The organism is Flavobacterium sp. OHVDL-2026-0007 (assembly GCF_059882335.1).
In genome coordinates, this window is sequence record NZ_CM187612.1 from 4383039 (window position 1) to 4440709 (window position 57671).

A 57671-nucleotide genomic window follows, 5' to 3' on the forward strand; every position below is an offset into this window, starting at 1 on the left:
GAGTAACTAGTGGGCCAATTGCAGGAGGAAGATCTGAAATTACAGGTTCTTTTGATGTAGCGGAAACTAAAGATTTAGCGAACGTATTAAATGCAGGTAAATTACCAGCTGCTGCTGATATTCTTCAATCAACTGTTGTTGGGCCATCTTTAGGTCAAGCTGCAATTGATGCAGGAACAGTTTCATCTGTATTAGGATTTTTATTAGTTTGTTTATGGATGGTATTCTATTATGGTAAAGCAGGTTGGTATGCTAATCTTGCCTTATTATTAAACTTACTTTTCTTATTCGGAATTATGGCAAGTTTTGGTTTTGTATTAACATTACCAGGTATTGCAGGTATCGTATTGACATTAGGTACGGCGGTAGATGCGAACATTATTATCTATGAAAGAGCAAAAGAAGAATTGCGTGAAGGGAAGTCATTGTCAGAGGCTGTAGAAGCTTCTTACGGATGGCATGGTGCAATGCGTTCTATTATTGATGCAAACGTAACTCACATTTTAACTGGAGCAATCTTGTTTATTTTTGGAACAGGACCAATTAAAGGTTTTGCTTTAACTTTACTTATTGGTATTGTAACGTCTATGTTTACGTCAATTTTCATCGCTAGAATTTTCATCGATAGAAATATTGCTGGTAAAGGAGATTTAACGTTCTGTACAAACATCACTAAAAACTGGTTTACTAACTTTCATTTTGACTTTATCAAAATTAAAAAATTCACTTATGTCTTCTCTTCAATAGTAGTAGTAGTGAGTTTGGTTTCGATCTTTTTCGTGAACGGATTAGATGAAGGGGTTGATTTTGTTGGAGGAAGAACATTCCAAGTTAAATTTGAAAAACCAATTGATGCTACTGCAGTTTCAGATGAATTGTCTGCAGCTTTTGGTACTCCAGTTGAGGCTAAAATTTTAGGAGATGATGATCAATTGAAAATCACAACTAAATACAAAATCAAAGAAGATGGTGTAGCTATCGATAAAGAAGTAAATGAGAAATTATACGGTGCATTAGCGAAATATTTCCCAAATACATCTTACGAAAAATTCATCAACTCTTTTGATGGTAAAAAAGTAGGTGTTTTGCAAGCTTCTAAAGTGGGAGCTTCTATCTCTGAAGATATTAAGACAAACTCGTATTGGGCTGTTCTTGGAGCTATGGCCGCTATCTTCTTATACTTAATGATTTCTTTCCGTAAATGGCAGTATTCATTAGGTGCGATTGCAGCTGTTGCGCATGACGTTATCTTTGTATTGGGTATCTACTCTTTATGTTATAAATTCATGCCATTCCATATGGAAATGGATCAGCACTTTATTGCTGCGATTCTTACCGTTATTGGATACTCTATGAATGATACTGTAATTGTATTTGACAGGGTTAGAGAGTTTATCATTGGAAACCGTAAGGGTTCTTTTGAAGATATTGTAAACGCTTCTATTAATACAACTTTATCAAGAACATTGAATACGTCATTGATGATGATCATTGTGTTGTTAACGATGTTTATTTTTGGTGGAGAATCAATCAGAGGATTTATCTTTGCTATGTTAGTAGGTATTGTTGTAGGAACTTATTCTTCATTGTTTATCGCTACGCCAGTATTGGTAGATACGATTTCAAAAGATGAGAAACACACCATTGAAGAAAAACACAAACAAGTAGCTTAATTTGTAAGTGTTCATTATATAGAGAAAAGACCCAACGAAAGTTGGGTCTTTTTTTTTTGGACTATAGTCTGAGGGGTATAATCAAAAGCAGAAAAGGCCTGTAATAGACTAGGTAATTATCTCTTGAAAGAGGGAATGAACTTTGCTTGCTGGCCTAGTTTAGGTCTTTATGGGTTTTAGGTCTGTAATAGGCTTATATAAGGAATGAAACGTATTGTAATGGTTTAAGTACTGGGTTGCGTTTAGACGGTACCTTATGGAAGTAGGAAATCATTTTGTCCGCTTTTGAGGCAGGAGTAGGTAGAGCGGTTTTGGTAAGGTGAAACCAATAGCTTTGCTTTTAGGACGTGGTAGTGGTCCTTGATGGGTTGTTGCCGAAGTGATGGAAAGATTTGTTTAGAGTGTATACAAAAGCGTCCAACAGCTCGTGTGAACTATTGGACGCTTTTGTATACTTAGTAGGTTTGTTAAGACGCTGCTAAAGGGTTTCTTTGTGCTCTAATGATAAAGAATAACCCGATGATGATAAAAGGGATGCTTAGCCATTGTCCTGTTGAAAACAGACCTAATTCGGCTTCAAAACCACCTTGGCTTTCTTTTACAAATTCTACGATAAAACGGACCATAAACAAAAGCACTAGAAATAGTCCAAACAAGTATCCTGATTTTAGTCTAGCATTGGTTTTCCAATACAAGAAATATAAGATAGCGAAGACAAAAATATAACAAAATGCTTCATATAATTGTGTAGGGTGTTTGGCAGGAACCTGGGCTAAAAGACTAGCGAATTGAGGATCTGTTGCAATGGCAGTATAGGCCTCTTTTGGATCTGCAATTTGCGTAGCATTTACAGCATCAGCCTTGCTAAACTGGTCGTGTAAGAAACGGATTCCAAAGGGTGAAGTGGTCTCATGACCGATGATTTCTGAATTCATGAAGTTTCCTAAACGAACAAAAATAGCGCCACTAGCAACAGGAACAACCACACGGTCTAAGATCCATAAAAGTGGGCGTTTTAAGATTTTTTTGCTGTAATAGTACATGGCCACAATGATGGCGATGGCAGCACCATGACTGGCTAAACCTTGAAAACCGGTAAATTCAAATTTTGGTTCGAATCGAAAAGGTAAAAAGATTTCCAATAAATGGTTTCTGAAATATTCCCAATCATAGAATAAAACATGTCCTAAACGAGCGCCAATTAAAGTAGCCAGTACGGTCCAAACGAACATAGAGTCTAATTTATCTATTGATTCGTTTTCACGTTCGAAAATTTTCTTCATTAGGTACCAGCCTAATCCAAAAGCGATTACAAACATTAAGCTGTAATAGCGGATCATAAAAAAACCTAAATTGATTCCTTCTGAAGGATTCCAAACGATGTTTAAGGCGTGTGTCATGTAGTATATTGTTTTGGTTTTGTAAAAATAGAATTTAAGGGCTGTGTTCTTCTTTAAAAAAAGTTAATGTTTATGTGAACATTTCTTTTCTGGAACGGGATCATAGCCTCTTCTTCCCCAAGGATGGCAGCTTAAAATTCGTTTCATGCCGAGGTACCCTCCATAAAAAAGCCCATGAGTCTGCAAGGCCTGAATCATATAGCTGGAACAGGTCGGCTCGAAGCGGCATGCCGCTGGAGTAAAAGGCGAAATGGCAGTTTGATAAAACCGAACTAATAAAACAAAGGGTGTGATGACTTTCATGATTTATTAGAAATTGAATGCGTTATAAGGAGAAGCTCGTACCTTCTTTTCCATCTTTCAATTGAATACCTAATCCAATCAATTGATCGCGAATTTGGTCAGAAAGGGCAAAGTTTTTATCGGCTCTAGCTTGATTTCTCATCTCAATAAGCATGTGGACAACACCTTCAAGTTTGTCGTTATGGTTATCGCTTTTTTCATCGCTCAAACCTAAAACATCAAAAACAAAAGCGTTAATCGCGTTTGTAAAAGTGGTTAAGTCTACAGCGGTAATACTCGCTTTTTCTTCTTTAAGTAAATTGATATAACGAACCGCCTCGAATAATTGTGCAATTAAAATTGGGGTGTTGAAATCATCATTCATCGCATCGTAGCAAGCTTGTTTCCATGCTGCGATATCAATAGAGCTGCTTGCGCTGGTGGTGATACTCGGTAAAGCATCTACCGCTTCAACTAAACGTTTGTACCCTTTTTCAGCAGCAACAATAGCTTCATCTGAAAAATCTAAAATACTACGGTAGTGTGCTTGTAACATGAAAAAACGTGTTACAGCAGCCGAAAAGGCTTTGCTTAAAATGGTGTTGTTACCACTTAAAATCTCACCAGGAAGGATGTTGTTTCCTGTTGATTTGGCCATTTTCTTTCCGTTTAGTGTTAACATATTGGCGTGCATCCAATAGTTGACTGGTGATTGTCCTGTGCAGGCTTCATTTTGCGCGATTTCGCATTCGTGATGTGGGAATTTCAAATCCATTCCTCCACCGTGAATATCAAAATGATTTCCAAGGTATTTGGTACTCATGGCGGTACACTCTAGGTGCCAACCTGGAAAACCATCGCTCCAAGGCGAAGGCCATCTCATGATATGTTCTGGTTCTGCCTTTTTCCAAAGGGCAAAATCCTGTGGATTTCTTTTGTCAGACTGACCATCAAGATCACGGGTATTGGTAAGCATATCTTCGATATTTCGACCGCTTAAAACACCGTAATTGTTGGTTAGGTTGTATTTGACAACATCAAAGTAAACAGATCCGTTAGCTTCGTAGCCAATTCCGGTATCGATAATTTTTTTGATGATTTCGATTTGTTCAATAATGTGACCAGTAGCGGTGGGTTCGATACTTGGGGGTAAAAAGTTGAATGACTTTAAAATGTCGTGAAAATCAACCGTATAGCGCTGTACAACCTCCATTGGTTCTAGTTGCTCTAAACGTGCTTTTTTAGCAATTTTATCCTCACCTTCATCTACATCGTCAACAATATGGCCAACATCGGTAATGTTACGTACATAACGCACTTTATAATCAAGATGCAAAAAATACCTGAAGATCACGTCAAACGACATAAAAGTGCGGATATTTCCTAAATGTACATTGCTATAAACCGTAGGTCCACAAACATACATTCCAACATTTCCTTCGTGAATAGCCTTGAAATTTTCTTTTTCACCAGAAAGTGAATTGTATATTTTTAGCGGTTGACTTGTGTATAAAGGCATATTTTTTTATTGATTTTTGTAAGCGATTCAATCGGCCGTTCGCTCTCTTTTTCTGGTATAAGAAGCCAGAAAAAGAAAGTCGCTTCGGTCGGGCTTGCGCCTAAATATAATATGAAAAGTTGTAAAAAACTAGAATTGAGTTTCTAATTTAATATAGTCTAAAAACTCTCTTCGGGTTTGAGTATCTTTGAATTTACCACCAAATTCTGAAGTTACGGTGCTGCTTTCGATATCTTTAATCCCTCTTGAGTTTACACAAAGGTGTTTGGCATCGATCACACAAGCTACGTCTTCAGTACCCAATGCTCTTTGCAATTCTTGAACAATTTGCATCGTCAAACGCTCTTGAACCTGTGGTCTTTTAGCATAATATTCTACAATTCTGTTCATTTTGGATAAACCAATCACTCTTCCGCTAGAGATATAAGCTACATGCGCTCTTCCTATAATTGGCAATAAATGGTGCTCACAAGTAGAGTAAAGCGTAATGTTTTTTTCTACCAACATTTCACCATATTTGTAATTATTGTCAAAAGTAGAGGCTTTTGGCTTTCTGGATGGATTAAGTCCACCAAAAATTTCCTTTACAAACATTTTGGCCACTCGGTTTGGGGTGCCTTTAATGCTGTCATCTGTCAAATCCATTCCTAAGGTCTGTAGAATGTTTTCGACATCTTTTTTTATTTGTTCTATTTTTTCATCATCACTTAAAACAAAAGCATCCTCTCTTAGAGGGTTTTGTGCATTGTTGCTAAAATGATCGTCTCCTATTTCGTCTAAAAAATTTTCGTTATTTATCATTAAAAACTACTATTAGTATGGGTATATGTATTTAAGGCGGTAAAGATAATTAATAAAAAGGAAACCTTTTCTATCGTTTTTATTATTTAATGATCTCTTTTTAGATATAGATTAAATTAAAGGCAAATTAGTGCTTTTTTTAAAACACAAAAGACAATAACTATTGGGTTATTGTCTTTTGATTATTCTTAGTGCAACCTGTGCTTATTTTCTATTGTGGTAAGCCAGTAGTGCTTCTTTTAAAACGTTTACGGCTTTCACTAAATCTTCTTTGTTTAATACGTAGGCAATTCGAACCTGATTTAAGCCCATTCCTGGAGTGGAATAAAAGCCCGCTGCAGGAGCAATCATTACCGTTTCTCCATTTAGGTCATAGCTTTCTAAAAGCCATTGTGCAAAATCATCTGCATTTTCAATAGGTAATTCAGCAATACAATAAAAAGCCCCTTTTGGTTTGGTTACGATAACACCCTCGATTTTGTTTAGTTCCGTAATCAAGGTATCACGACGTTCTTTGTATTCTGCAATCACTTCGTCAAAATAGCTTTGTGGGGTATCGATTGCAGCCTCACAAGCAATTTGCTCGATAGTGGGTGGGCTCAAACGCGCTTGAGCAAATTTCATAACAGTGGACAATACGTCTTTGTTTTTGGTCACTAAACAGCCAATCCTTGCACCACACATGGAGTAACGTTTGGAAACCGAATCCACCATAATTACGTTTTGTTGTACGTCTTCTAAGTTCATAACGGAGTAATGAACATCATTGTTATCGTACAAAAATTCGCGATATACTTCGTCAGCGATCAAATACAAATCGTGTTTTTTGATTAAATTCGCTAATTGCTTGATTTCTGTTTCTGAATATAAATAACCAGTTGGATTTCCTGGATTACAAATTAAAATGGCTTTCGTTTTAGGAGTAATCAATTTTTCAACCGTATCGATGCTTGGTAAAGCAAATCCGCTTTCAATAGTCGAAATAACAGGGACTACCGTTGCACTTGTAGAAGAAGCAAAGGCGTGATAATTGGCATAAAAGGGTTCTGGAATAATGATTTCATCCCCTGGGTCAGTGATCGTGGCCAAGGCAAACAACAAAGCTTCAGAGCCACCCGTGGTCACAATGATATCTTCTGGGTTAACATTTACGTTTTGACGTTGGTAAAACTTGGCTAGTTTATTTCTATAGCTTTGGTATCCAGCTGATGGACTGTATTCTATAATAGTTAAGTCAATATTTTTTACCGCCTCAATGGCCACTTCGGGTGTTTTGATATCCGGTTGACCAATGTTTAAATGATACACTTTGTGTCCTTTTTGTTTTGCAATATCTGCATAAGGAGCCAGTTTACGTATCGGTGATTCGGGCATGTTTCTGCCTTTGTGTGAAATTGTTGGCATGAGCTGTTTTATTGAAATGCAAATTTGCATTTTTTTTTCGAATTTCACGTAAACAATATAGGGTCATATAAAAATGTAACAATTATCGATATTTTTAGTAAATTTATATTAAAAATTCAGCAATGAAAAAAAATATTGGCTTCTTTTTTGTGCTTTTGGCATCTTTTTCATTGAATGCGCAAAGTGATTTTTTGATAGAGAACCATGCTAGCAAGGTTACGATTCCTTTTAAATTGATAGACAATCTCATTTTTATTCCCATAAAGGTTAATGGAGTAGAGTTGAATTTTCTATTAGATTCAGGAGTCGAAGAAACGATTTTGTTTAGTATGGAAGAAAAAAAAGAGGTTAGTTTTAATAATGTTGAAAAGATTAAATTGAGAGGGTTAGGAAGTGAAGAGGAGATAGAAGGTTTAAAATCGACCAATAATATCTTAGAAACGCATGGCCTAAAATCAACGGGACATTCGCTTTATATTATATTAGATCAAAGTTTTAATTTGTCTTCACATATTGGAATCCCAGTAAACGGTATTATTGGCTATAAGTTCTTTAGAAATAATTTGGTTGAAGTGAACTATCAAAAGAAAAAAGTGGTGGTATATGCAGATGAAAAAGGATTTAAAGAAAAACTAGAGAAAAGATACGAGGTAATTCCCATAAGCATTGAAAAAAACAAACCATACCTGTATGCAACGGCAGTAGTAGATGGAGTGGATATTCCTGCAAAATTGTTGATCGATATTGGAAATAGTGATGCTTTTTGGGTTTTTGAAAATGATAAGATAAAATTGCCTCAGAAGAATTTTGCTGATTTTTTAGGAAAAGGGTTTAGTGGTGATATTGAAGGTCATCGGGCTAAAATCGCTCAATTTTCCATAGCGGATTTTGATTTTAAGAATCCAATTGTCGCTTTTCCAGATTCGACCTCAGTGAGAAATGTAAAAATGGTACCCGATAGGATTGGTTCTGTTGGAGGGGAAGTGTTGAGACGTTTTTTGGTGGTATTAAATTATCAAGATGGGAAACTCTATTTAAAAAAGAACAATAAATTCTCCGAGCCCTTTGGATATAATAAAAGCGGAATCACGGTACAACATCTTGGCTTGCAATGGGTACAAGAGACAGTTCATTTAGAGACGGTCAAGGTGATTTCCTCTATGACCGATATGGCGGCTGAAGACAGGAAGAAGGACGATTTTAGGTATAAATTTTCGCTAAAACCATTATATGACATTGTCAGTATTCGTAAAAATTCGGCGGCTGAAAAATGCGGATTACAAAAAGGAGATATTATTTTAAGTATCAATAAGGTGGATACCTATAAGTATTCCTTACAACAAATAAATGCGCTTTTAAAATCAGAAGAGGATGTTTGGATTACTTTAGAAGTGGAACGCAAAAGTTTGATTTTAAAGTTCCGATTTAAACTAGAGGGGGAATTGTAAAAAAAGTTGAAAAATGTATAAAATAGCCAATAAAATTGAGGATTAATGATCTTTACTTTTTAATAGATGTAAATTTAGTGAGAATTTAATGATTAATTGGCAGTTTTGAGTTGGGAACCTAATTATTTTCTTATGTTTATAAAAAAATAAAGGTTTATGGTTAAAAACTACGCTAATTTCTTACAATTATTATTGTTTTTTGTTTTTTTATTCATTTTGCCCTCACAAATGTCAGCTCAATGTGCTGGAAATGATGCGCAAAAAGTAATTTGTGACATTCAGGACCCGGCCTATAAAAACCTGTCCTTATTTGCATTATTAGGAGGGTCTCCCACTCCAGGGGGGACATGGTCAGACGATAATAATTTACGAGGACTGGATACCATTACAGGAATATTAAACGCCCAGTTGATCGCCAATAGTGGAGTTTACCACTATACGTATACGGCACCCACTGTGGCAGGTTGCACCAATAACACGGCAATAGTGACCCTTACAATTGGTTCGTACGTCGGAGTTGGGGCACAGGCTACTGAATGTAGTGAAGCGGGAACTTTTAATCTTTTTACAGCATTTGATAGCAAGGTCATGGGGCCACATTCCAATGGGAGATGGACTAATCTAGCTGGTCAACCTACAGGAGGACCAGAATTTAAGATTAGAGGACTTGAGGGAACATTTTATTTTAGATATACACTACCAGCGGTATTGGATTGCTCACCCATAGAGCCTTCCACCATTGTTAGTGTAACAATCATTAGAGCACCTGAAGTGGGAAAACCTGTTAAATTGGAGCTTTGTGGGACTACGGATTTGACTTCCTACACGAATTTTGATTTGCATGATTTACTCGCGGGTGAGGATATGGGAGGAGAATGGACAGGTCCGGGGGTAACTTCAAGACTAGACCATAATGTTAATCTTCAAGAAATATTTGATGCAGTTGGGGAAGGAGATCTTAGTTATAGCTATACCGTTTTGGCCCTTCCTAATAATAAAATTTGTAAAGATAAAACGGCCTGGGTAGTGATTACATTGGAAAAAAGGATTGATTTTACAGGTTCAAAAATAGTGGTGACCAAAGATATTTGCGAAAATGAAATGAGTACTGCAACTTACTCAGCGAAAATCTCGCAGGGTCCCGAGGCTATACCCAATGGAGAATATAAAGTATCTTTTAATGTTGCAGCTCCAAATGGCGGGGGATCAGAAACAATAACTGCTCATTTTGTTGATGGGGCGCTTCGTTTTCCAATAGCGGCTTCTTATTTTAGACAGCTGGGTCAGTATACCATAACCATCACCAATATTGTTCCGACATTCGGTAAGAAACTATGTCAGAATATCTTTAGTCCATTTTATGATGATTTAAGCATTTATCCTTTACCGCGTTTAGATGGCGCCCTACTAACGGCTAACGCTATATGTCAGAATCAAGAGGCTAGTATGCAAATTTCAAATGCTACTCGATTGGCTGACGGTCAATATGCTATAGTATACAACATCACAGGAGCTAATTCGGCCACAGCGCAAGAAGCGACCTTTACGGCTGTAGGGGGTAGCGCAAGTTTTAAAATACCGGCAGCTCTAAATGGGAACAGTGGACTGGCTGTTGTTCATATTACTCAGATCACCAATATCACCATTCCAACACCACAGTGCAGTAATACAGCGAACGTAAAAGGAAATATAACCATTAATCCATTACCCAATGCCGGGACGGTAAAAATAGAGGTACTTGATTATTGTTTTAATGAGCCTGTAGTTGTGGCAGTTTCTGGATTAGGAAATCTAACAGCAGCGACACTTTCTTATGTGCTTTCAGGTGCTAATTCTTCGGTCCAAGAAACGGAGGTTTTAGCGGTTGCTAGCGGAAAGGCTACTTTTGTTATTCCATCAGCTTTACTGGTTAATACTGGTGCTACCGCAATTTCCGCAAGCTATTTAAAAAATAGTAGTACGGGCTGTGGTATTGATTTAAGTACTGTGTTGGATGGTTTCGTTATTCACCCTATTCCTGTCGCTCCAACGGTGATGAGTCCTCAATCTTTTTGTAAAGTAGAGCAGACCACCCTTGTGAATTTGACTCCAAATGGACCGCAATATAAATGGTATAGCTCTGCAACGTCAACAGTAGCGCTTCCTAATTCTTATGTGTTACAATCGGAAAATCTTTATGTAAGAGAGACGTCTTTGGCAAATTGTACTAGTGTTCCAGCTATGGTTTCAGTGGTGATAAAGGATATACCAGCTCCTACTTTAAATCCAGGAGGAGCAGAATTTTGTGGGTTGAAAAATCCGACTATTTCGGACTTATCAAAAGCGACCAATGTACCTGGTACAGTTGCTTGGTATGATGCTGAGAATAATGGTAATCTTTTGGCTTCAAATGCCTTGCTACTGCATAAGGCCACGTATTACGGGTTTGATTTTTCGGCAGCTACAGATTGTATTTCGGATCGCCATTTGGAAGTGACCGTTTCCTTAATTAATTGTAATCCTGTTGACTATACCTTTTTTATTCCTGATGGGTTTTCACCCAATGGAGACCATGTAAACGATACTTTTAGAATTCCAGATATTGAATTTTTATTCCCCGACTATACGTTAGAAATCTTCAATAGGTATGGAAACCTCATGTTTAAAGGAAATAGTAGCAAACCCAATTGGGACGGAAAAAATGCGCAGTCTGCTGGTTTTGGCGATGGAATTGCGCCTAACGGAGTTTATTTCTATAGTATCCATTTTAATAAAGGTAATACCCCTGCAAAACAAGGTCGACTTTATTTAAATCGATAACGCTAACCTATCTTACCTAATAGATTTCCAAATGAAAAAAATAATACTTTTTATATCTTTTCTCTTTTATATAACAATAGCCTCAGCACAACAAGATCCAGAATATACCCACTATATGTACAATATGAGCGTAGTGAATCCCGCGTATGCAACGGGAACTCCTGCCATGATGAATTTTGGAGGATTGTATAGAACGCAGTGGGTTGGAGCAGTAGGTGCACCGAAAACTTTTACTTTCTTTGGGCATACTGCTTTATCTGAAAAGATAGAAGTAGGGATGTCATTGGTGTCTGATGATATTGGTGATGGTGCAAAAAAAGAAAATAATTTTTATGCCGATTTTGCTTATGTGTTAAAATTGGGAGCTGCTAGCCAACTTTCTTTAGGATTAAAAGCAGGATTTACCTCGCTGCAAACCAATTTTAATGGTTTTGTTTTGGAAAGTGGAGATGCCACTACCGATGCTGCTTTCGCTCAAGACATTAATGTGACCAAACCCAATATTGGAGTGGGAGCTTATTATTTTAGAGATAACTTTTATCTTGGTTTATCAGCGCCAAACTTGTTGAATTCCAAGCATATTGCTGCTAAATCGGGGATTCAGGCGCGCGGATCTGAGAATCTGCATACTTTTTTAACGGCAGGTTATGTTTTTCAAATTCAGGACAGCTGGAAGCTTAAACCTGCCTTCATGTCTAGATTTGTTAAAGGTGCACCCATTGCTGTGGATCTGACGGCAAACGTTTTGTATAATGAAAAATTGGAGTTTGGTGTTGCCTACCGAATAAACGATGCTATGAGTGCACTGATGAATATCAGGTTAACACCTGGTCTTAGGGTGGGCTATGCATATGATTATACGTTGACCAATTTTGGACAGTTTAATTCGGGTACCCATGAAATAATGCTGCTTTTTGATTTGGATCTATTAGGAAAAGGCTATGATAAATCACCAAGATTCTTTTAAAATGAAAAAGATGAAAAAACTACTCATAATGGTATTGGTATTGTCAATACAGTTTAGCAATGCCCAAGACCAGGATGTACAGCGAGCCAAGCGATTTTTTGATAAAACGCATTACAGTGAATCCATTGTTTTGTATGAAAAGTTAGCTCAGAGCAAGCCTTCACAAGAGGTTATAAAAAATCTGGCAGATTCGTATTTTTATACCAATGATTGGATAAAAGCACAAAGGTATTATAGGCAACTGATCCAAAGGTACAATCAAGATTTAGATCCCAATTATTATTTCAAGTATGCTCAAACTTTAAAAGCAAGCGATAGTGATCAGGAAGCTAAAGAGGTTTTTCGAACCTATTATGAAAAGTCGGGTACCGCCCAGGATCTTGCTCGTTTTGAAAGGGACAGTAAGATATTAGAAAATATTACCGCAATAGGGCAACGATTTGAAATAAAAAATCTGGCTATAAATACCCCAAATGCAGAATTTGGAGCCGTAAAATACAAAGATAAGCTGGTTTTTGCAGCCGTAAAATTAAAACCAGGATGGTGGGATAAAAAATTTAAATGGGACAATGCTACCTATTTAAATTTGGTTACTGTCCCATTTAACGATAGTAATGATAAGAATGCTTCAGTAGATTATTTTGCGGAAGAATTGACAACGGGACTGCACGAATCCAATGCCGTTTTTACCAAAGACGGTAAAACCATTTATTTTACACGCAACCATTCAAAAAACGGAAGCAAGCAAAAGAACGATCAGAAAATTTCGAATATTCAAATTTTTAAAGCTAATTGGGTAGATGGAAAATGGACCCAAATAGAAGCTTTACCTTTTAATAGTCCTCATTATTCTGTAGAACATCCCGCTTTAAACGCTGATGAAACCGTATTGTATTTTGCCTCAGACATGCCCGGAACCTTAGGATCGTTTGATATTTATTCGGTGAATATTAATAAAGGGGCCTTTGATGTTCCTAAAAACCTAGGTCCAAAAGTCAATACCACCAAAAGAGAGCAATTTCCTTTTGTGTCTGCTGATGATCAACTTTATTTTTCTTCCGATGGGCACTTAGGTTATGGATCTCTAGATGTTTTTGTCTCAGAGATTAAAGGAAATGAATATGGTCAGGCAGTAAATGTCGGTTTGCCAGTGAATTCTAATGCAGATGATTTTTCGTTTACTATTGATTCAAAGACCAAAGAAGGTTATTTTGCCTCCAATAGAGCAGGAGGAAAAGGAAGCGATGATCTGTATCAATTCAAAGAAATTAAAGACTTAGTCGTAGAGGATTGCAAGCAATTTATAGCAGGAACAATTACCGATGTGGATACCCATCTGGCTCTTGAAAAGGCTACAGTGCTTTTACAAGATGCTGATCAAAAGACCTTAAGTACAATTGCTACTGCTGCCGATGGAACATTTAGTTTTACTGTGGCCTGTGAAAGTACCTATACTGTTGTGGCTTTTAAAGAAAAGTATACCAAAGAATCTAGATCGTTAACCATCGGGAATAAAAGAGATTGGACAACCGATGGCTCATTGGCTCTCAAATCATTAGCGGTAATGGAAAGGGAAGAACAACAAATAACAGCTACTAAAAGAACAGAAGAGTTGCGTTTGATAGAGGAGAAAAAAGAAAAAGAAACTCAAGCTCGTATAGCTTTAAAGGAAGCAGCTGTCAAGGCGAAAGCAGCTGAAATCGTGGCAAGGGAAGTGAAGAAGAAGCAAAAGGTCCAAGAGATTTTGAATCAGGAAAAAGATGTGATAAAAGATGCTAAGGACCGCTTAGTAATCAAAACGGATCCCATCTATTTTGATTACAATTTGTGGTACATTCGTAAAGAATCTAAAGTGATTTTAGGGAGAGTTGTGGCTTTAATGCAGAAATATCCAGCGATGGTTATTGAAATTGGTTCGCATACCGATTCCAGAGGAAATGATCAGTTCAATGAAGAACTGTCTCAAAAAAGAGCTAGTTCTACTAGAGAATTTATTATTCAATCGGGCATTGATGCTAAAAGAGTGAGGGCTAAGGGGTATGGAGAATCGATACCTATTGTGAAATGTAAAACAGACGATGCCTGCTCGGAAGAAGAGCACGAATTGAACAGAAGAAGTGAATTTGTTATTGAGGATTTGTAGTGATAGAAATAGTAAAAAACAGTTAAGCTTTAAACGCTCTAATGTATAATAAAAATCATCAATTTAAGGAGTAAGCCTTTTTTATAGCCTCTTTTTTTATTAATTTTATAATCTATCAATGATCTTTTAAAAAAAAATATTATGAAAAAACTAGTTGTATCTTGTTTGCTTTTAGCCTGTGTTGGGTTACAAAGCTGTAAAAAAAATGATAATCAGAAAGAGTTGGAAGCTGCCAAAGCTGAAGAAGAAAAGATTACTAGTGTAGCATGCTATAAAGCCATATATGAAAAAGATACAATTGATTTAAAATTAAATACATTGAAAAATGGTAAAATATCTGGAAATATGGACATGAAAGTTGCCGGAGCAGCGCAAAGAGTGGGTGAACTCAAAGGTGAATTTCGTGGAGATACCTTATTTGTTGATTATACTTTTAAAGAGGTGACTAATAAAGATAGGATTTTCAAAAATCCAATGGCCTTTTTAAAACGAGAGCAGCAACTTATTTTAGGTAATGGAACCATGCAAACCACTATGGGAGTTACGTATTTGGTAAAGGATAAGCCAATTGATTTTGATCGTGTTAAATATAAATTCACTGCTACTGATTGCGTTGAAAAATAAAAAACAAAGATAAAAAAGCGAATAAAAAAAGCCGTTCCTTTAAAAAAGAACGGCTTTGCTATTTTTAATTTGATGTGTTTTTTTATAAAACCTCCCCTTTGATTTTTAGGGCAACTCTACCATCAGGATAATTTACAGCATTGGTTTCAACGGTAATTGTTTTACGAATCGGACCAGAAACCATATTGTATTTTACATCTATTTTTCCTTTTTTACCAGGTAAAATAGCCGCGGCAGGTTTGGTCACAACGATAGAACTTGCAGTTGATTCCGCACCGGTTATTAATAGTGGCGCATCTCCAGTATTGGTGAATTCAAAAGAGCGAACGCCATTGTCTCCCTTAGAAATTTTTCCGTAATCAATAGTGTTGTCTTGGGCGGCAAATTCAATTTTTGGGCCGTTTTGAGCATAACCTATTGTACTAAACAATGCGATTACAATAAAAGTGGCTACATTTTTCATTTGAAATTGTTTTTAAGTTGTAAGTAAATATACTTTCTTTTAATTAATACACAAATTATTAATTCGCTTTTTATAGTGTACTTAATTATTTACTTTTGCTGTCATATATAATAACAAAAATTAAACCAAAGTCTAACGGTTTGTTTTTTAGCTGTTTATTTATTTTAGGATAGCAGCATTAAAGAGCGTAATCATTAGATAAAATAACATATCCACGATACAATGACAATTCCAGCACAATTTGACGCTAAAACGATCGAGAATAAATGGTATGATTACTGGATGAAGAACAATTATTTTCATTCAGAACCAGATCATAGAACACCATATACTATTGTAATTCCGCCACCAAACGTGACAGGAGTCTTGCATATGGGGCATATGTTGAATAATACGATTCAGGATGTTTTAATTCGTAGAGCACGTCTTAAAGGCTTTAATGCTTGTTGGGTTCCGGGAACGGACCATGCTTCTATTGCCACAGAAGCAAAAGTAGTAGCGAAATTAAAAGCAGAGGGAATCAACAAGAATGATTTAACGCGCGAAGAATTTTTAGCGCACGCTTGGGAATGGACCGATAAATATGGAGGGGTAATCCTTGATCAGTTAAAAAAACTTGGTGCTTCTTGCGATTGGGAAAGAACCAAATTTACAATGGATCCTGATATGTCAGCATCTGTAATTAAATCGTTTGTTGATTTATACAACAAAGGCTTGATTTATAGAGGATACAGAATGGTAAACTGGGATCCTGAAGCTAAAACGACGCTGTCTGACGAAGAGGTTATTTATGAAGAACAACAAGGAAAATTATTTTTCTTAAAGTATAAGATTGAAGGTTCAGAAGATTTCTTGACCATTGCAACCACTCGTCCTGAAACTATTTTTGGAGATACGGCTATTTGTATCAATCCAAATGATGAGCGTTTTACACATTTGAAAGGAAAGAAAGCCATCGTGCCTATTTGTGGTAGAGTAATCCCTATTATTGAAGATGAATATGTAGATGTGGAATTTGGAACAGGTTGTTTGAAAGTGACTCCTGCTCACGATATGAATGATAAGACGTTAGGAGAGAAGCACAATCTTGAAATCGTTGATATTTTTAATGAAGATGCTACTCTAAATAGCTTCGGATTACAGTATCAAGGGAAAGATCGTTTTGTGGTTCGTACTGAAATTGCAAAAGAATTAGAAGAAATTGGGGCTTTGGCTAAAACCGAAATCCATTTGAATAAAGTAGGAACATCTGAAAGAACTAAAGCGGTAATCGAACCAAGATTATCAGACCAATGGTTCTTGAAAATGGAAGATTTAGTGAAACCAGCAATTCAATCGGTTTTAGTTGATGGAGATATTAAATTGCATCCAAAACGTTTTGAAAATACTTATGCGCATTGGTTAAACAATATTCGCGATTGGAATATCTCTCGTCAATTATGGTGGGGACAACAAATTCCAGCCTATTATTATGGAGATGGGAAAGAAGATTTTGTTGTGGCGGAAAGTATTGAAGACGCTTTAAAATTAGCTCAAGAAAAAACAGCTAACTCAGCGCTTACCGTAGCAGACTTAAGACAAGATGTGGATGCCTTGGATACTTGGTTCTCCTCTTGGCTTTGGCCAATGTCTGTTTTCGGTGGTATCATGGATCCAGAAAGTGAAGATTTTAAATATTATTATCCAACAAATGACTTGGTTACAGGTCCGGATATTTTATTTTTCTGGGTAGCCAGAATGATTATTGCGGGATACGAGTATGCTGATAAAAAACCATTTACGAACGTGTATTTAACAGGTTTGGTACGTGATAAGCAAAGACGTAAAATGTCTAAATCATTAGGAAATTCTCCTGATCCTTTGGATTTAATCGAGAAGTTTGGTGCTGATGGTGTTCGTGTAGGATTGCTTTTAAGCGCTTCTGCAGGAAACGATATTATGTTTGATGAAGAATTGTGTAATCAAGGAAAAGCATTCTCTAATAAGATTTGGAATGCCTTTAAATTGATCAAAGGATGGGAAGTGTCCGACACGATTCCACAACCAGAATCATCAAAAGTAGCCATCGAATGGTACGAAGCTAAATTGCAGCAAACCCTTTTAGAGATCGAAGATAATTTTGAGAAATACAGAATCTCAGATGCCTTAATGGGAATTTATAAATTGGTTTGGGATGATTTCTGTTCATGGTTCCTAGAAATGATTAAGCCTGCATACCAACAACCGATTGATAAGGCTACTTTTACCAAAGCCATTGAAATGTTGGAAAGTAATTTGAAGTTGTTACATCCTTTTATGCCGTTCTTGACAGAAGAAATTTGGCAAATATTGGCGGAAAGAACTCCAGAGGAAGCTTTAATTATCTCAACTTGGCCGGAGTTAAAACCTTTCAATGCGCAATTAATTGCTGATTTTGACAGTACTATTGAAGTGATTTCAGGTATTAGAACCATCAGAAAAGATAAAAATATTCCATTTAAAGATGCTATTGAATTAAAGGCAATAAACAATGATAAAGCCTCTACTTATTTCGATACGGTTGTCACTAAATTAGGAAACATCACTTCATTGGAATATGTTTCGGAGAAAGTGGATGGCGCCTTGTCTTTTAGGGTAAAATCGAATGAATACTTTATTCCGATAACAGGAAATATTAATATCGAGGAAGAAATTGCTAAATTAACTACAGAGTTAAAATATACGCAAGGTTTCTTGAAATCGGTTCAGTCTAAATTAGCCAATGAGAAATTTGTCGCTGGAGCTCCAGAGAAAGTTTTGGCTAATGAAAAACAAAAAGAGGCGGATGCCTTGGCAAAAATTGCGACAATCGAGCAAAGTTTAGCGGGTTTGAAATAAGCGCTAGATTTTCTTTTTCATAAAAAATCCCAATGCTAATTTATTTAGTATTGGGATTTTTACTTTTTTTACAACGGTCTTATTTTTACTTCTTTCGAGTTAATAATAAAAACAACGGATAGGAAATCAAGGTAATGATAACGATGATGATAAAGCTTTTAGGGTCGCTATAGATAAATCCAATTAATAAGGAGATGGATGCAACTATAGCCAAGATAGTAGTCCACGGATACCAGATTGAACGATAAGGTCTTGGTAAATTGGGTTCTGAGACTCTTAGCTTCAACAGTGAAAAATAAGCCAATCCCCAAACAATAATGGAGGTGAAGGCAGCAAAAGAAAATAAGGCTTCAAACGAACCAATACAAATTAAAAACAAACTAAATAGAGACGAAACTAAAAGCGCTACAATAGGTGTTCCTCCTTTGTTTACTGAGGTACCTTGCTCCAGAAAAAAGCCATCACGACTCAGTCCGTACAATATCCTTGGGGGGATCATCATAAAAGCGTTGAGGATACTGATTAAAGAAAAAATAGATATTACCGTCACGATAATGGCGCCATTTTTTCCAAAGATAAGATTGGCAACATCGGCAGCGGCCAGGTTAGATTTTGCAATGGTTTCAAGGGGTAAAACATGAAGAAAGGCAAGGTTTACTAAGACGTATATAACCATCACCAGCAGCACACCGCTATACAATGATTTGGGAATGTTTTTACTGGGGTCATCATTCTCTTCTGCAAAAAAGCAAACACTATTCCAGCCATTATAAGTCCCAATGATGAGTTGAAGTGACTTGAAAAAACCAAATAAAAGACCTATCTCAAATAAAGTGTTGTCTTTGGGAATAGGCGCTAATTGCAGGCCAGAGTACATAAAACAGGCCACAACTAAGGCCACAAAACAGATTACTTTAAGAAAACTGGTTATTTGTTGGATGATACTACCGTTTTTCACACCACTGAGATGTAATAATACAAAGGCGAGTAAAAGCGCGATGGCCATCGCGGTGGAATAGTTGCCCAGACTTGGGAATAAAATAATGATGTATTCGCTAATCACGATGCAATAGAAAGCGGGCGGAATGACATTGGTTATATAATCAAACCAACCGGATAAAAAACCGGCATAGTTGCCAAAGGCTCTTTTGATATAATTATAAGATCCTCCTGCTTTAGGAAGCATAGTGGCAAGTTCGGCATAAGAATTGGCACCAATTAAGACAAATAAGCCACCAAAAATCCATGAAGCAATAACGAGTCCACTATGATTGAGTAATCCAGCAATGGTCCCAGGAGTACGTAAAATCCCAACGCCTATAGTGCCGCCAATTAAGACTGCGATATTAAAACTGAGTCCTAAGGTTTTTTTTAATTGATTTTTATGGGCATCTGGCATGTTAGAAGTTTTGCTTGGTTGAAATGTTATTTATTTGCGTTTGCAAAAGTAGCACAATTAAAGAACTTTTTAAAAACAGAAAACCCCGTCTACTAAACGGGGTTTGTATATTGCAATTAGAGTTTTAAGCTAATAAAAACAAGAATATAAGAGGGAATAGAATACCGATTACGGCTAGCTTCCATCCTCTGTTTTTAAAACTTACTTTGCTAGAGGATTTGATCATGATTACCCCTGATACCGCTATGAAAATTAAACTCAGGGCAAAAATGTCTGAATAATAGATCCACCAGTTGGAAGTGCTTTTGTGCAGTTTCATGGTTTGACTAATGAAAGGGGTTTTTCTAAAAGCAACGATTTCACCTTTTCCTGTCTTCATGTCAATTTCGACATCATGCTTTTCAAATGATATTTTGTAGGTTCCTTTTTTAGCTCCTTGACGACGCATTTTATCATCAATACCTAATTTTTTCCCTAAGTCTTCAGCGAATTGTTCGTTCAGTTTATCTTTTTCCGGAAGGTTTACTTGTATGGCCTTAGTTTCTACGGTGTATTTGTCAGGATGCCAAGTTTCACGATGGTTCATTAGTATTCCTGAAAAAGAGAATGAAATAATAAGTCCAACGTAAAAATAACCGAAGTCGCGGTGTAGATTTCTGAGTTGCTTTGCTGTTTTCATAAAGTAAAAATTGAAATAGTAAGTAATAGGTAATGTTGGACGAAAATAGTTTTTATTAAGCTAAAAATCAAAAACCTTTTTCTGATTTTCAAAATAAGAAAATCTCAGAAAAAAGCTTTTGATTAAGAGTAAGAATATGTTTCTTAGAATTTATATCGTAAGCTTGTCATCACTTGACGAGGAGCAATTGGATTCACGCTATAATTTTCGTGTACCGTATAGTTCAACTCATTTGTAATATTAGATAATCTACATAAGATGGAGATTTTTTTCCATTCGTATCCTAAAGAAGCATCGATAGTGGTGTATCCTTTTAATGGAATATCTCTATCTCTGATGGTTACTGTATAAGCTGGATCTGGTTTTGGATTGCTAGGAGTAGGGTCAATTTTAGTCCATAAATAATCATCATTCCAACCTCCTGTGCGGTCTCCCACATAGTTTGCAATGGCTCCGAAAGATAAACCTTTTAATAAACCACTAGGTAAAGTGTAGAAAAAACTCAAATTGGCAGTGTGTTTTGGTGTTCTTGCTAAGATATCACCAACAACTAAACTTCCGTTAGTTCCAGCCGATTTAGACACTTTAGTTTCATTAAAACTGTAACCAGCGATAATGTTCAAACCTTCTGCTGGTCTAGCTGTAACGTCTACTTCAACTCCTTTTCCTTTTGTAGCTCCTACTAATTCTTTTAAAGTAGTAGTGGTGTTTAATGTAACTCCATCGGCTAGGAATTGAGCGGTTTGTGCTAAATTGTTGTTAGATATCTGATATACAGTTACGTTTGTGCTCAAAGCACCTTGCCAGAAATCTTTTTTGATACCTGCTTCGTATTGATCGATAATAGAAGGATCTAATGCCTTAAGATCTACTGTAGTTCCTGTATTGGGAGTAAATGAGTTCGAATAACTAGCAAATAAAGATAAATCTTTAGTAGGTTGGATTACCAATCCTGCCTTAGGAGAAAAAGCGGTGTTTAAAGTCTTAGCGCCTGTAATTGCTATTGCATTGTCAAGTGTAGTGGTAATCGCATTGTTTTTTACTACTTCTTTAGAGGTAGTGACGTCAGTTTCTTGCCATGACCAACGTAATCCTGCTAAAACTTTTACATAATCTGTAATCGAAATTAAGTCTTGAGCGTAAGCCCCGAAACGTTGTGTATTTGTAGTAGCTAGTTGAGTGGCTCTAGTTGGGTATGGAGCAGTCAGACTCTGTGTGCTATAATCGTAATTAAAAAGATTGATTGGATCCGCTTCTGTAGGAATAGCAGTTGTAGAAGTCGGTGTTGCATAAAATCCAAAAGTATAACTAGGCGCTATAGAGTTTTCGTAATCAGCTCCTGTAAAGATTTGGTGTTTGATTTTACCGGTATTAAAAGTTCCTTGTAAACTCAATTGATCACCAAATATTTGTTCAGCACCGTCCGATTTAGTTAAACCACGTTTCCAATTTCCATTGGCTTCAACAGTACTTAATTGTGCTGTAGAGGTCTGAGTTCTGCGGTAAGATTGGAAAGAAGAATTAAAATTTAATTTCCAATTGGCATTGAAATCATGATTAAACAATAACGAAGCGCTTGATGATTTAGTGTTTCCTGTTGACCAAAGGGCTCCGAAATTCATATGACGAGGTAAGTCCAAAATGGTTTTACCCACGATTCCTGTACCGAAATCTGGAGTCCAGTCCGCACTTAAATAATCTCCTTGTAAGGTAATTTGTGTTTTATCGCTTAGTTTGAATAAAAACGAAGGATTGAAATAGATACGTTCGTTTTTTACATAATCTCTAAAGCTTTCTGAATTCTCATAAGATCCTGTAATTCTATAAGCTATAGATTTGTTCAATGGACCATAAAAATCTAAAGTTGGCTTGTAAAAAGCGTAGCTTCCCATTTGCATAGACAGTTCACCACCTCTAGTAAATTTTGGCGTTTTAGTCACCAAGTTCATAATTCCTCCAGGGGCAACGTTACCATATAATAAAGCAGAACCTCCTTTTAAGAATTCCACTTTTTCTAAAGAAGAAACTTCTGGTATTGAACCTGCATTATAACGGAAACCATTTTTAAACATATTATTAGCACCCATATCGTAACCTCTTGAGAAAAAAGATTCCTGAGCTCCACCACGTGCTGATCCTACATAAACACCATTTAGGTTTTTTACTACCTCACTTAAACGAATCGCTTGTTGTTGTTCGATGATCTCATTATCAATAATTTGAACACTCTGTGGTAAATCCATTACTTTGATTCCAGAGCGAGCAGCCGAAATTGGTTTTTTAGGCTTATTAGTCGTAATTAAAACCTCATTAAGAACTTCACCTTTTTTGTTTTTTACCGTATCTGTAATGGCTAAAGCCATGTCATCATGATCTGCAGCTTTAGCTGTTTTCTGTTGTGCAAAACTAGATAAACTCAATAGTAAGCTTAACGTGGGTACTATTATATATTTCATATGCTTTATTTGGAATAATTAAAAATAACGATGCAAAAGTAAGTGGTAAGATTGGATTAACAAAACTTATTTAGATTAATTATACTTAATTTTTTAACTTTTATTTTGTAGTTTGTTTTATAAACGAAAAAGATGCTTTGTTAAGGGCAACAAAGCATCTTTTTAAACAATAAAAAAGGGAATGGAGTAAACTTTTTTTGAAGTAGTAATCTATTTAACTTCAATAGAATAGGTGGCCATCTTCCATATCTCGTCGTATTTTTTGCCATGGTGTTCTCCAGCGCTTTTCTCTGTGTAGGCAAATTCTACCATATAGTTTCCGGACCAAAGCGGAGTAAACGAAATTTCTCCATTTTCATTAGTCCATAATTCTTTTTCCCAGCCATTAGGAGCGATTACTTTCATTTTTTGCTCTTTGGCTACTTTACCTTCGTAGAGGGCATTTACATTAATTTTACTATTTTTCTTGGCAGTTGCGACGTCTTTAGAAAATAAACTAATGATGTTGGAATTGATCAAAGCTTCGTTTCCTTTTGTCGTATTGCCTACTATTACTGTAGCACTTGAGTTGTAATCTAAAACCATAGTTCCGTAAACATCCTTTACCTTATGATGCATGGCAATAGTGTAAACACCTTCTTCTTCTGGAATGAAAAAAGCTTGGTATTTATTTTCTAGAGCGGTAGCGGTAAGTTTGATTTCTTTTTTTGATGGACTAATTACGACCAAAGAAAAATCTTTTAAATCTGAGAACCATTTTTCAGAAGCGGTGATATCCTTGTCTGAGAATTCTCCAAAGAAAACGGAAATTTCCTGTGCTTTCCCTTTGGTTCCTGTTGCTTTGGTTTCGATCCAAAGAGCATGGGCAAAAAGTTGTGGCATTGCCACTAATAGTAAAAATAGAAATGTTAGCGTTTTGAAAGTTTTTGACTTCATAATATAAATAGGGATTAAAATTAAATTTGAATTGAGCCCCTTAGAACAAATGGCTTAAGGGGCTTATTTGTAAAAATTAGAATTTATAACTAACAGATAATCGTAGGTTTGTTCCTGGTTCTGCTTGCCAGTAAAAATAGCCTGGATCATATTTACCTCCAGAATATAAATATTTGTTTAATATATTGTTGACAATGATATTGTAGGTCATTTTCCCTTTTTGGTAAGTAACACCTCCGTCTAAACGGAAATAATCAGGTAAACGAGTGGCTTGATCATTAGAAACAAACCAAGGAGATCGGTCTACTTGGTATTGGTAGCCTATCGAAAGACCTAAACCGTTTAAAGTGCCATGATCCATTTTATAATTTAACCAACTGTTCTGAATGTGTCTGGAAGTTCCGGCAACTTGTGTTCCTACTAGTGCAGGATCTGTATCTTTTGTCACTTTTGCTTCTGTAAAAGCGTAATTGATAACCACGTCAAGATTTTTGAAGATTTCACCTCGAAGGTCTACTTCAACACCTTTTACTTTTTGCTCTCCACTTTGTCTGCTGTATTGAATGGCTCCTGTAGAATGTTCTGGATCTGCAGTTAAGATATTTTTGTTGGTAATTTGATAAAGGGCAATCACAGAATTCCATTTTCCGTTTAACCAATCTCTTTTAAAACCAAGTTCAAGGTTGCCTCCCGTTTGAGGGTCGAAACTTTTACCTTGCCAATCAGTTCCGTAGTTTTCGTTAAACGATTGATCACTTACGAAATAAGCTGCTGTGTTTTTGTTGATGGAATAACTGAGGCCAAAACGAGGTGTAAATTTGCTGTTTTTGTAAGATCCAGAATAAATGTCTGATGTTTTTAATGTAGTGTATCTACCTGCTAGGGTGACACGAAGTTTATCTTCAAAGAATCCAAGTTCGTCTTGTACATAAAAAGCGGAATATCCGTTGCGGTATTGAACGCCTCTTTCTCTAATGTCTTTGCTTCTGTCAAAAGTTGGCATTTTACTCGCTGGTACATTTCCATGAATTGGATTGTAGATATCAAAAGGGACAATATTACCATCGGCATCATAACCATTTAGCGCTGCAGATTGACTCCAATCATGATAATATACTTTATCACTCATGTCAATTCCTCCTAGAATCTTATGGGTAATAGATCCTGTTTTTTCCTCTCCATTTATGAAAAACTGTCCTGTTTTGGTTAAGCCTAATACATCCCAAATCGATACTCCTCGAGTTAAAATGTTATCAGTTCCGGGAGCGAAACCGGGCCATTGTGGCCACATAGACATACCTTCTTGTTTGTAATTAAAATAAGAAGCCTGTCCGGTAAATTTCCAATTGTCATTTATTTTATGTTCTAAAATGGCCAAAATGCTTTGGTCATTCATATTGGTTGGCGCAAAGTTAGGTTCGCCTGTTGTAAAACTTTTTGGTAAATCGGCATATCCTTTATTAGAGAAAACATAGTTAGAACCGATGATGTTTACTTGAGAGAATTGTTTGGTGTATTCTAAAGTTATAGCGGTATTATCATCTACTATATATTTTAAAACAGGGGCAATAGAGTAGCGGTTGTTATAGTCGTAGTCACGGTGACTTCCTTTCATTTGTCCCATAACATTAATACGATACAATAGTTTTCCATCTTTCGATAGTTTTCCATCAAAATCAAAAGCAGCTCTGTAGAGGTCAAAACTTCCTAAGGAAATATTGGCTTCACCTTTAGTACGCCCACTTGGTTTTTTGGTTACTACATTATAAAAGCCACTTGGATTTCCGTTGGCTAACATAAATCCGGCAGGACCTTTTACGAATTCGATGCGTTCGATCATACTCATGTCTTCTGTCAGAGGTCCCCAACTTGTACTCACATTCATACCATTTCTAAAAGCCGAAACCTGACTTCCTCTCATGGTGATATTAGCGTAGTTGTCCCAATGTTCTACTCTAGTGGCACCACTCACATTACGTGTAACGCCTTCGAGCATATCAAATATTTGCTGATCTTGAATTAATTTTCCAGTGATCACTTGAATGTTTTGAGGGATTTCGATAATAGGGGATTGTAAGCGAAGTGAAGAGGATACCCTATTGGTTTTAAAGGCGCTTTTGTTGCTTAAAACAACAACTTGGTTCAATTCTGTATTGGAAAGTGTTAAAGGGATAGCGACGTTGGCCACTTCACCAGCATTAACGGCTACTTCTTGGAATACGTCATTGTAACCGACTAAAGTTATGATAAGAGTTTGAGATCCGGTCGGTACGTTTTTAAGCTGAAAAACACCGTTATTATCGGCAATTGTAGTTTTATTAGTTCCCTTTATAGAAATGCTTACTCCTTCTGCTGGTTTATGGTCACTTGTTTTTATAATACCATTTATAGTTCCACCTTGTTGGGCAAAAGAAGGGGTTAGGCACAGCATGAAAACACTTATAATTAAAATGAATTTTTGGTAATAATTCTGAAGACTCATGATATTTAATTGGTTAGTTATTATTTAGACTTGATAAAAATAATGCAAATATAAATTTTAATATTGCTTTAACAATACTTATTTAGAATTATTATTAATAGTTTTTTCAAGGACTGTAAAGCTGTGGTTTAGATGCTTTTGTTGCTTACTATTTGTTTCTAAGTGTAAGAAGTGAATTGAGGAACAGTATTTTATATTGACCAGAGATAGGGCTGAGGCTTAAAAAGGTTTAATTTTGCCATCGATTAAATTGACAGTATCTCCATGATTTTACCTTTTTTAAAAAAAGTACAGGATTCACCTAAAGGATTCCGTTTAGCCAGCACAGTATTTTTTTTCCTTTCAGGATTTGGATATTCTTCTTGGGTATCGCGTATCCCTCATATAAAAGCACAATTGCATTTAAGTGAAGCGGAATTTGGAGCTGTTTTGTTTGCCTTTCCGATCGGATTAATGTTAACGATGCCCTTTACAGGAAAATTGTTAAACAAATACAGCAGCCGATATATTATGCTTTTAGGAGCCGTTTTGTTTAATATTGTTCTGGCCTTACCAGGCTTTAGTGCTTTTGTTTGGCAGTTGGTTATTATCCTTTTAATATTTGGTGCTTCGCGAAACATTCTCAATTTATCAATAAACACTCAAGCGTTGGAAGTGCAGAAACTATATCCAAAATCGATCATGACTACTTTTCATGCAGTTTGGAGTTTGGCTGGATTTGCTGGTGCTGGTTTGGGCTATGTAATGGTCACACAAAACATTGCACCTTCCTATCATTTATTAGGGATAAGTGTAGCGATGTTAGCGGTTACGGCTTGTTTTTATCCGCTTACTAAATATACGGAACCCATACCAGAGCAAAAGAAATTTTTATCGATGCCTGATAAAAAGTTAATGAAGTTTGCTTTGATTTGTTTTGTTTCGATGGCTTGTGAAAATACGATGTACGACTGGGGAGGGATTTATTTTCAAAATATACTACACGCTTCACCAAAGCTAACGACAGCGGCCTTTGTGTTTTTTATGACTGCCGTTACCTTAGGTCGTTTTTTAGGTGATTATGCGGTGATGAAATTCGGTATCGAGAAAATTTTATTTTACAGTGGGATATTGATCACGGTAGGCTTTTTAGTTTGTTTTCTGTTGCCGTTTATTTACCCTACGATTCTTGGTTTTATCCTAATCGGAATTGGGGTTTCTTGTGTGGTTCCTTTAGTGTTTAGTATAGCAGGAAGATCTTCTAGTTTGAGTAGTGGTTCGGCTTTAACTTCCATTTCTACTATTGGTTACCTGGGATTTTTGATTGTACCGCCTATGGTCGGTTTTATCTCTGAATATCTAAGTATGAAATGGGCCTTTTTGGTAATGGCTTTTCTTGGTGGATTGATGATTTTGATGGTCAACAAGATTAGCGAGGAGTATTGATCGTTTAGTAGAATAACGCACAGTGCCTTACTTTTTCAAATAAGGCACTGTGGTTGCTTTGTGCTGCTAATGCTTTCTCAGTGAAGAAGAAGTTTACTTCTTTACCATAGCAAATTTCTCGGTGGTCACTTTTTCTTGTAATTTACCTGAAATTTCAGCCGTTAGCGTATTATTGGCTCCTTTTGTATAGGTGATTTTTTGAGGATAATCGTGTTTTGGATTTTCAAAAACCAAGGCTTTTTGGTTTGAACTGGTGAGCTCAAAAGCTACTGCTTGATCATTATTTTGCCCCTTTACGGTGGCATTATACGTTAGGGCTTCGCCGTTTTGCTGTAGTTTGATCGTCTCGGTGTGGATGGTGTCTTTTGCTTTGATGAAGTAAGAGCTTCCTTCGAAGGTGCTGTCGTTCACTTTGGTCCAAGTTTCCATTAAGGTTCCTTCAGGAGTTTTATGTTCCCATTGTCCAATAAGCCAATTGGCAGCTTTTATTTTGTCTTTTTCTCGCGTTTCTGATTTTTTACAAGAAACGATGGCTAATAAGAGTAGTATAAGAGTAGTTTTTTGAAACATTGGCATCAGTGTTTAAGGTTAAATGGAAAAGCTAAAGTATAAAAAAAAAGAATAGTGCAGCTTTTAGTTTTGGAACTTAGATTTTTTTAGTTTAAAAAATCCAAATGCTGCAGCTCTTTTAAATACTTTCACTCAAAATGGCGTACACCAGTTCTTTAGTTGGTTTTTGATCTTTTAGTTTTGTTCTCACCACATCAAAGCCTACTTTAAAATCACAACCCAATTTATAGTCGCCGCAACCATAAGCAGTTTTCCCTTTTAGAATGGTTCCTTTTTTGCATTTAGGGCAGGTCAGGGCGTCCGAAGGTTCCTCTGCAGTTGCTTTGGTTGTTGTTTTCTTAGGTTCTAATTTGAGTTTGTAATTTTCTTCAAAACGAATTAAACCTTCGACTGTACCAGCTTCAGTTTTAAAGTCCTTTAAGTTTACAGTAGACCCTTTTTGAAGTAAACGCAGGTATTGATTCTCCGATATTTTTTTCTCGGCAAAGGTATAAGGCAACACAAAATCACAACCTGCTTTATAGGCACCACAGCCGTAAGCAGATTTTCCTTTTACAAGTGTTGCTTTTTTGCATTTTGGACAGGTTTCAGCCAAGATGCCTGCAGCTTTCTTTTTCTCTACGGTAGCGACTTGTTTTTGAACACTTCCCACATGCGAAATATTGGCATTGGTACTCTCGCTTCGTACTTCATATACCAAGGCTTCTACCATTCGTTTCATGTTTTTGATAAAGGCAGCAGCAGTAAAAGTTCCTTTTTCGATGTCTTTCAATTGCTTTTCCCAAGAACCTGTAAGTTCGGCTGATTTTATCAATTCATTTTGAATGGTATCAATAAGTTGGATCCCTGTTGGTGTGGGGAGTACTTGTTTTTTATTTCGAACGATGTACTGACGTTTAAAGAGGGTTTCAATGATATTGGCTCGTGTTGAAGGACGTCCAATACCATTTTCTTTCATTAATTCGCGTAAATCTTCATCATCGACCTGTTTTCCAGCGGTCTCCATGGCACGCAATAGAGTAGCCTCTGTAAATTGATTGGGTGGTTTGGTTTCCTTTTCTAAAAACGAAGGTTCGTGTGGTCCTTTCTCTCCTACAACAAAACTCGGTAAGAGGTCAGCCTCTTTTTCTTTGGCATTGGGGTCTTCAAAAACGACTCTAAATCCTTTTTTTAGGATTTCTTTTCCAGTGGTTTTAAAGCTTACTTCTGCTGCTTTTCCAATTACAGTGGTATTGGCTACCAAACAATCGTCATAAAATACAGCAATAAAACGCTTTGTAATAATATCGTAAACTTGCTGTTGGTTAAATTGTAAGTGGGCTTCTATTCCTGTTGGAATAATAGCATGGTGATCCGTTACTTTTTTATCATTAAAAACCTTAGGTGATTTTTTTATCTTTTTTTCTAAAAGTGGTTGCGTGAGGGCCGAATACTTGGATAGTTTTTGTAAAATACCCGGTACTTTTGGATAGATATCATTGGGTAAAAAGGTAGTATCTACTCTTGGATAGGTTACTACTTTTTGTTCGTACAAGGTTTGAACAATTTTAAGGGTTTCATCCGCAGAAAAGCCAAATTTTGTATTGCAATATACTTGTAACCCGGTTAGGTCAAAAAGTTTGGGAGCAAACTCATTTCCGTTCTTTTTTTCAACCGAAACAATTTCGAACTCACTTTCTTTGACTTTTTGAGCTAAATTTTCTCCATCGGCTTTATTTAAAAAACGTCCTTCCTCATAACTAAATAACACCTCCCTGTATAAGGTTTGTAATTCCCAGTAGGGTTGTGGTTTGAAATTTTCTATTTCTTTAAATCGATCCACTACCATGGCTAAGGTTGGCGTTTGCACGCGTCCAATAGACAAGACCTGTTTGTAGCCACCATGTTTAACCGTGTACAGACGGGTAGCATTCATACCTAATAACCAGTCGCCAATGGCTCTGGAAAAACCAGCATAAAACAAATTGTCGTAGTTGGCCGATGGTTTTAAGTTTTCAAACCCCTCTTTTATGGCTTCGGTGGTTAGGGATGAAATCCATAGGCGTTGTACTTCGCCTTTATAATTGGCTTCATTCATAACCCAACGTTGAATGAGCTCTCCTTCTTGTCCAGCATCCCCACAGTTGATCACCAATTCGGCTTTGTCAAAGAGGCTTTTGACAATTTTAAATTGCTTTTGAATACCAGAATTCTCTACGACTTTAGTCTCAAATTTATCGGGTAGCATCGGGAGGTTGTTCAAATCCCAGCTTTTCCAATGCGGTTTGTAATCGTTAGGTTCTTTTAAAGTGCATAAATGACCAAAAGTGTAGGTTACGGCATAACCGTTGCCTTCAAAATACCCATCATGTTTGGTATTGGCTCCCAAAACGGATGCGATTTCACGTGCTACACTTGGTTTTTCAGCAATACAGACCTTCATTTTTCTCCTTCTAATTTGAAGGCGCAAATTAAGAATTTAGAAATTGGTATTAAAGAGAAATCTACTGGAGTTATGAACCTTGCTGTTATGGTCTATTAAAAAAGGCAAGGATGGTTTCTAAGACCGTTTTGGAGTGCATTCTTTGTTGATTTTCTAACGATTCCTGTGCTCTATGGCCACTCTTTTGTGCTTAAATGTAAAAAGCTACAGGAAAGTGAATCCTGTAGCTTTTTTTGTTTAGACAGTGTCTCAGTATAGCGGACACTAGTGGCAATTCACGCTATCGAAATGGAGTTATTGACCTAAATTAGGGTATTTTCTTTTGAGAATTATGCTTTCTTTCTTCTATTGGTAAGGTATTTACGAAGTGGAATATCATAAAAAGTCATCGTTAAATAAGCAAATCCGACTAGAACAAGAGTGCCTATAGGGATAATGAAAGCAAGTTGACTTGCGTCTGGTTTGAACTTGGTATAATAGTTCAAAAATACCCAGATCACCATATAATGCGTCATGTATAAAGGATAGGAAATGTTTCCTAAAAACACACATAGTTTTCTGAATCCTTGTGTTAGTGTAGCGCCTGCTCCCAGTGCAATTAATAAAGGGAAATAGAACAATACCACTACAGGTTCGCTCACCCAATTCCAATCGGTAAAAGGCATGATCAAGGCTAATAATAACAATATAGATAAACTAACAAATCCCAGTTTTGACTTGATAATCCAATTCGAACGGTAAATCAACATACCGGCTAAAAAGGAATAGGCAATACGTGCACCACCATCCCAAAAGTTGGCATCACTCCATCCACCCATAAGTGAACCTCCTGCGCGTTCACTGGCATAACAAAGTGTTCCTCCAGCAATTGCAGTCAATACAAAAAGAGCACGACGGCTTAGTTTGTGTAAGAAAAGTGCATAAAGAATATTGGCCACATATTCCCAAAACAAAGACCAAGCTGGGGCGTTAAAACCAAATAAATTAAAAGAACGTTCTGCCATAGCAGGGAACGGAATCACCAAAATGGAACAGATAAAGATTAAAATGATTTTGCTAGTGGAATACGTTTCAGCCTGATTACTAAAGGGATCAAGTAGAAAGGTTATCAAACCCAATATGGAACCAAAAACAACCAAAGGATGTAATCTGATTAGTCTTGATTTGAAAAACTCTAGCGTTCCCATTTGACCAATGCGGTCGTGATAAGCATAGGCAATAACAAAACCAGATAAACAAAAGAAGAAATCAACGGCTAAGAAACCATGGGCAATAAAATTTTTGTCGGGCATATATACCATTTCCATAAAATGGAAAATAACAACGCCCAGAGCGGCTATTCCTCTGAGTCCATCTAATATTTCAAAATGTTGTTTTGTTTTTAAAATCTCGGGTTCAATTTTTGTCATAGTTTTTTATTTATAGTTCAATTTTAGTTACTTAATAAAACGATTTAGTAGTTGAATACTGTTGGATTAATTATGTATAACAACGAAGAATCTCATTTACGTTGCCGTTTTTTTAATTTTTTGTTCACTACCCACAAAGATTAATTTTTTAGTCCTTAAATACAAAAAAAAAGCTACAAAAATTAGCGCTTTTGCTGTTTTGTAGCAATTTAGACTTAAAGGAAAGGCTTGCCAGTAGACTTGATCTCACCTTAGAAAACTTTTTTAGATTTAGAGAGTAGGGGAATTTATATTTCAAAGAGATCTATTCTTCGCATCCAGAAGATTTCGGATTCTAAAAAGGCAAGTCTTGGTTTTTATTCAAATGAAAAGTAGTGAAGTTTTTTATACTATATTTTTCTCTTTCTCATTGGTTTACTTCGGGGAAATAGGTTTTTTATTTTGGAATAGGAATGGGTGTGGATTGTTCCATCTAGATTTAAATGTCAATTAGTATTCTACGATATGTTCTCTTTCTTTACCAAGGGAACACGAATAATCGCCAACAAAGGTTTTTGGTTATGCATTTAAATTACGTTTGCGAGAAGTGTTTAATCAGTATTATTGAAACCTAAGCAAAAGTATGGTGAACAATTATGTTAAAAAGTAAACCTATGAATTTACTTTCTTCCACTTGCACAATTGGGGTTAGATTTTTTTTAAGTATTTCGATTGATGGGAAGTTAATGAATACATCTGAATGTTCCTCTGTTAGATTGTTTAGCTTTTGAATTCCTTCAATGTTAGATAGCATTGTTTCGTAATTATTTATTTTCAGTATTGTAGTTGCTTTAAGACTGGTTAGTTGTATTTTTTTTCTGTAAATATCTAATATATAACAATACTGAAAATCTTTTAGGGATGTTAATTCTAAAATTTGGATTTCTTCATTGTTGTTTAGAGGTAATCCTCCGTGGTTCCATTTTCTTTTTAAGATATCAGCGACATTATTACCTTCAACTAATATTTGTATTTCTTCAGGAAATGTTGTTTCTTCTGTGAGATTGCATAAAAAATTAAAGTCAAATTGTATTAGTTTTATTTCTTTGATTCTAACTGGAGCATCAATATCAAGTTTCCATTTTTCGCTTAAAGCTTCATGAGCTGTACATAAGGTTATTCCAAGTCTTTTTGCTTTAGCAAAGGTTGTTTTAGAAAAGCCTTTTCTTGTGACCATAATCCCTTTAGAAGCATTTACATCTATTAATTTCGAGTGGAACCCGTCTATAGTTTCTATTGTGACGTTATCTTTGTAATCTTTACATTCTATTACTGTTAGAAATTTGATGTCACCAATTGTTTTGGTGATGAGAACATCAATTTGACGAAGACCTTCAGGTCCTTTTATAAAAACATTCTGCTCAACATTCTCAAATCTGGAATCAGTTACTAATTTTTTATATATCGATTCAGTAAGTTTTTCAAATTTTTCACCAGTATTTTTTTTAGACATTTTAAGTTTTTTTTTAATTATTTAGACCTATTAATTCATAATCTCAGAGATTTTTAATAAAAATGAGCAATGTTTTTTTTTCTATCTGCCGTGTTCACGGACAGTATATTTGTACTTTGAAAGTTATGATGTCAGTGTATAATTTGGTTCTTAATTTAAACTGGTTGGATATTCTTCTGTTATAAGATCTTCAATTGTTTTAATTTCTTCTGTTGAGCTCATTTTTGTTATTAAAGCTAATGTTTCTCTGTATTGCATTGCTTCGGGTAAAATTGTAAATTCAGCCTTAAATCCTAATTCATCTATTTTTTTTTCAATTTCTTCTAGACTTACATTGAAAAATTCTTTTCTGTAATTAAGCATGTTTACTTTTTTATTAGAAAATGCTTTGTGAAGTTCATTCTCTAAAGTTCTTGCTTCATCAGAATAAATCATAGCATGAACATCAAATTGAAATGGAACAGAAGCGTCTCCAAGCTCTTTAACTCTATCAATTGGTTCAAGTCTTCTTGTCATTCCTATTTTGTATACATTCTCGCCAAATGAACCAATATTAGAAATTATATATACATGTCCGCGTTTTGTTTGTTGGGCCATAGATAATGCACGTTCTTTTTTTTCTTGGGCTAATAATAATTCTCGCTCAAGAATCAGAATTTTAGAATTTAGTTCTTTTTGAGATTCTCCTGTTGCTTTTTCAACTTCTTTTCGTGCTTTAAGTAAAGCTTTTTGATAGGTCTCCTCTTCTTTTTCTGCTTGTCTTTGAGCTTGTTCAAATTCACGCCTTGCTTTCTCTTCTTCACGTAATTCTTCTTGCATAGCACGCAATTCTTCTTTTTCCTCTTGACGTTTTACTTGGAATTCATATTCAAGGATTATTTCTTTTGTCTTTAATTCAAAATACTCCCATGATATTCTAACTGCACTTCCTTCTCCAAGTTTGTTTAAAGTTTCATAAGATTTATGAATACGTTCTTTCATTTGATTGACATTGTTCCATTTTACTTTCCCAATCTGGGCGTTGCATTCACCATTAAACGCACGGAGAATTAATTTAATAAATTTTTTCGTTGAAGCTTTGCCTTTTGTAAGGCTTCCATCGATTGTCCAGTTTGTATTGCAAACTGCTGCAGTTTCTAATTGAATCATTGATTTTTGTCTATCAATAATTCTATTTTGCTCATTTCTATAATCTTCGGATTTTTCAAAATCATAAAAAGGTTCATATATACCAAATTCGATTAAATCCAATTTTGATTCATATAAATTTACATCTTTTCGAAGGCGAGTATAAGTTTCAAGTGCAGTTTGATAATTCAGATTTAATTCCTCGAACTCCTTTTGTAATGAATTTATTGATTGGTTGATGTTTGTAATGACTGAATTTAGTTCAATTTCTTTATTTAAAATAACTTTATTTAGTTCTTTTTCTCTAGCTGAAATTTCATTGATTTTGTTGTCAACTTCATTTTGGATGTCAATAATAGGTTTGAACTTTTCAAGTTTTTGTTGAAGTGCTAGTATTTCTTCAAACTGTTTCTTTTTTAGAAAATCGAATAATCCCATATATTAGAAATTTATGATAAGTTATTTGTTAAAACTAATAGATTGAAATTGAGAAACCTTACGGAAAACCGTAACGTTTTTTTTGTGTAAGTAGATTACCTTTTCTAGGTCGAAACGGTGTTCTTTTTTAGGCTCTTTCATTTAGGCGGGAGGAGGAGGTAGCCGCTAAGAAATAGTTTCTAAAAGACTTGTGGTTACGGTAAAATATAGCATGAAATAGCGGCTAAAAAACTCAGTGCTTTAATGATAGAATTTTAAACAAAAATTTTGTAATTTTGCACTCCATAAAAGGATTTATAAAATGTTAGATAGACTTCAAATAGTAAAACAACGTTTCGACGAGATTTCGGATTTAATTATCCAACCGGATGTTATTTCGGATCAGAAACGTTATGTGCAATTGAATCAAGAGTACAAGAACCTAAAAGCATTGGCCGGAAAACGCGATGAATACGTGCTTTTGATGGCAAATATAGACGAGGCTAATGAAATTATTGCAGATGGTAGCGACGCCGATATGGTGGAGATGGCTAAAATGCAATTAGATGAAGCTAAGGAAAGATTACCTGAATTGGAAGAAGAGATTAAATTCATGTTGATTCCTAAAGATCCGGAAGATGCTAAAAATGTAATGGTGGAGATTCGTGCCGGTACCGGTGGTGATGAAGCGAGTATTTTTGCAGGAGATCTTTTCCGTATGTATACTAAATATTGCGAGAACCGTGGTTGGAGAACTTCGGTTGTGGATATGAATGAAGGTACTTCTGGAGGGTTTAAAGAGGTAATTTTTGAAGTTACTGGTGAGGATGTTTACGGAACTTTGAAGTTTGAAGCTGGTGTACACCGTGTACAGCGTGTTCCTCAAACAGAAACTCAAGGTCGTGTACATACATCAGCTGCTACTGTTATGGTTCTTCCTGAAGCTGAGGAATTTGATGTACAGATCGATATGAATGATGTACGTGTTGATTTTTTCTGTTCATCAGGACCTGGAGGACAGTCAGTAAATACAACGAAATCAGCAGTACGTTTAACGCACATTCCAACTGGTTTAGTGGCGCAATGTCAAGATCAAAAATCACAACATAAAAATAAAGATAAAGCTTTAGGTGTTTTACGTTCTCGTTTGTATGAGCAAGAATTAGCTAAGAAGGAAGCAGAAGACGCTACAAAACGTACCTCTCAGGTAAGTTCTGGAGACCGTTCGGCTAAGATTCGTACTTATAACTATGCTCAAGGACGTGTAACGGATCACCGTGTTGGGCTTACTTTATATGATTTGGGTAATATTATGAATGGTGACATTCAGAAGATTGTTGATGAATTACAATTGGTGAACAATACGGAGAAATTAAAAGAAGCAAGCGAAGTTTTTTAATTTTGAAAACAACATAAAAAATAGAAAGGCCAAACTAAATAGTTTGGCCTTTTCTTTGGGTGCTAATTTTAAAATTAACGGTATAGTGATGGCATTAATATATTTAACCGTTTGTTTATAAAACGTATAAAGTAAATTAGATGCCTAAAAATACTCTTGTAAATTCAAAATATTTATAGATGTAAGAGTAAAGGTGTGCACTATTTTTATAGATTATTTCATTTAACTTTTTCATAATACTTGCATTTAGTTTGACCAATACACTTTAGGAAAGTTCTTGTTACTTGGCCACCAATTTAGTGACGAAAAGTTGTAGCAAGGAGCCTAGGAATGTTTTGATTTTGCTGTCACTTTTCCCGATAATCATTTTTCGGGATAGATAACCGGCTCCAATACTTAGTATGGTTTGTAGTAAATTACTTTTGAAGCCCACAATTTCATTGATTTCGTGAAAGGTATTCTGGATTAAATTAATAGGATTTAAATCTTCTTTAATTTCGTCAATTTCCATTTTAATGTCTTCCCATGCTGTTTTTTGCTCTGCTTTTAATTGCAGAATCATTTGGTCGAGTTTATCGATGTTGAAAACGGTTTCCATAACAGTTTATTTAATGGTTATTATTTGACTCCGCTTCGTCCTCTTTTAAAATACTCGAAATGATCATGTTTGCGATAGGTATTTTAATTAATCTATGATGGTTCTTATGTAAAACGATAGCTAGAATCAAGTAGATAAGGGCTATTATAAAAAAACCATAATAATATTCTCCGAGTTGTTGCCCTAGCCAAAGGCTAATTCCAACATTCAAAAAGAAACTAAAGAATGCAACAACAGCGAAAACCGCTATTCGAGATGTTAATGTTGATAGAACATCCGCAGTTACAGATACTGTTTTGAGTTTAACTAATTCTAAACTTGTTTTGGTATAGTTCTCTGCTTTATCAAAAAGAGTAGTTTTCGGTGTTGGTGCATTTGTTTCCATAAGGGAGTGGTTTGTGGTTAAAAAAAAGCACTTTTAAAGGTTAGTATTTGACGCCTTTTGTTTCTTCTTTTATAGAATTAAAATCCTCTTTTACGGCATTATATCTGGCTTTACCGTCTTCAATAATGTCTTTGCTATGACTGGATATTTTATGCAAAACATCATCCACTTTTCCTTTTACATTATCTCGGTAATCTTTTGATTTGTCTGAGATTTTTTTTCTGGTGTTTGAACCTTTATCTGGGGCAAATAAAACGCCTAATAATGCTCCTGCAGCTGCTGCCCCAACAATTCCTAAAACGGTGTTACTTGTTTTCATAATATTCAATTTTAATAGATTTAACTTATTTCCTCTTTAATTTTTTTAGTTTCTCTTAGCAGGATGTATTGCTGCGGAAGATAACTAAGGACTAATTTTAAAATAGATTCATCTTTGGTTTCTTTTGAAATGGATTCTAACAATTCTATTTGTTCCGATAGTGATGCTGTAATGGAATTGATATAGGCTTTGTCAAAATGTACTTCAGCGGTATCTATCAATTGATACAGGTCTTTTTTTACGGTAGATTCGTTTATGTCCGTAATGATAATGAGTCTCTTGTTGGCCATTTTTGTAATGTCCTCCAGTAAGTGACTTTGATCATTTTCAATTCTTTTACTTAACGATTGTATTTCTTTTTGTCTGCATTTTTGCTGTGCAATTTGACTTTTTGAAATGATAGATTTGCTTATACTTGCCGTTGCAATAAAAAAATACGCTTCAATCTCTTCATTATTTTTTTTCTCAAAAACAATCTTTTTATTGCTGCTTTCTAGTTTGTTTTCTTGTTTGCATGCTGCTAAACAAACCAAAATCAGCAATAAAAAAAGGATGTTATAAATTCTTGATTTTGATCTAGATATAGCTTTCATTATTACTTGGTAAAGTATTATATTACAAAGATGACAACGAAATGGATAATTTGCTTTACAGCATAAAAAGCAAACGTTATATAATTCCCATAATGGATTCATATAACGTTTGTTAAAGTTGTTTTAGGCGTATTTATTCAGGAAGAAAAACAGTAAATACAGAGCCTTCGTTAGGAGAGCTGTCGGCTATTATGTAGCCTTTATGATTCTCGACAATTTTTTTACAAATGGCCAAACCAATACCGGTTCCAGGATAATCCGTTTTAGAATGCAAGCGTTGAAATAACACAAAAATAGTATCTTTAAATTGAGCATCAAATCCTAATCCATTGTCTTCAAAAGTGATTTTATGGAATTTTTTCACTGATTGATCTAATAAATAAGGATAGGTAGAGGATAAAACTTTGGTACAACTAATATGGATCTCAGGTGTTAGGTTGGGTTGGTTGTATTTTAAAGAGTTACCGATAAGGTTTATAAAAAGTTGTTCAATCTGATACGGAATGACGTGTAGTTTAGGTAATTTTCCTACCGTAATGACTGCTTTTTTGTCCTCTATAACTTCTGTTAATTCTGCTTGAGCGCTTTGTAGTAATTCGTTCAAATCAGATTTAATGAATTCTTTTTTAGTGGTATTGGTTCTAGAGAACAATAATAGATCATCAATTAAAACGCGCATTCTTTTGGCTGATATTTCAATTTTTGAAATATACTCTTTTGCACTATTGGACAAAGCGGCTTTGTCCGTGTCGGAAATCCTTGAAATAAAGGTTTGAATTTTTCTAAGAGGTTCCTGTAAATCATGACTGGCTACATGATTAAAAGAGGCTAGCTCTTTATTACTTTTCTCGAGTTCGTTGTTGCGTTCCTGGAGTTCTATATTGAGTAGGCGTTCTTCGGTAATGTCAAAATTAATTCCAAGAATAATTTGACTACCTAATTGGTCTACAAGAAGTTTTCCAGTCGATTTAAAATAACGAATTTGAAGATCAGGTCGAATGACTCTATAGTAGATAACGGGCAATTGTTTGGTTTCAAGAAGACTTTCTCTAGCCTTGATAACGAGGTCCTTGTCTTCTGGATGAATAAAATCGAGAAAGGAATTATGGTTCGAATCAAAATCTTTGGGTGCAATGCCTAACAAACGAAACTGGTTATTAGAATAATCTACTTTATCGGTATCTAAATCCCATTGCCAGGTGCTGAATTTTCCTAGTATTTCAGACTCGGACATTAGACCACTCGAAATTAAGAGTTTTTTATTGTAGATTTTCAAACGTTCTATATCACGACTGATTTGACGATAAGCCAATAAAATAAAGCTCAAGGCTACTAAGAATAAAGAAGCAGAAAAAACAGGGCCTAGGGAAATTTCCTGATCGTATATTTTTAGTCTTTTTTCCAAGTAATCTTTTTCGATATCATTCATCTCATCTACTTGAAAACGGATGTTTTCCATTAAAATTCGACCACCAAACATATGATTGTCTAGTTTTCTTTTGTCGTAAGTTACCGGATTGCTGTATTTGAGACAATTTTCAAATGAAACAAAACGCTGGATGATTAGTTTGAATAATTTTTGAAGATTTTCTTGTTGTTTGGGATTATCGGCAGTTAGTTTTTTTAACCGGATAAAGGAGGTATTGACCCTATCCCTAGAAAAAAGATAGGGGGTTAAAAATCTCGAATTTCGGGTAATGATATAGCCTCGTTGACCTGTTTCAGCATCTTTTATGGCTGAGATTAAACGTTCGAGTTGAATGTTTATTTCGTAGGTATGCATGACCAATTTACTCGATTCATTCAAGTCTTGGTTGTGTTTGTAAGCAATGTACGAAAGGAATATTAAAATGAAAACAGCTAGTACAAAAATTCCCCTAAGGGAGTTTGATGAATTAAACTTGGGTATCCATTTCATTTGTGTGTATTATTGTAAGCGCAGCAAAAAATTATCACGATTCAAACCCGAGGTATGGTAGTGCCAGTTTACGGTTATGACTTCATTAACAATTTTTTTTAAGGCATTAAAATCGCTTGGTTTTTTAATATAAATATTGGCACCTTGAACAAAGGTATCTTCAATGTCCTCTTCGGATGAAGAGGTGGAATAGATGGCAATAATTATGTTTTTAAGATGTTCTGTTTTTTTTATTTCGATCAAACATTCTTTTCCTGTTTTTTTGGGCATGTTCAAATCCAGAAATAAAATATCAGGCAATTCATTGTTTGGATTCATTAAATAATCCATTAACTGCATTCCATCATGAACGAATTCTAGGTTGGTTTGTATTTTTATTTCTTCAAAAGCATCTTTGAAAAAAAAGCGATCATCTTCATCGTCATCTGCTAGTAAAATGGATAATGCGTTATTTTGCATTGGTATTGCGGTATTTAGTTTATTTTAAATTTTCTTTACGTTTTTTGATAATTCTTTGAAAAGCCGATGGCGTAATTCCAGTGGTGTTTTTAAATTGTGTGCTCAAATGGGCCACACTGGAATAGTTGAGTAAAAAAGCAATCTCTGTTAAACTCATTTCATTGACAATCATCAGTTGTTTTGCTCTTTCTGTTTTTTGCAAAATAATAAAATTTTCGATAGACGAATACGTTACTTCCGAAAATATGTTAGACAAATAACCGTAACTATGATTTAATTTCTCTGCTAAAAACACAGAACTTTTAAAATTGTTGTTATCGTCCATATAGACCAGATCAATTATGGCATCTTTTATTTTTTGAACCAAAACACTTTTTTGATTTTCTACAATTTCAAAACCATGTGGACTTAAATTTTCTTTTAAGCTTTCGAGTGCTTCGGCATCAATGTAGCTGTTAATTTCAATTTCTCCAAATCCTAAAGTAGTAAAATTAATATTTTGTTGTTCTAGCTGTTGTTTTAGGTAAAGAGAACAAATGGTATTGATGTCAAACTTTATGAATAGTTTCATTTTATAGAATTTTGTCTAAAGATAATTAATTTATTTTTGGTTAAGGGGTTTGTTGCGCTGCAATTACGCTATTTTACTAAGGTTTGTAAGTAAAATAATCAAAAAAATACCGTCTAATTTTTGTATTAGACGGTATTCCCGGATGAGTAATTAGGAATTACATATCGGATAATATTTTGATAAATTCTACTTATCTACTACCTACATTTCGCTGAAGCTTTGTCTATATTCTCTTCCTTCCCTTCAGCAAACATCAAATTATCATCTGTCAATGTAAGCTGTCTTCTTTGTCTTCTATTAATTTCCTTTTCCGCTCATTCCGTGTATTGTTTAGATAACCTTCTTAATGTTGCTATGTACAGCATTAAGACATAGTAAAGTTGCGAATTAAGTTGCGAAAAGTTGTTATATTTTTTGTTTAAATTATTCTATAATTCACATTTTGCGTTTTTTGAGTCGGAATTTAGTCCTTAAAAGCTGTTTTTTCTTTTGGAGGTTTTAAGGGGGTTGTTTCAGTTTTTGCGACTAATCCTTTGATGTAAAGTGTGTTCCGTATTTAAAGTTTATGGGCCTTTTTAAAGTGACAAAATTTGTTAAAGATGTTACATGAAATCAACGTTTTGTTAAGCTGTTTGTAAATCCATTATTGTAGTTTTGCCGCCAATTTAATTTAAAAACCTAAACCTGAATGAAAAAAAAATTACTCATTTTATTGCTTTTTATTAGCACGTTAACTGTCGAAGCTCAATCTTATATTGGTTATTTTCAAGACAATTATGCAGGAGTTCAAAGCGTGCTTTTTAATCCAGCCTCTATAGCTGACTCTCGTTTTAAGACAGACGTTAACTTATTTTCTATTAGTGGTTCAGTACAAAATGATTTGTATGGAGTACGTCTTTTTGATGTATACAAAGAGGGATATGATTTTGATAGCCAAGCCAAAATGAAGCCTTCTACAAACAATAATGCATTGGTTAATTTTGACATTATGGGGCCTTCTTTTATGTTTAACATTGCGCCAAAACATACTTTGGCGGTTTTTACTAGAGCAAGATCAATTGCCAATGTAACGAACATTAACGGAAATCTAGTGGATCAAGTTAAAGATGGTTTAGACCAATCTAGCAATTTTAATTTTAATTTAGGTAGTCCAAATGGTACTTCTAATTCATGGGGTGAACTAGGAATCTCTTATGCAGCAGTTTTATATCAAAAAAATCAGCATTTTGTAAAAGGTGGTATTACCGCTAAATATTTACAAGGAGGAGCAAACGGATACGTTCGAGGAAACAATATCAGTACCACTTATGTGGAGAATACAGTAAGTCCTAAAGATGGAACCCTATCAACACAAGGAGAATTAACCATTGGAGGAAGTCAGGATTGGGAAGCGAATCAAAAATATGATTTTGATGCGAATTCAAACGGATTTGGATTGGATCTTGGATTGGTGTACGAGTGGAGACCAGACTATGATAAGTATGATCTAAACAAGGCAAAACCAGCCGATAATAACTTTAGAGATTTAAACAAATACAAAATACGTTTCGGATTATCCGTTACGGATATTGGGTCTATCAATTATAAGAATTCAAAACTGGATGTTTATAATATCAATGGTACTATTACCCAACAGGATATTGATAATGCTGATAATCTTTATGATTTTTTAAATGATCATTATACCAAAGTCTCTTCTTCAAAAGGAATACGAACAAACTTGCCTACGGCACTTCGTGCTGATGTAGATTGGAACATACACCATAAGTTTTATTTGAATCTTAATGGAGATATCAGTATGGTGAGCAACGATAAGCTAAACGGAAATAGTATCGCTGACCGAGTAAGTTTAACTCCTCGTTACGAAAGCAGATGGTTTAGTTTTTATGTTCCTATGACGTGGATGGAATACAGTGGAATGCAAGTGGGTTCAGGAATCCGAGTAGGTGCATTTTTCATAGGTTCAGGTTCTGTGGTTTCGAACTTAGTGTCGAAAGATTCAAAAGGAGCTGATTTTTACTTAGGAATGAAAGTTCCAGTATATCAAAAGAAATTTAAAGATACTGATGAGGATGGAGTTATTGATAAAGAGGATGCTTGTCGTGAGGTAGCAGGACCAGTTGAAAATAATGGTTGTCCTTGGCCAGATACGGATGGTGATCAGGTTTTTGATAAAGATGATGCTTGTCCTGAAGTTGCAGGTCCAGCAGAAAATAAAGGGTGTCCTTGGAAAGATACTGACGGAGATACTTTATTAGATAAAGATGATGCTTGTCCTACAGTGGCGGGTCCAGTTGAAAACAAAGGTTGTCCTTGGCCAGATACAGATGGAGATAGCGTTTTAGATAAAGACGATGCTTGTCCTACAGTAGCAGGTCCAGTAGCGAACAAAGGTTGTCCTGAAGTTTCTAAAGCGGTTTTAGAACAATTAAAAATGGAGGCAAAATCGATCTTTTTTACAACAGGAAAAGCGACTTTGAATGCAACTAAAAAAGAAGAAACAGCGGCAAGATTAGAAGCAATCAAAGAAATCTTGAAGAACTATCCAAATGCTAAATTTGCCATTAATGGGCATACTGATAGCACAGGTAATGCTAAAGCGAATCAGAAATTATCTGAAGCCAGAGCGAATGTAGTGAGAGATGCTCTGATTGAAAAAGGAGTGAATCCAGCTAATTTAACAGCGCAAGGATTCGGAGCTACTCAACCTGTTAAATCAAATAAAACGGCTGCTGGAAGAGCTGAAAATAGAAGAACAGAAATTGTTTATTTAGGCAATTTGTAAATACAACCGAATATAATAGTAAAAAGCCATTCTTAATTGAGTGGCTTTTTTTATTTTTGCATACTTTCTAAAAAAAAGAAGTATTTCTGATGAATTAGAAAAGCTAAAAAAACAAGCATGACTACACAACAACTACACGAACAAATTCTTCAAAAAAAATCATTTTTATGCGTTGGACTAGATGTCGATTTGACTAAAATTCCAACTCATTTATTAGAAACTGAAGATCCTATCTTCGAATTCAATAAAGCGATTATCGATGCTACTCATGATTTGACAGTTGCCTATAAACCCAATACCGCTTTTTATGAAGCTTATGGGATAAAAGGATGGATTTCGTTGCAAAAAACAATCCAGTATATCAATGAGAAGTTTCCAGAAATTTTCACGATTGCCGATGCAAAACGTGGTGATATTGGCAATACCTCAAGTATGTATGCAAAAGCTTTTTTTGAAGATTTAAATTTTGACAGTGTAACGGTTGCCCCTTATATGGGGAAAGATTCCGTAGAACCTTTCTTGGCTTTTAAAAACAAGCATACCATCATGTTGGCCTTAACGTCTAACGAAGGAGCTTTTGATTTTCAGACCTTAACTACAAACGGAACAGAATTATACAAACAAGTTTTGGAAACTTCTAAAACTTGGAAGAACAGTGAGAACTTAATGTATGTGGTTGGTGCTACCAAGGCGGAATATTTTGCAGAGATTCGTAAAATTGTTCCCGATAGTTTTCTTTTGGTACCAGGAATTGGTGCTCAAGGGGGAAGTTTGTCGGAAGTTTGTAAATACGGAATGAACGACAAAATAGGTTTGTTAGTCAACTCAGCAAGAGCTATTATTTATGCTTCGAAAGAAGCTGATTTTGCTCAGAAAGCAAGAGAAGAGGCACTGCTTGTGCAAAAAGAAATGGCCGACATTATTTCGAAGCTATAAGAAAATAGTTTTAGGTTTCAGTGGATTAAAATTGGAACAGAACAGCGAGGATGATCGCTGGGAGCAGAGGGGTTTTAGAGAGCGGTGTTCATTGGTCTCTAAAACCTTTTTGAATAGGGATCAAACCCTACTAGACCTTATCTTTAAAATTGGATCCTCTAGAAACTTGATATAAAATAACATGAAACAGTTAACAGATCAGTTAGGTACTTTACATGGTTTTGAGACCGCACCAAAACGTATTATTTCGTTAGTACCTTCTCAAACCGAATTGTTGTATGATTTGGGATTAGAAGATAAAATAATCGGCATAACCAAGTTTTGTGTACATCCCTACCATCTAAAGTCAACCAAGAAAATAGTGGGGGGAACCAAGAAGATTCATTTTGAAAAAATAAAGTTGTTGCAACCTGATATTATTATTTGCAACAAAGAAGAAAATACACTTGAGATAGTAGAGCAATTAAGTGCAATTTGTCCTGTTTGGGTGACCAATATTGTTACTATTGAGGACAATTTTCAAATGATTTCAGATTTTGGACAACTCTTTAATTGTCGTACCGAAGCACAAAAATGGAACGACAAATTGACTTTCGCTCTAGGCGATTTTAAAAAGTATATTCAGGATATCTCAGTGAAAAAAGCGGCGTATTTTATTTGGAAAAACCCGTATATGGTAGCCGGAGAGGATACTTATATTAATGCCCTGTTAGAATTGAATCATTTTGAGAATATGTACAAAGACAAAGGACGTTATCCTGAAATCGAACTCAAAAAGATGCGTTTAGAGGGCGACCCAGATTTGGTTTTACTTTCTTCTGAACCTTATCCTTTTAAAGAAGAAGATGCTTTTGAGATTGGACGTTTTACCCACCACGCCAAAACCGTTTTTGTAGACGGTGAAATGTTTTCTTGGCATGGAAGCAGACTCCTAAAAGCTTTTCCGTATTTTAAATTACTGCACGAACGGTTGAAAAACTAACTTCAATTTTCAGTTTATCGAGTTGCAATAATCACCATAATCTTATGTGTGAGACGCTGTGTGTAGGCCAAATTTGTCCTCGTTGCTTTGTTATAAAGCGATCTAGATATTGACAGGCTAAATCCAAAAGGATATATAAAATAATAAGGATTGGTATAAAGAAAAAATGCCGGCATCTCGAAGACGCCGGCATCATTTAACTAACCAAAACCAAAATAATAAATAACCAGTTTATTACAGGGCAAAGATCCGACATAAGTGGATGTATTGCTGTTAAGATTTTGTTATTACTTTGTTGGACTTAAGTTAAGATTTTTTGATTGGCCATTCTGAGGATGCTGTAGCTATGTATAGTTTTAGGTTATCAAAATATAATAACAATCAATTTTGTTGATCAATATCGAAAGGATAAGTTTGTATATTTGGTAAAGTGTTAAAAATCAATTGTGTGTATTTTGTTAAAAAAAATAAAAACGTTGAAGATAATCGAATAAGTATACTAACTAAAAAAAGTAAAAAATATGAGCGATTCAAACGAAAGTAAATGTCCATACCACAATGGACAAATGAAAGAAACTGCTGGAATGGGAACATCAAATAGAGATTGGTGGCCAAATCGTTTAAATTTAAACATATTGCGTCAACATTCTAGTCTATCCGATCCTATGGAAGAAGATTTTAGTTATGCTGCAGCGTTTAAAAGCCTAGACTTAAAGGAAGTCAAAAAAGATATTTTTGATTTAATGAAAAACTCTCAAGACTGGTGGCCTGCTGATTATGGCCATTACGGTCCCTTATTTATTCGTATGGCTTGGCATAGTGCAGGAACATACCGTATAGCAGATGGTCGTGGTGGTGCTAGTTCAGGTAATCAACGTTTTGCTCCTCTTAATAGTTGGCCAGATAATGGTAATTTAGATAAAGCGCGTTTTTTGCTTTGGCCTATTAAACAAAAATATGGAAAAAAACTCTCTTGGGCTGACTTGATTGTTTTAACAGGTAATTGTGCTCTTGAATCCATGGGACTGAAAACTTTTGGATTTGGAGGGGGTAGAGAGGATATTTGGGAGCCAGAACAGGATGTCAATTGGGGAAATGAAACCACTTGGTTGGGAGATACACGATATAAAGGAGATCGTCAGTTGGATGATCCCTTGGCGGCTGTGCAAATGGGATTGATTTATGTGAATCCTGAAGGTCCCAACGGTAATCCTGATCCACTGGGGTCTGGTAGAGATATCAGAGAAACCTTTGATCGTATGGCGATGAATGATGAAGAAACGGTAGCTTTAGTAGCAGGGGGGCATACCTTTGGTAAAGCACATGGAGCTGGTGATGCTGCTTTGGTAGGACGAGAACCTGAAGGAGCGCCTATAGAACAAATGGGACTGGGATGGAAAAGTAGTTTTGGTACTGGAGTCGGAAAGGATGCTATTACCAGTGGTATCGAAGGGGCTTGGAAACCCAATCCAACCACTTGGGACAATGGCTTTTTTGAAACCTTATTTAAATTCGATTGGAAATTGACCAAGAGTCCAGCCGGAGCACATCAATGGACACCCACTGATGAAAGCGCAGCCAACTTAGTAGAAGATGCTCATATTCCGGGTAAACGAAATGCACCCATGATGACAACAGCGGATATGGCGCTGAAAATGGATCCTATTTACGAACCCATTGCGAGAGATTATTTTCAAAATTTTCCCAAATTTGAGGATGCTTTTGTTAGAGCATGGTATAAATTGACGCACAGAGATATGGGGCCTATTACGCGTTATTTAGGACCTGAAGTTCCTAGAGAAGTATTGATTTGGCAAGACCCGATTCCTGCTGCTAAAAAAGAATTAAGCCAAAGCGATATTAGCACCTTGAAAAAAAGTATCCTATCTAGTGGTCTTTCAGTTTCACAATTGATAACGACTGCTTGGGCTTCCGCTTCGACCTTTCGTGGTTCGGACAAGCGTGGAGGTGCTAATGGAGCTCGTATTCGTTTTGAACCTCAAATCAATTGGGAAGTGAATGCACCAAATGAACTAAAAAAGGTTTTGGCCGCTTTGCAAACCATACAAAACGAGTTCAATAGCGCTGACAAATGGGTTTCTATCGCAGATTTGATCGTTTTGGGAGGTTCGACAGCCATTGAAAAAGCAGCATCAAATGCGGGATTAAATGTAGTGGTTCCTTTTTCGCCTGGTAGAGGTGATGCTACTTTAGAGCAAACTGATGTCGCTTCTTTTGACGTACTAGAACCAAAAGGGGACGGTTTCAGAAGCTATAAAAAGGCGAATTGCGATGCAATAACTGAAGAACTTCTAGTTGATAAAGCGCAGTCTTTGACGTTAACTGCACCAGAGATGACGGTTTTAATTGGAGGTATGAGAGTGTTAAATGCCAATTATGATGGTTCTAAGGTAGGTGTGCTTACCAAAAATGTAGAAACATTAAGTAATGATTTCTTTGTGAATCTATTGGATTTGGGTACAACTTGGAAGGCAAGCAATGAAACAGGTGAGCTTTTTGAAGGACGTAATCGCGCCACTGGTGAGGTAAAATGGACCGCAACTCGTGCAGATTTGATTTTTGGCTCTAACTCTGAGCTTCGTCCCGTAGCTGAAGTTTACGCTTGTGCTGATGGCAAAGAGAAATTTGTAAAAGACTTTATTGCAGCATGGACCAAAGTAATGAATTTGGACCGATTTGATTTGCATCAATAAAAGTATAAATGCTAAGTAAAACAAACCCCGACAATGTCAAAACTGTCGGGGTTTGCTTTTTATAATTCAAAATGATCAGTTTGGTTGAGATACCGTTTTTTATTGTATACCACTGGGCTGACATTTTTTATAGATGTTGGTATTTTGACTTTATGAAAACACCACTGTTTTATTGCTATACACCATGGTCTTACGTTCCGCATGTAGCTTTATAGCTCTGGCCAAAACAATACGTTCTAAATCACGTCCTTTCATGATAAAATCATCTACAGAGTGAATGTGTGAAACCCGAGCAATATCTTGTTCAATAATGGGACCTTCATCTAGTGCTGGTGTTACATAATGACTCGTGGCTCCAATAATTTTCACACCGCGTTTAAAGGCCGAATGATAGGGCTTTGCTCCTGGAAAAGCGGGTAAAAAGGAATGATGAATATTGATGATTTTATTCGGGTAAAGTGAAATCAACTTAGGTGTAATGATTTGCATATAACGCGCCAGTACAATAAAATTGATTTGATAGCGCTTTAATAATTCAATTTGTTTGGCCTCACCTTCTTCTTTATTGTCTTTGGTAATGGGTACACAATGAAAAGGGATATCAAAACGTTCCGCGATAGAGCGTAAATCGTTGTGATTGCTTATGATTACTGGAATTTCAATATTCAATTCCCCTGAACTATAACGCCCTAAAATATCAAACAAACAATGATCGTATTTTGATACAAACAAGGCCATTTTTGGTTTTTGTTCCTGATTGTATAAATCCCATGACATTTCAAAATCAGCAGCGATAGTTTGGTTAAAGTCTGTTTTTATAACTTCAAGGCCAATGTTTTTATTGGTTAATTCACATTCCAATCGCATAAAAAACACATTTTGTTCGACATCAACATGTTGGTCAATGTAGGTAATGTTTCCTTCCACTTTAGCAATAAAAGTGGTTACTGCCGCGATAATTCCTTTTTGGTCCTTGCAGTGAATTAGAATGGTAATTTTTTGCATTTGTTGGTTGTTGTTTGGTTCTGGATTAAACACTAAGTTTTGGAACTGCCAAAGCGCTATTTTTTGTCTTGCATGGCAAAAACGCTTTTCAATAAAGGCGTTGTTCTTGCGCTGATGTTGTTACGGATCTCTTTTTCTTCAACAGCTATCATTTTAAAAACTCCTGTAAGGGCTTGATTAGTGGTGTAATCGGTTAAGTCTGGATTCACTTTTCGTACCAGTGGAATGGTGTTGTATTTAGTAATAATCTTTGTCCAAACAGCCGCAGCGCCCACTTTTTCGAAAGAGCTTTTAATTACGGGATTGAATTTTCCGTATAAAGCTGTAGTGGTACTGTTTTGTAAATAGCTAGTGGCCGCATTATCACTTCCCAGTAAAATATTTTTGGCATCTGCAAACGACATATTTTTAACTGCTGAAACAAATATAGGAGTAGCTTCTTTTACCGCGTCTTCAGCTGCGCGATTCAATACTTTAATACCTTCATCAGCAAGAGACGATAAACCAATTTTTCTTAAAGTGGCATCGACTTTTTGTAATTCTGCTGGTAGGAGGATTTTTACTGCTTCATTTCTATAAAAACCATCAACCGCCGTCAATTTACTGACTTGTTGTGTGATTCCTTTGTTTAAAGCTTCTTTTAATCCCGATGAAATATCAACGCCACCAATTCCAGGGATTTGTGTAGATAATTGAGGGAACTGATTTAAGGTTGATTGCACCTGAGCACAAGAAGTAAGGGAAAAGGCAAAAGCTAAAAGTATAATCTTTTTCATGAAGTGGGGTTTTTATAAGTTTCAAAAATACTACTTATTCAAAAACAAAGCCACAATTTTATTTCCAGAGCATCAACAATTTGTTTTATAATTAACATTAATGGGCTTCGTTATTCTTATGGTTTACTTTTTGACTGGTAAATGGCAAAGTTATACACATTCAAAAGGTTCATCCCCCTACCGTGTAAATGAATTGTGAGAGATTTGAGTTGTTTTTAAAACAACTCAAATCTATTTAAATCTGTTAGGGTTTAGTATGAACTTTTACTTGAGTAAGTCAATTTCTTCTTTGGTCGCTTCAACGTAAACAGCCATTTTGCTGTAGTTCCATTTTCCGTTTTTTGTAGCGATAACCAATAAAGTGCCTTTCCCTTTAGGTCCTTTTATTGGAATCTTTAGATTGCAGTTCCCGGTATCATTGGTGATCTGAATATTTCCAGTAGCCATTTCATCTGCTTCAAGGGGACTTCCCAGTTGTGCTACTACCTCTTTATTTTGTTTTACTTTAGTGATAGCCTCTTTGTAGACATCAGAGTCTTTCATGATAGAAGTAACGCCAAAGAAAACTCCGGCTATAAATAAACACAGCAGGATTAAAAGGCTTACACAGCCAGTAGGGATAAGCCATTTCCAGTTTCGGTCCCACCAACTTTTTCTCGAGGTGAATTCGTTTGAGCTTTCCATAATTTTAGATTTATTCTATTTGTTTTTTGTGTACTTGTTTGGTGATTTCTATTGGCATGTCTCATTGTGGAGTGAAGGTGGTGTCATTAGGAAAAAGAATTTTGTCTAAATTAACATCTCTATCGTATACATCAGGAAAAAAACTAACATCGCCAGTTTTGTTTACCCAAGCTGTGAAATAGCCAATATAGATGGGGATCTTTTGGGTTAAGATACAAGGTGTTTCTTTTGTCCCGTCCATAGACTGATTGATTTTCTCAATGGGCCAGTCAGGATTGTCTTTTAAAATGGCAATAGCGAGGTCTTTTGCTTTTTCTACATTAATACATCCGTGGCTAAAAGTTCGTTTTTCAAATGCAAACAAACTTTTTGAGGGGGTATCGTGTAGGTAAATATCGTTAGGATTTGGAAAAAGAAATTTCACCAATCCTAAAGAATTATTAGGTCCTGGCTTTTGTCTGACTTGTCCGTTATTCCACTCCATATTATGTTCGGCTAAATAGTTTTTATTTTCAACTATTTTTAATTTTAATTCATTTTTGATGATACTCTGTGGTACGTACCAATAAGGACTAAAAACGATTCGATTGATATGACCACTAAAGATCAGTGTTTTGGTCAGGGGTGTGCCAACAAATACGTTGGATTCTATTTCATTTTGTCCATTTTTCATAAAGAATAAATGGAAGGAAGGAATATTGACCATAACATATTGGTCCGCTTTAGTAAGACTTGGTGGAATCCATCTACAACGCTCCATATTGAGCATAAGTGTTTTAATACGATAGCTGATAGGTTCATTCATTTGTTTGATATGGTCTTCTGTAAGGATATAGTTGGGTAGTAATCCGTATCTTAATTTATACTTCATGACACCATTCATGAGTTCCTGGTCGTAGAAATTACTTTTAGAATCTTGGGCTAAGTCGCCGATGATGAACAAGCGGTGTCTGACTTGTCCAATGGTAACGGAGCTGTCGTCGGGTCTTAAATCTTTATAAGGGGAATCAGTGGTGATGGTGTTCCAAGTATTGTTTTGTTCGATGGCTCGGTATTTTTTTAGTACTTCCTGAAGTCGGTAATATTGAGTAAAAAGCACTTCTTCATTTTTGTTGAGCAAACTTGGGTTGGTCATTATAGAATCCAAAACAGTCTGATAGGAGATCTTTTTCTTAGGTAAAAACCATCCTGATTTTTTTACAGTTTCGGTATCAATTCCTTCATAAACTTTTTTGGCATAAATGATGTACATGGACGTTAATAGAATTTCGGTGTCTGAATCCGTGATTTTCTTCTGGACTGTATTGTCAAAAACTTGATCAATTTTACTCTTATAGGGCATCACAACATCTACCCCTTCTTCGTAAGTTGAATTTAATTTTTGGTACAATAGGTGACCAAATTCATTGATTTGATCTTGCTCATACCAAATAGACGTGTACGATCTGTTCTTGTAAAGTGTGATCACTTGTTCTTGATATTTTTTTAAATCTGGATACTTTTTGAAAAAATCTAATAAGACAGCGTTATTAATCGATGTTAGCCAGTACTTAGGAGTATCGATCAAAGCTTTTTCATTTTCTATGGTTATGACCTTAGCAGTATAGCCGGAAAAAGGGATTAAAAAAGGAAGCACTAAAAGGATCAAGAGAAGAGTAATTTTTTTCATGTTTGTCATCTTTATGTTATTACTTGCTTACTAAAGAGTTGGGATCAAAAATTGAAGGTTTATGATCAAACTAATTTACGTTATTTTATTGGTAAATAGACGGTTATGATAGCTTAAAAAATAAATAATCCCCGCTTAGCGGGGATTATAAAGTGATCTATTGGAGTTGTAGTGAGCTAAATATCGTCATCTGCCGTAGCGTTTTCAGGAGAGATAAGTTTGTTCAAATCATTATCGTGTTGATAAACATCTGAGAAAAAGCCGATTTCGCCTGATTCATTTACCCATGAAGTAAAATAACATATATATACAGGAATTTTGTTGGCCAATTTAAATTCTGATTCTTCCTTACCAGCCATTGCTTGATTGATTCGATCCATTGTCCACTCAGGATAGTCTTCTAATAGGGCAACGGCTAACTCTTTGGCTTTTTTAATATTAATACAGCCGTGGCTAAAGGTTCGTTTCTCAAAATCAAATAAGGTTTTGGAAGGGGTGTCATGCATATAAATATCGTAGGGGTTGGGCATATAGAATTTTACTAATCCTAACGAATTTTCGGGGCCTGGTTTTTGTCTGACCTGCCCATTGACCCATTCCATATTATGATCGACTAAATAATTTTTGTCGGAGGCTATTTTTAGGCTTAGTTCATTTTTAACAATGCTTTGAGGTATAGTCCAATAAGGACTAAAAACGATTTTTTCCATTTCCGCATTAAAAATGACGGTTTTGGTTAATTCGGCACCTACAAATACTTCAGAAGCGAGTTTGACTTTTCCATTTTTGACATAGGTTAATTCAAAAGAGGGAATGTTGACCATAATGTATTCTTCCCCTTTGATTAATAGAGGTGAGATCTCTCGGCAACGGTCCATATTTAGCATCAAAGTTTTGATTTTTTCAGTTATGGGGGTATTCATCTCTTTGATATGGTCTTCTGAAATAATATAATTAGGCCTAAATGCGTTGCGCAATTTATATTTCATGACCCCATCCATGAGTTCTCGATCGTAAAAATCACTATGGGAATCATTTTTCAGGTCTCCCATTAAAAATAAGTGGCTTCTGACCTGTCTGATTATGGGTGAAGTAGCATCAGGTCGTAAGTCTGCGAATGGAGCAGTGAATTGGATAGGTTTCCAAGTATTCTCTTTTTCTATTTGTTTGTATTTTTTTAAAACGGTCTCCAATTTATAATATTGGTCAAAGAGCAATTCGTCTTGTGGCACTGCCACAGGGGATGAGGATATTGGCTTGCTGGATAAGTTTTGATCAGCAATCTTTTTTTTAGGTATAATTGCGGTTGTTTTTTTTGTGGTCTTAGTAGTAAGACCTTTAGGCCAACTAATTTGAGAGGGGCTATTTTGATACAATGCAATAGCTTCATGTTGATTTTTTTTTAAGGTAACGTAGCCATTTAAAAAATCAGTTGAAATACTATGGTCCACCACTGAGACAGTAGCGCTATTTACCAAATGAAGAGTGTAATCAGTAGTAGCTTTTTTTGCTGTAAAATCAATTTTCTTATAAAGAGTAAAAGAAGAAACAAAAAAACTAGTGATTAAAAGGATGACGAAGTGATATGAAGTTTTCATTTTTTTTTAATTTTTGCGTAACGATTTTAGTGCTAAAATTCAGAACAAAAATTGGGGCTTTGAATACTGCTAAATTAATGTATGATGTTGATATTTAGGTTATTGTATTCGTGGTTAATGTTCTAAAATTGCCATGTCATTGCTTCTTGTTTTTTTCATAATCCTTATCTTTTTAAGACGCAGGGGGTATTGCTAAAAAAACAATTATTTTTTTGTTAACATAAAGGGATTGTAGTGATCAAATATTAAAATATTTTGTAAATTGCTCCCTTAAAATTATCATATTCTCAAAATGGAACAACAAACTCCCTATATTCCTAAAAATAAAGTTAGGATTGTCACCGCTGCTTCTCTTTTTGACGGGCATGATGCGGCTATTAACATTATGCGTCGTATTATTCAGTCAACAGGAGTTGAAGTCATTCATTTAGGTCATGACCGCAGCGTTGAAGAAGTAGTCAATACCGCTATTCAGGAAGATGCTAATGCCATTGCGATGACTTCTTATCAAGGAGGGCATAATGAATACTTTAAATATATGTATGACTTGCTTCAGGAAAAAGGAGCAGGACACATCAAGATTTTTGGAGGTGGCGGAGGTGTAATTTTGCCTAGCGAAATAGCAGCCCTACACGAATATGGAATTACGAGAATATATTCCCCAGATGATGGTCGTTCTTTAGGTTTACAAGGAATGATTAATGATTTGGTAGAGCGTGCTGATTTTCCAATTGGAGATCAATTAAATGGAGAAATCGATCTTATTGAAAATAAGATGCCAACAGCAATTGCTCGTTTGATATCGGCGGCAGAGAATTTCCCTGAAATTGCCAAACCGGTTTTTGATCAGATTCATACAGCTAATATTGATTCTAAAATTCCTGTTTTGGGAATTACAGGAACTGGTGGAGCTGGAAAATCGTCTTTAGTAGACGAATTGGTTCGTCGTTTTTTAATTGATTTTCCAGAAAAAACAATAGGCTTAATATCGGTAGATCCATCAAAACGTAAAACAGGAGGAGCATTATTAGGAGACAGAATCCGAATGAATGCGATTAATAATCCTCGTGTTTATATGCGTTCATTGGCTACACGTCAATCCAATTTAGCTTTGTCTAAATATGTTGCCGAAGCCATTCAAGTTTTAAAGGCAGCCAAATATGATTTGATTATTTTAGAAACTTCTGGTATCGGACAATCTGATACCGAAATCATGGATCATTCTGATGTGTCCTTATATGTAATGACACCTGAATTTGGTGCCGCTACCCAATTAGAGAAAATCGACATGCTTGATTTTGCGGATTTAGTAGCCTTGAATAAATTTGATAAAAGAGGGGCTCTAGATGCGATTCGTGATGTCAAAAAACAATACCAACGCAACCACAATTTATGGGATAAAAATCCTGATGAAATGCCGGTTTTTGGTACGATCGCTTCGCAGTTTAACGATCCAGGGATGAATACGCTTTACAAAGCTATTATGGATAAAATTGTAGAGAAAACGGATTCGGAGTTGCATTCGACTTTTAAGATCACCCGCGAGATGAGCGAGAAAATCTTTGTCATTCCTCCACATAGAACACGTTATTTATCTGAAATAGCAGAGAGTAACAGAAGTTATGATGAAACGGCAGTTTCGCAACAAAAAGTAGCCCAGAAATTATATGGAATCTTTAAAACGATAGAATCGGTTTCAGGAAAAATTCCAGAAATAACCAAAGCAGGTATAGACGATGTTACTGTATTGCCTAGTGCAATTCAAGAGCATGATGAAAATCGCATCTTCTTGAATCTTTTACTGAATCAGTTTGATAAAGTAAAAATGGATTTAGATCCTTACAATTGGGAGATTATCCTCAATTGGGATGAAAAAGTCAATAAATACAAAAATCCAGTGTACTCCTTTAAGGTGCGTGATAAAGAAATTAAAATTGCAACCCATACAGAGAGTTTATCACATTTACAAATTCCGAAAATTGCTTTACCTAAATATGAAGCTTGGGGAGATATTTTGCGTTGGAATCTACAAGAAAATGTACCAGGTGAGTTTCCTTTTACTTCAGGATTGTATCCTTTTAAACGTGAAGGAGAAGACCCTTCTAGAATGTTTGCAGGTGAGGGAGGACCAGAGCGTACGAATAAACGTTTTCATTATGTAAGTGCAGGATTGCCGGCAAAACGCCTTTCTACTGCTTTTGATAGTGTGACTTTGTACGGAAATGATCCTGATATCCGTCCCGATATTTATGGGAAAATCGGAAATGCAGGAGTTTCGATCTGTTGTTTAGACGATGCTAAAAAATTGTATTCTGGTTTTGATTTAGTACATGCGATGACATCAGTAAGTATGACCATCAATGGACCAGCGCCGATGTTATTAGGGTTTTTTATGAATGCGGCCATTGATCAGCAATGTGAGTATTATATCAAAGCGAATGATTTAGAAAAAGAAGTTGAGGTCAAAATCAACCAATTATACAAGAAAAAAGGGACAGAGCGTCCTAGGTATCAAGGCGATTTACCAGAAGGAAACAATGGTTTAGGCTTAATGCTTTTGGGGGTTACTGGAGATGAAGTTTTACCGTTAGAAGTGTATAATGAAATCAAAGCCAGAACCTTGTCTCAAGTACGTGGAACGGTACAAGCGGATATCTTAAAAGAGGATCAGGCACAAAATACCTGTATTTTCTCTACGGAGTTTGCTTTGCGATTAATGGGTGATGTTCAGGAATATTTTATTACCAAAAACGTTCGTAATTTTTATTCGGTTTCCATTTCGGGATATCATATAGCCGAGGCAGGAGCAAACCCAATTACCCAGTTAGCGTTCACCCTTTCAAATGGTTTTACTTATGTAGAATACTATTTGAGTCGTGGAATGAGCATTAACGATTTTGGACCGAACTTGTCATTCTTCTTCTCCAATGGAGTAGACCCTGAATATTCAGTGATCGGACGAGTGGCACGTAAAATTTGGGCAAAAGCCATGAAAAACAAATATGGAGCCAACGAAAGAGCACAGATGTTGAAATACCATATTCAAACTTCAGGGCGTTCTTTACATGCTCAGGAAATTGATTTTA

42 protein-coding genes (2 of these 42 cut by a window edge) are annotated in these 57671 nt (G+C 35.7%); 14 read left to right on the plus strand and 28 right to left on the minus strand.

All coding sequences use genetic code 11. The annotated features are described in order from the left end of the window. Positions 1 to 1673: the 3' portion of a protein translocase subunit SecDF gene (secDF, locus tag AC51AA_RS17995; RefSeq protein ID WP_500703574.1), read on the plus strand. The gene continues 1303 nt to the left of window position 1, outside the view; only the last 1673 of its 2976 coding nucleotides appear in the window; the start codon falls outside the window, past its left edge; the stop codon is at positions 1671 to 1673. Between the two features lie 467 nt (positions 1674 to 2140). Here secDF and lgt read toward each other — a convergent pair whose 3' ends face one another. From lgt to AC51AA_RS18020, 5 genes are all read right to left on the minus strand, one after another. Next, complete coding sequence (lgt, locus tag AC51AA_RS18000; protein ID WP_500703575.1) at positions 2141 to 3073, minus strand: prolipoprotein diacylglyceryl transferase; 933 nt, start codon at positions 3071 to 3073, stop codon at positions 2141 to 2143. A gap of 63 nt (positions 3074 to 3136) precedes the next feature. Next, positions 3137 to 3376, minus strand: coding sequence for a membrane protein insertion efficiency factor YidD (gene yidD / locus AC51AA_RS18005; RefSeq protein ID WP_500703576.1), 240 nt, complete (start codon positions 3374 to 3376; stop codon positions 3137 to 3139). 22 nt (positions 3377 to 3398) lie between these two features. Continuing rightward, complete coding sequence (cysS, locus tag AC51AA_RS18010; RefSeq protein ID WP_500703577.1) at positions 3399 to 4874, minus strand: cysteine--tRNA ligase; 1476 nt, start codon at positions 4872 to 4874, stop codon at positions 3399 to 3401. 129 nt (positions 4875 to 5003) lie between these two features. Continuing rightward, the gene (gene folE / locus AC51AA_RS18015) at positions 5004 to 5675 is read right to left on the minus strand and encodes a GTP cyclohydrolase I FolE (RefSeq protein WP_500703578.1); all 672 of its coding nucleotides are present in this window, start codon (positions 5673 to 5675) and stop codon (positions 5004 to 5006) included. 204 nt (positions 5676 to 5879) lie between these two features. Beyond that, positions 5880 to 7079 carry a pyridoxal phosphate-dependent aminotransferase gene (locus AC51AA_RS18020; RefSeq protein WP_500703579.1) on the minus strand — a complete coding sequence of 400 codons (1200 nt, stop codon included), beginning with the start codon at positions 7077 to 7079 and terminating at the stop codon, positions 5880 to 5882. Positions 7080 to 7201: 122 nt separating this feature from the next. Here AC51AA_RS18020 and AC51AA_RS18025 point away from each other — a divergent pair, with 122 nt between their 5' ends. The 5 genes from AC51AA_RS18025 to AC51AA_RS18045 all read left to right on the plus strand — a co-directional run bounded on the left by AC51AA_RS18025 (position 7202) and on the right by AC51AA_RS18045 (position 15060). Continuing rightward, positions 7202 to 8527, plus strand: a complete 1326-nt coding sequence (locus tag AC51AA_RS18025; protein WP_500703580.1) for a PDZ domain-containing protein — start codon at positions 7202 to 7204, stop codon at positions 8525 to 8527. A gap of 156 nt (positions 8528 to 8683) precedes the next feature. Further along, positions 8684 to 11326 (plus strand): gliding motility-associated C-terminal domain-containing protein, encoded by a 2643-nt coding sequence (locus tag AC51AA_RS18030; RefSeq protein WP_500703581.1) that lies wholly within the window; start codon positions 8684 to 8686, stop codon positions 11324 to 11326. 31 nt (positions 11327 to 11357) lie between these two features. Then, positions 11358 to 12293 (plus strand): PorP/SprF family type IX secretion system membrane protein, encoded by a 936-nt coding sequence (locus AC51AA_RS18035; protein WP_500703582.1) that lies wholly within the window; start codon positions 11358 to 11360, stop codon positions 12291 to 12293. 10 nt (positions 12294 to 12303) lie between these two features. Continuing rightward, a complete protein-coding gene (locus AC51AA_RS18040; RefSeq protein WP_500703583.1) occupies positions 12304 to 14436 on the plus strand; it encodes an OmpA family protein in 2133 nt (710 codons plus the stop codon). A gap of 141 nt (positions 14437 to 14577) precedes the next feature. Then, on the plus strand, positions 14578 to 15060 hold the full coding sequence (locus AC51AA_RS18045; protein ID WP_500703584.1) for a hypothetical protein: 483 nt from the start codon (positions 14578 to 14580) through the stop codon (positions 15058 to 15060). 82 nt (positions 15061 to 15142) lie between these two features. On the opposite strand, the gene AC51AA_RS18050 is transcribed toward AC51AA_RS18045, so the two are convergent. Further along, entirely contained in the window at positions 15143 to 15523 is a 381-nt protein-coding gene (locus AC51AA_RS18050; protein WP_500703585.1) for a DUF1573 domain-containing protein, read from the minus strand. Between the two features lie 222 nt (positions 15524 to 15745). Between AC51AA_RS18050 and AC51AA_RS18055 the strand changes: the two genes are divergently transcribed. Continuing rightward, a complete protein-coding gene (locus AC51AA_RS18055; protein WP_500703586.1) occupies positions 15746 to 18379 on the plus strand; it encodes a valine--tRNA ligase in 2634 nt (877 codons plus the stop codon). An 85-nt stretch (positions 18380 to 18464) separates the two neighbouring features. On the opposite strand, the gene AC51AA_RS18060 is transcribed toward AC51AA_RS18055, so the two are convergent. From AC51AA_RS18060 to AC51AA_RS18080, 5 genes are all read right to left on the minus strand, one after another. Then, positions 18465 to 19778, minus strand: coding sequence for an APC family permease (locus AC51AA_RS18060; protein ID WP_500703587.1), 1314 nt, complete (start codon positions 19776 to 19778; stop codon positions 18465 to 18467). Positions 19779 to 19902: 124 nt separating this feature from the next. Beyond that, the gene (locus AC51AA_RS18065) at positions 19903 to 20457 is read right to left on the minus strand and encodes a PepSY-associated TM helix domain-containing protein (RefSeq protein ID WP_500703588.1); all 555 of its coding nucleotides are present in this window, start codon (positions 20455 to 20457) and stop codon (positions 19903 to 19905) included. 143 nt (positions 20458 to 20600) lie between these two features. After that, positions 20601 to 22913, minus strand: a complete 2313-nt coding sequence (locus tag AC51AA_RS18070) for a TonB-dependent siderophore receptor (RefSeq protein WP_500703589.1) — start codon at positions 22911 to 22913, stop codon at positions 20601 to 20603. 210 nt (positions 22914 to 23123) lie between these two features. Then, on the minus strand, positions 23124 to 23849 hold the full coding sequence (locus tag AC51AA_RS18075) for a DUF4198 domain-containing protein (RefSeq protein WP_500703590.1): 726 nt from the start codon (positions 23847 to 23849) through the stop codon (positions 23124 to 23126). A gap of 76 nt (positions 23850 to 23925) precedes the next feature. Then, on the minus strand, positions 23926 to 26331 hold the full coding sequence (locus AC51AA_RS18080; protein WP_500703591.1) for a TonB-dependent siderophore receptor: 2406 nt from the start codon (positions 26329 to 26331) through the stop codon (positions 23926 to 23928). Between the two features lie 264 nt (positions 26332 to 26595). Between AC51AA_RS18080 and AC51AA_RS18085 the strand changes: the two genes are divergently transcribed. Continuing rightward, positions 26596 to 27756: an MFS transporter gene (locus tag AC51AA_RS18085; RefSeq protein WP_500703592.1), complete on the plus strand. Its 1161-nt coding sequence runs from the start codon at positions 26596 to 26598 to the stop codon at positions 27754 to 27756. A 93-nt stretch (positions 27757 to 27849) separates the two neighbouring features. Here the strand turns inward: AC51AA_RS18085 and AC51AA_RS18090 are convergent, their stop codons facing one another. From AC51AA_RS18090 to AC51AA_RS18110, 5 genes are all read right to left on the minus strand, one after another. Further along, positions 27850 to 28326 (minus strand): DUF6265 family protein, encoded by a 477-nt coding sequence (locus AC51AA_RS18090; protein WP_500703593.1) that lies wholly within the window; start codon positions 28324 to 28326, stop codon positions 27850 to 27852. A 118-nt stretch (positions 28327 to 28444) separates the two neighbouring features. Then, the gene (locus tag AC51AA_RS18095; RefSeq protein WP_500703594.1) at positions 28445 to 30748 is read right to left on the minus strand and encodes a type IA DNA topoisomerase; all 2304 of its coding nucleotides are present in this window, start codon (positions 30746 to 30748) and stop codon (positions 28445 to 28447) included. 329 nt (positions 30749 to 31077) lie between these two features. After that, positions 31078 to 32157, minus strand: a complete 1080-nt coding sequence (locus AC51AA_RS18100) for an acyltransferase family protein (RefSeq protein WP_500703595.1) — start codon at positions 32155 to 32157, stop codon at positions 31078 to 31080. Positions 32158 to 32767: 610 nt separating this feature from the next. Continuing rightward, on the minus strand, positions 32768 to 33649 hold the full coding sequence (locus AC51AA_RS18105) for a restriction endonuclease (RefSeq protein ID WP_500703596.1): 882 nt from the start codon (positions 33647 to 33649) through the stop codon (positions 32768 to 32770). A gap of 150 nt (positions 33650 to 33799) precedes the next feature. Further along, positions 33800 to 35215 carry an SNIPE associated domain-containing protein gene (locus tag AC51AA_RS18110; RefSeq protein ID WP_500703597.1) on the minus strand — a complete coding sequence of 472 codons (1416 nt, stop codon included), beginning with the start codon at positions 35213 to 35215 and terminating at the stop codon, positions 33800 to 33802. Positions 35216 to 35516: 301 nt separating this feature from the next. On the opposite strand from AC51AA_RS18110, the gene prfA reads away from it, so the two are divergent. Continuing rightward, complete coding sequence (prfA, locus tag AC51AA_RS18115) at positions 35517 to 36593, plus strand: peptide chain release factor 1 (protein WP_500703598.1); 1077 nt, start codon at positions 35517 to 35519, stop codon at positions 36591 to 36593. A 280-nt stretch (positions 36594 to 36873) separates the two neighbouring features. Here prfA and AC51AA_RS18120 read toward each other — a convergent pair whose 3' ends face one another. From AC51AA_RS18120 to AC51AA_RS18150, 7 genes are all read right to left on the minus strand, one after another. Next, complete coding sequence (locus tag AC51AA_RS18120; RefSeq protein ID WP_500703599.1) at positions 36874 to 37191, minus strand: hypothetical protein; 318 nt, start codon at positions 37189 to 37191, stop codon at positions 36874 to 36876. Positions 37192 to 37201: 10 nt separating this feature from the next. Next, positions 37202 to 37576 (minus strand): hypothetical protein, encoded by a 375-nt coding sequence (locus tag AC51AA_RS18125; RefSeq protein ID WP_500703600.1) that lies wholly within the window; start codon positions 37574 to 37576, stop codon positions 37202 to 37204. A 40-nt stretch (positions 37577 to 37616) separates the two neighbouring features. After that, positions 37617 to 37895: a YtxH domain-containing protein gene (locus AC51AA_RS18130; RefSeq protein WP_500703601.1), complete on the minus strand. Its 279-nt coding sequence runs from the start codon at positions 37893 to 37895 to the stop codon at positions 37617 to 37619. Between the two features lie 20 nt (positions 37896 to 37915). Further along, positions 37916 to 38488, minus strand: a complete 573-nt coding sequence (locus tag AC51AA_RS18135) for a DUF4142 domain-containing protein (protein WP_500703602.1) — start codon at positions 38486 to 38488, stop codon at positions 37916 to 37918. Positions 38489 to 38621: 133 nt separating this feature from the next. Then, on the minus strand, positions 38622 to 40406 hold the full coding sequence (locus AC51AA_RS18140) for a sensor histidine kinase (protein WP_500703603.1): 1785 nt from the start codon (positions 40404 to 40406) through the stop codon (positions 38622 to 38624). A gap of 9 nt (positions 40407 to 40415) precedes the next feature. Continuing rightward, a complete protein-coding gene (locus AC51AA_RS18145; RefSeq protein WP_500703604.1) occupies positions 40416 to 40865 on the minus strand; it encodes a response regulator in 450 nt (149 codons plus the stop codon). Positions 40866 to 40884: 19 nt separating this feature from the next. Beyond that, the gene (locus AC51AA_RS18150) at positions 40885 to 41436 is read right to left on the minus strand and encodes a helix-turn-helix domain-containing protein (RefSeq protein ID WP_500703605.1); all 552 of its coding nucleotides are present in this window, start codon (positions 41434 to 41436) and stop codon (positions 40885 to 40887) included. A gap of 688 nt (positions 41437 to 42124) precedes the next feature. On the opposite strand from AC51AA_RS18150, the gene AC51AA_RS18155 reads away from it, so the two are divergent. The 4 genes from AC51AA_RS18155 (at position 42125) to katG (ending at position 48853) form a co-directional block, all read left to right on the plus strand. Then, on the plus strand, positions 42125 to 44221 hold the full coding sequence (locus AC51AA_RS18155) for a DUF5723 family protein (RefSeq protein ID WP_500703606.1): 2097 nt from the start codon (positions 42125 to 42127) through the stop codon (positions 44219 to 44221). 117 nt (positions 44222 to 44338) lie between these two features. Beyond that, positions 44339 to 45157 carry an orotidine-5'-phosphate decarboxylase gene (gene pyrF, locus AC51AA_RS18160; protein WP_500703607.1) on the plus strand — a complete coding sequence of 273 codons (819 nt, stop codon included), beginning with the start codon at positions 44339 to 44341 and terminating at the stop codon, positions 45155 to 45157. Between the two features lie 181 nt (positions 45158 to 45338). Next, positions 45339 to 46139: an ABC transporter substrate-binding protein gene (locus tag AC51AA_RS18165; protein ID WP_500703608.1), complete on the plus strand. Its 801-nt coding sequence runs from the start codon at positions 45339 to 45341 to the stop codon at positions 46137 to 46139. Between the two features lie 521 nt (positions 46140 to 46660). Continuing rightward, on the plus strand, positions 46661 to 48853 hold the full coding sequence (katG, locus tag AC51AA_RS18170) for a catalase/peroxidase HPI (RefSeq protein WP_500703609.1): 2193 nt from the start codon (positions 46661 to 46663) through the stop codon (positions 48851 to 48853). A gap of 150 nt (positions 48854 to 49003) precedes the next feature. On the opposite strand, the gene purU is transcribed toward katG, so the two are convergent. The 5 genes from purU to AC51AA_RS18195 form a co-directional block, all read right to left on the minus strand. After that, complete coding sequence (gene purU, locus AC51AA_RS18175) at positions 49004 to 49858, minus strand: formyltetrahydrofolate deformylase (protein ID WP_500703610.1); 855 nt, start codon at positions 49856 to 49858, stop codon at positions 49004 to 49006. A 56-nt stretch (positions 49859 to 49914) separates the two neighbouring features. Continuing rightward, positions 49915 to 50634: a DUF4197 domain-containing protein gene (locus AC51AA_RS18180; protein WP_500703611.1), complete on the minus strand. Its 720-nt coding sequence runs from the start codon at positions 50632 to 50634 to the stop codon at positions 49915 to 49917. A gap of 264 nt (positions 50635 to 50898) precedes the next feature. Continuing rightward, positions 50899 to 51318: a cytochrome c oxidase assembly factor Coa1 family protein gene (locus AC51AA_RS18185; protein WP_500703612.1), complete on the minus strand. Its 420-nt coding sequence runs from the start codon at positions 51316 to 51318 to the stop codon at positions 50899 to 50901. Positions 51319 to 51379: 61 nt separating this feature from the next. Further along, positions 51380 to 52987: a L,D-transpeptidase family protein gene (locus AC51AA_RS18190; protein WP_500703613.1), complete on the minus strand. Its 1608-nt coding sequence runs from the start codon at positions 52985 to 52987 to the stop codon at positions 51380 to 51382. A gap of 176 nt (positions 52988 to 53163) precedes the next feature. Further along, complete coding sequence (locus AC51AA_RS18195) at positions 53164 to 54585, minus strand: L,D-transpeptidase family protein (RefSeq protein WP_500703614.1); 1422 nt, start codon at positions 54583 to 54585, stop codon at positions 53164 to 53166. A gap of 292 nt (positions 54586 to 54877) precedes the next feature. On the opposite strand from AC51AA_RS18195, the gene AC51AA_RS18200 reads away from it, so the two are divergent. Further along, positions 54878 to 57671, plus strand: partial view of a methylmalonyl-CoA mutase family protein gene (locus tag AC51AA_RS18200; RefSeq protein WP_500703615.1) — the 5' portion only. The gene runs 647 nt beyond the window's last position; the window shows 2794 of its 3441 coding nt (coding positions 1-2794); the start codon lies at positions 54878 to 54880; the stop codon falls past the right edge of the window.

What these genes read in the sequence shown, in the direction of transcription:
- lgt (WP_500703575.1), bottom strand. Translation starts at nt 3,073, where the DNA reads ATGACACACGCCTTAAACATCGTTTGGAATCCTTCAGAAGGAATCAAT.
- yidD (WP_500703576.1), bottom strand. Translation starts at nt 3,376, where the DNA reads ATGAAAGTCATCACACCCTTTGTTTTATTAGTTCGGTTTTATCAAACT.
- cysS (WP_500703577.1), bottom strand. Translation starts at nt 4,874, where the DNA reads ATGCCTTTATACACAAGTCAACCGCTAAAAATATACAATTCACTTTCT.
- folE (WP_500703578.1), bottom strand. Translation starts at nt 5,675, where the DNA reads ATGATAAATAACGAAAATTTTTTAGACGAAATAGGAGACGATCATTTT.
- AC51AA_RS18020 (WP_500703579.1), bottom strand. Translation starts at nt 7,079, where the DNA reads ATGCCAACAATTTCACACAAAGGCAGAAACATGCCCGAATCACCGATA.
- AC51AA_RS18025 (WP_500703580.1), top strand. Translation starts at nt 7,202, where the DNA reads ATGAAAAAAAATATTGGCTTCTTTTTTGTGCTTTTGGCATCTTTTTCA.
- AC51AA_RS18030 (WP_500703581.1), top strand. Translation starts at nt 8,684, where the DNA reads ATGGTTAAAAACTACGCTAATTTCTTACAATTATTATTGTTTTTTGTT.
- AC51AA_RS18035 (WP_500703582.1), top strand. Translation starts at nt 11,358, where the DNA reads ATGAAAAAAATAATACTTTTTATATCTTTTCTCTTTTATATAACAATA.
- AC51AA_RS18040 (WP_500703583.1), top strand. Translation starts at nt 12,304, where the DNA reads ATGAAAAAACTACTCATAATGGTATTGGTATTGTCAATACAGTTTAGC.
- AC51AA_RS18045 (WP_500703584.1), top strand. Translation starts at nt 14,578, where the DNA reads ATGAAAAAACTAGTTGTATCTTGTTTGCTTTTAGCCTGTGTTGGGTTA.
- AC51AA_RS18050 (WP_500703585.1), bottom strand. Translation starts at nt 15,523, where the DNA reads ATGAAAAATGTAGCCACTTTTATTGTAATCGCATTGTTTAGTACAATA.
- AC51AA_RS18055 (WP_500703586.1), top strand. Translation starts at nt 15,746, where the DNA reads ATGACAATTCCAGCACAATTTGACGCTAAAACGATCGAGAATAAATGG.
- AC51AA_RS18060 (WP_500703587.1), bottom strand. Translation starts at nt 19,778, where the DNA reads ATGCCAGATGCCCATAAAAATCAATTAAAAAAAACCTTAGGACTCAGT.
- AC51AA_RS18065 (WP_500703588.1), bottom strand. Translation starts at nt 20,457, where the DNA reads ATGAAAACAGCAAAGCAACTCAGAAATCTACACCGCGACTTCGGTTAT.
- AC51AA_RS18070 (WP_500703589.1), bottom strand. Translation starts at nt 22,913, where the DNA reads ATGAAATATATAATAGTACCCACGTTAAGCTTACTATTGAGTTTATCT.
- AC51AA_RS18075 (WP_500703590.1), bottom strand. Translation starts at nt 23,849, where the DNA reads ATGAAGTCAAAAACTTTCAAAACGCTAACATTTCTATTTTTACTATTA.
- AC51AA_RS18080 (WP_500703591.1), bottom strand. Translation starts at nt 26,331, where the DNA reads ATGAGTCTTCAGAATTATTACCAAAAATTCATTTTAATTATAAGTGTT.
- AC51AA_RS18085 (WP_500703592.1), top strand. Translation starts at nt 26,596, where the DNA reads ATGATTTTACCTTTTTTAAAAAAAGTACAGGATTCACCTAAAGGATTC.
- AC51AA_RS18090 (WP_500703593.1), bottom strand. Translation starts at nt 28,326, where the DNA reads ATGTTTCAAAAAACTACTCTTATACTACTCTTATTAGCCATCGTTTCT.
- AC51AA_RS18095 (WP_500703594.1), bottom strand. Translation starts at nt 30,748, where the DNA reads ATGAAGGTCTGTATTGCTGAAAAACCAAGTGTAGCACGTGAAATCGCA.
- AC51AA_RS18100 (WP_500703595.1), bottom strand. Translation starts at nt 32,157, where the DNA reads ATGACAAAAATTGAACCCGAGATTTTAAAAACAAAACAACATTTTGAA.
- AC51AA_RS18105 (WP_500703596.1), bottom strand. Translation starts at nt 33,649, where the DNA reads ATGTCTAAAAAAAATACTGGTGAAAAATTTGAAAAACTTACTGAATCG.
- AC51AA_RS18110 (WP_500703597.1), bottom strand. Translation starts at nt 35,215, where the DNA reads ATGGGATTATTCGATTTTCTAAAAAAGAAACAGTTTGAAGAAATACTA.
- prfA (WP_500703598.1), top strand. Translation starts at nt 35,517, where the DNA reads ATGTTAGATAGACTTCAAATAGTAAAACAACGTTTCGACGAGATTTCG.
- AC51AA_RS18120 (WP_500703599.1), bottom strand. Translation starts at nt 37,191, where the DNA reads ATGGAAACCGTTTTCAACATCGATAAACTCGACCAAATGATTCTGCAA.
- AC51AA_RS18125 (WP_500703600.1), bottom strand. Translation starts at nt 37,576, where the DNA reads ATGGAAACAAATGCACCAACACCGAAAACTACTCTTTTTGATAAAGCA.
- AC51AA_RS18130 (WP_500703601.1), bottom strand. Translation starts at nt 37,895, where the DNA reads ATGAAAACAAGTAACACCGTTTTAGGAATTGTTGGGGCAGCAGCTGCA.
- AC51AA_RS18135 (WP_500703602.1), bottom strand. Translation starts at nt 38,488, where the DNA reads ATGAAAGCTATATCTAGATCAAAATCAAGAATTTATAACATCCTTTTT.
- AC51AA_RS18140 (WP_500703603.1), bottom strand. Translation starts at nt 40,406, where the DNA reads ATGAAATGGATACCCAAGTTTAATTCATCAAACTCCCTTAGGGGAATT.
- AC51AA_RS18145 (WP_500703604.1), bottom strand. Translation starts at nt 40,865, where the DNA reads ATGCAAAATAACGCATTATCCATTTTACTAGCAGATGACGATGAAGAT.
- AC51AA_RS18150 (WP_500703605.1), bottom strand. Translation starts at nt 41,436, where the DNA reads ATGAAACTATTCATAAAGTTTGACATCAATACCATTTGTTCTCTTTAC.
- AC51AA_RS18155 (WP_500703606.1), top strand. Translation starts at nt 42,125, where the DNA reads ATGAAAAAAAAATTACTCATTTTATTGCTTTTTATTAGCACGTTAACT.
- pyrF (WP_500703607.1), top strand. Translation starts at nt 44,339, where the DNA reads ATGACTACACAACAACTACACGAACAAATTCTTCAAAAAAAATCATTT.
- AC51AA_RS18165 (WP_500703608.1), top strand. Translation starts at nt 45,339, where the DNA reads ATGAAACAGTTAACAGATCAGTTAGGTACTTTACATGGTTTTGAGACC.
- katG (WP_500703609.1), top strand. Translation starts at nt 46,661, where the DNA reads ATGAGCGATTCAAACGAAAGTAAATGTCCATACCACAATGGACAAATG.
- purU (WP_500703610.1), bottom strand. Translation starts at nt 49,858, where the DNA reads ATGCAAAAAATTACCATTCTAATTCACTGCAAGGACCAAAAAGGAATT.
- AC51AA_RS18180 (WP_500703611.1), bottom strand. Translation starts at nt 50,634, where the DNA reads ATGAAAAAGATTATACTTTTAGCTTTTGCCTTTTCCCTTACTTCTTGT.
- AC51AA_RS18185 (WP_500703612.1), bottom strand. Translation starts at nt 51,318, where the DNA reads ATGGAAAGCTCAAACGAATTCACCTCGAGAAAAAGTTGGTGGGACCGA.
- AC51AA_RS18190 (WP_500703613.1), bottom strand. Translation starts at nt 52,987, where the DNA reads ATGAAAAAAATTACTCTTCTCTTGATCCTTTTAGTGCTTCCTTTTTTA.
- AC51AA_RS18195 (WP_500703614.1), bottom strand. Translation starts at nt 54,585, where the DNA reads ATGAAAACTTCATATCACTTCGTCATCCTTTTAATCACTAGTTTTTTT.